General features: G+C 41.9%; 55 protein-coding genes and 1 pseudogene (2 of these 56 only partly in view). 16 read left to right on the forward strand and 40 right to left on the reverse strand.

Annotated features, from left to right (window positions below):
- The 12 genes from ftsA to mraZ all read right to left on the reverse strand — a co-directional run.
- Positions 1-201, reverse strand: the 5' portion of a protein-coding gene (gene ftsA / locus VM932_RS08080) for a cell division protein FtsA (RefSeq protein ID WP_326278295.1). Its footprint begins 1128 nt before the window's first position; the window shows 201 of its 1329 coding nt (coding positions 1-201); the start codon lies at positions 199-201; its stop codon lies off the left edge, out of view.
- A gap of 3 nt (positions 202-204) precedes the next feature.
- Positions 205-924, reverse strand: coding sequence for a cell division protein FtsQ/DivIB (locus VM932_RS08085; protein ID WP_326278296.1), 720 nt, complete (start codon positions 922-924; stop codon positions 205-207).
- Positions 914-2263: a UDP-N-acetylmuramate--L-alanine ligase gene (gene murC / locus VM932_RS08090; RefSeq protein ID WP_326278297.1), complete on the reverse strand. Its 1350-nt coding sequence runs from the start codon at positions 2261-2263 to the stop codon at positions 914-916. The genes VM932_RS08085 and murC overlap by 11 nt, the downstream gene beginning before the upstream one ends.
- Entirely contained in the window at positions 2260-3348 is a 1089-nt protein-coding gene (gene murG, locus VM932_RS08095; RefSeq protein WP_326278298.1) for an undecaprenyldiphospho-muramoylpentapeptide beta-N-acetylglucosaminyltransferase, read from the reverse strand. Before murG ends, murC begins: the two co-directional genes overlap by 4 nt.
- On the reverse strand, positions 3335-4540 hold the full coding sequence (locus VM932_RS08100; RefSeq protein ID WP_326278299.1) for an FtsW/RodA/SpoVE family cell cycle protein: 1206 nt from the start codon (positions 4538-4540) through the stop codon (positions 3335-3337). Before VM932_RS08100 ends, murG begins: the two co-directional genes overlap by 14 nt.
- A gap of 3 nt (positions 4541-4543) precedes the next feature.
- Positions 4544-5878, reverse strand: coding sequence for a UDP-N-acetylmuramoyl-L-alanine--D-glutamate ligase (gene murD / locus VM932_RS08105; RefSeq protein WP_326278300.1), 1335 nt, complete (start codon positions 5876-5878; stop codon positions 4544-4546).
- Positions 5879-7099, reverse strand: coding sequence for a phospho-N-acetylmuramoyl-pentapeptide-transferase (gene mraY, locus VM932_RS08110; protein WP_326278301.1), 1221 nt, complete (start codon positions 7097-7099; stop codon positions 5879-5881).
- Between the two features lie 8 nt (positions 7100-7107).
- Positions 7108-8571, reverse strand: a complete 1464-nt coding sequence (locus VM932_RS08115) for a UDP-N-acetylmuramoyl-L-alanyl-D-glutamate--2,6-diaminopimelate ligase (protein ID WP_326278302.1) — start codon at positions 8569-8571, stop codon at positions 7108-7110.
- On the reverse strand, positions 8568-10577 hold the full coding sequence (locus VM932_RS08120) for a penicillin-binding protein (protein WP_326278303.1): 2010 nt from the start codon (positions 10575-10577) through the stop codon (positions 8568-8570). The genes VM932_RS08115 and VM932_RS08120 overlap by 4 nt, the downstream gene beginning before the upstream one ends.
- Entirely contained in the window at positions 10577-10894 is a 318-nt protein-coding gene (locus VM932_RS08125; RefSeq protein WP_163625201.1) for an FtsL-like putative cell division protein, read from the reverse strand. Before VM932_RS08125 ends, VM932_RS08120 begins: the two co-directional genes overlap by 1 nt.
- Positions 10895-10960: 66 nt before the next feature.
- On the reverse strand, positions 10961-11863 hold the full coding sequence (gene rsmH, locus VM932_RS08130) for a 16S rRNA (cytosine(1402)-N(4))-methyltransferase RsmH (protein ID WP_326278304.1): 903 nt from the start codon (positions 11861-11863) through the stop codon (positions 10961-10963).
- The gene (mraZ, locus tag VM932_RS08135) at positions 11856-12311 is read right to left on the reverse strand and encodes a division/cell wall cluster transcriptional repressor MraZ (RefSeq protein ID WP_326278305.1); all 456 of its coding nucleotides are present in this window, start codon (positions 12309-12311) and stop codon (positions 11856-11858) included. The genes rsmH and mraZ overlap by 8 nt, the downstream gene beginning before the upstream one ends.
- Positions 12312-12575: 264 nt before the next feature.
- Here mraZ and VM932_RS08140 point away from each other — a divergent pair, with 264 nt between their 5' ends.
- From VM932_RS08140 to VM932_RS08150, 3 genes are all read left to right on the forward strand, one after another.
- Positions 12576-13340: an alpha/beta fold hydrolase gene (locus tag VM932_RS08140; protein ID WP_293167730.1), complete on the forward strand. Its 765-nt coding sequence runs from the start codon at positions 12576-12578 to the stop codon at positions 13338-13340.
- Between the two features lie 2 nt (positions 13341-13342).
- Positions 13343-13957, forward strand: coding sequence for a ribosome biogenesis GTP-binding protein YihA/YsxC (yihA, locus tag VM932_RS08145; RefSeq protein WP_326278306.1), 615 nt, complete (start codon positions 13343-13345; stop codon positions 13955-13957).
- A gap of 105 nt (positions 13958-14062) precedes the next feature.
- The gene (locus tag VM932_RS08150; RefSeq protein ID WP_326278308.1) at positions 14063-14791 is read left to right on the forward strand and encodes a pirin family protein; all 729 of its coding nucleotides are present in this window, start codon (positions 14063-14065) and stop codon (positions 14789-14791) included.
- Positions 14792-15522: 731 nt separating this feature from the next.
- Here VM932_RS08150 and gldC read toward each other — a convergent pair.
- Entirely contained in the window at positions 15523-15858 is a 336-nt protein-coding gene (gene gldC, locus VM932_RS08155) for a gliding motility protein GldC (RefSeq protein ID WP_014033322.1), read from the reverse strand.
- Positions 15859-16848, reverse strand: coding sequence for a gliding motility lipoprotein GldB (gene gldB / locus VM932_RS08160; RefSeq protein WP_326278309.1), 990 nt, complete (start codon positions 16846-16848; stop codon positions 15859-15861). It lies immediately after the preceding gene.
- 66 nt (positions 16849-16914) lie between these two features.
- On the opposite strand from gldB, the gene nadE reads away from it, so the two are divergent.
- Together nadE and VM932_RS08170 are read left to right on the forward strand one after the other, a co-directional pair.
- Complete coding sequence (gene nadE / locus VM932_RS08165; RefSeq protein WP_326278311.1) at positions 16915-17703, forward strand: NAD(+) synthase; 789 nt, start codon at positions 16915-16917, stop codon at positions 17701-17703.
- A gap of 158 nt (positions 17704-17861) precedes the next feature.
- A complete protein-coding gene (locus VM932_RS08170) occupies positions 17862-18491 on the forward strand; it encodes a response regulator transcription factor (protein ID WP_326278313.1) in 630 nt (209 codons plus the stop codon).
- Positions 18492-18558: 67 nt separating this feature from the next.
- On the opposite strand, the gene dnaG is transcribed toward VM932_RS08170, so the two are convergent.
- Positions 18559-20532 (reverse strand): DNA primase, encoded by a 1974-nt coding sequence (dnaG, locus tag VM932_RS08175; protein WP_326278314.1) that lies wholly within the window; start codon positions 20530-20532, stop codon positions 18559-18561.
- A gap of 266 nt (positions 20533-20798) precedes the next feature.
- Here dnaG and VM932_RS08180 point away from each other — a divergent pair, with 266 nt between their 5' ends.
- Entirely contained in the window at positions 20799-22574 is a 1776-nt protein-coding gene (locus VM932_RS08180; RefSeq protein ID WP_326278378.1) for a Xaa-Pro dipeptidyl-peptidase, read from the forward strand.
- 308 nt (positions 22575-22882) lie between these two features.
- Entirely contained in the window at positions 22883-23191 is a 309-nt protein-coding gene (locus VM932_RS08185; RefSeq protein WP_326278316.1) for a phosphoribosylpyrophosphate synthetase, read from the forward strand.
- Here VM932_RS08185 and VM932_RS08190 read toward each other — a convergent pair whose 3' ends face one another.
- Positions 23192-23821 (reverse strand): 2OG-Fe(II) oxygenase, encoded by a 630-nt coding sequence (locus tag VM932_RS08190; protein WP_326278317.1) that lies wholly within the window; start codon positions 23819-23821, stop codon positions 23192-23194. It abuts the gene before it with no gap.
- 107 nt (positions 23822-23928) lie between these two features.
- Between VM932_RS08190 and VM932_RS08195 the strand changes: the two genes are divergently transcribed.
- Entirely contained in the window at positions 23929-24171 is a 243-nt protein-coding gene (locus VM932_RS08195; protein WP_326278319.1) for a zinc-ribbon domain-containing protein, read from the forward strand.
- Between the two features lie 70 nt (positions 24172-24241).
- Here VM932_RS08195 and VM932_RS08200 read toward each other — a convergent pair whose 3' ends face one another.
- The 3 genes from VM932_RS08200 to VM932_RS08210 form a co-directional block, all read right to left on the reverse strand.
- Entirely contained in the window at positions 24242-25312 is a 1071-nt protein-coding gene (locus VM932_RS08200) for a coiled-coil domain-containing protein (protein WP_326278320.1), read from the reverse strand.
- 85 nt (positions 25313-25397) lie between these two features.
- Positions 25398-26123, reverse strand: coding sequence for a hypothetical protein (locus tag VM932_RS08205; RefSeq protein ID WP_326278321.1), 726 nt, complete (start codon positions 26121-26123; stop codon positions 25398-25400).
- Positions 26124-26128: 5 nt separating this feature from the next.
- Positions 26129-26704, reverse strand: coding sequence for an RNA polymerase sigma factor (locus VM932_RS08210; protein WP_326278322.1), 576 nt, complete (start codon positions 26702-26704; stop codon positions 26129-26131).
- A 287-nt stretch (positions 26705-26991) separates the two neighbouring features.
- Between VM932_RS08210 and VM932_RS08215 the strand changes: the two genes are divergently transcribed.
- Together VM932_RS08215 and VM932_RS08220 are read left to right on the forward strand one after the other, a co-directional pair.
- Complete coding sequence (locus VM932_RS08215; protein ID WP_326278324.1) at positions 26992-28752, forward strand: transcriptional regulator; 1761 nt, start codon at positions 26992-26994, stop codon at positions 28750-28752.
- Between the two features lie 189 nt (positions 28753-28941).
- Positions 28942-29502 (forward strand): hypothetical protein, encoded by a 561-nt coding sequence (locus VM932_RS08220; protein ID WP_326278325.1) that lies wholly within the window; start codon positions 28942-28944, stop codon positions 29500-29502.
- Between the two features lie 49 nt (positions 29503-29551).
- On the opposite strand, the gene VM932_RS16755 is transcribed toward VM932_RS08220, so the two are convergent.
- Entirely contained in the window at positions 29552-29734 is a 183-nt protein-coding gene (locus VM932_RS16755; RefSeq protein WP_428979726.1) for a helix-turn-helix domain-containing protein, read from the reverse strand.
- Between the two features lie 403 nt (positions 29735-30137).
- Between VM932_RS16755 and VM932_RS08225 the strand changes: the two are divergent.
- Positions 30138-30294 (forward strand): annotated as a pseudogene (locus VM932_RS08225) (IS1595 family transposase); the annotation flags it as partial.
- A gap of 61 nt (positions 30295-30355) precedes the next feature.
- Here the strand turns inward: VM932_RS08225 and VM932_RS08230 are convergent.
- The 10 genes from VM932_RS08230 to rsgA form a co-directional block, all read right to left on the reverse strand.
- Positions 30356-31330, reverse strand: a complete 975-nt coding sequence (locus tag VM932_RS08230) for a polyprenyl synthetase family protein (protein WP_326278327.1) — start codon at positions 31328-31330, stop codon at positions 30356-30358.
- A 246-nt stretch (positions 31331-31576) separates the two neighbouring features.
- Positions 31577-32617, reverse strand: coding sequence for a dual-specificity RNA methyltransferase RlmN (rlmN, locus tag VM932_RS08235; protein ID WP_326278328.1), 1041 nt, complete (start codon positions 32615-32617; stop codon positions 31577-31579).
- Positions 32618-32691: 74 nt separating this feature from the next.
- Entirely contained in the window at positions 32692-33741 is a 1050-nt protein-coding gene (gene queA / locus VM932_RS08240) for a tRNA preQ1(34) S-adenosylmethionine ribosyltransferase-isomerase QueA (RefSeq protein ID WP_326278330.1), read from the reverse strand.
- An 85-nt stretch (positions 33742-33826) separates the two neighbouring features.
- Positions 33827-35056: a 3-phosphoshikimate 1-carboxyvinyltransferase gene (locus VM932_RS08245; RefSeq protein WP_326278331.1), complete on the reverse strand. Its 1230-nt coding sequence runs from the start codon at positions 35054-35056 to the stop codon at positions 33827-33829.
- 69 nt (positions 35057-35125) lie between these two features.
- Positions 35126-35452, reverse strand: coding sequence for a nucleotide pyrophosphohydrolase (locus tag VM932_RS08250; protein WP_326278332.1), 327 nt, complete (start codon positions 35450-35452; stop codon positions 35126-35128).
- Positions 35453-35498: 46 nt separating this feature from the next.
- The gene (locus VM932_RS08255) at positions 35499-37460 is read right to left on the reverse strand and encodes a DUF3858 domain-containing protein (RefSeq protein ID WP_326278333.1); all 1962 of its coding nucleotides are present in this window, start codon (positions 37458-37460) and stop codon (positions 35499-35501) included.
- A gap of 7 nt (positions 37461-37467) precedes the next feature.
- Positions 37468-39480: a transglutaminase family protein gene (locus VM932_RS08260; RefSeq protein WP_326278334.1), complete on the reverse strand. Its 2013-nt coding sequence runs from the start codon at positions 39478-39480 to the stop codon at positions 37468-37470.
- Complete coding sequence (locus VM932_RS08265; protein WP_326278335.1) at positions 39471-41378, reverse strand: DUF3858 domain-containing protein; 1908 nt, start codon at positions 41376-41378, stop codon at positions 39471-39473. Before VM932_RS08265 ends, VM932_RS08260 begins: the two co-directional genes overlap by 10 nt.
- An 83-nt stretch (positions 41379-41461) precedes the next feature.
- Entirely contained in the window at positions 41462-41914 is a 453-nt protein-coding gene (dtd, locus tag VM932_RS08270; RefSeq protein ID WP_326278336.1) for a D-aminoacyl-tRNA deacylase, read from the reverse strand.
- Positions 41915-41919: 5 nt separating this feature from the next.
- On the reverse strand, positions 41920-42852 hold the full coding sequence (gene rsgA / locus VM932_RS08275) for a ribosome small subunit-dependent GTPase A (protein ID WP_326278337.1): 933 nt from the start codon (positions 42850-42852) through the stop codon (positions 41920-41922).
- Positions 42853-42946: 94 nt separating this feature from the next.
- Between rsgA and VM932_RS08280 the strand changes: the two genes are divergently transcribed.
- Positions 42947-43387 carry a hypothetical protein gene (locus VM932_RS08280; protein ID WP_163625226.1) on the forward strand — a complete coding sequence of 147 codons (441 nt, stop codon included), beginning with the start codon at positions 42947-42949 and terminating at the stop codon, positions 43385-43387.
- Between the two features lie 363 nt (positions 43388-43750).
- Positions 43751-44740 (forward strand): IS110 family RNA-guided transposase, encoded by a 990-nt coding sequence (locus tag VM932_RS08285; protein ID WP_326278338.1) that lies wholly within the window; start codon positions 43751-43753, stop codon positions 44738-44740.
- A gap of 97 nt (positions 44741-44837) precedes the next feature.
- On the opposite strand, the gene VM932_RS08290 is transcribed toward VM932_RS08285, so the two are convergent.
- From VM932_RS08290 to VM932_RS08310, 5 genes are all read right to left on the reverse strand, one after another.
- Positions 44838-45512 (reverse strand): head GIN domain-containing protein, encoded by a 675-nt coding sequence (locus VM932_RS08290; protein ID WP_326278339.1) that lies wholly within the window; start codon positions 45510-45512, stop codon positions 44838-44840.
- A gap of 161 nt (positions 45513-45673) precedes the next feature.
- Positions 45674-46756 (reverse strand): bifunctional 3-deoxy-7-phosphoheptulonate synthase/chorismate mutase type II, encoded by a 1083-nt coding sequence (locus tag VM932_RS08295; RefSeq protein WP_326278340.1) that lies wholly within the window; start codon positions 46754-46756, stop codon positions 45674-45676.
- An 8-nt stretch (positions 46757-46764) separates the two neighbouring features.
- On the reverse strand, positions 46765-47625 hold the full coding sequence (locus VM932_RS08300; protein ID WP_326278341.1) for a prephenate dehydrogenase: 861 nt from the start codon (positions 47623-47625) through the stop codon (positions 46765-46767).
- A 3-nt stretch (positions 47626-47628) separates the two neighbouring features.
- Positions 47629-48771 (reverse strand): pyridoxal phosphate-dependent aminotransferase, encoded by a 1143-nt coding sequence (locus VM932_RS08305; RefSeq protein WP_326278342.1) that lies wholly within the window; start codon positions 48769-48771, stop codon positions 47629-47631.
- A complete protein-coding gene (locus tag VM932_RS08310) occupies positions 48771-49601 on the reverse strand; it encodes a prephenate dehydratase (RefSeq protein ID WP_326278343.1) in 831 nt (276 codons plus the stop codon). Before VM932_RS08310 ends, VM932_RS08305 begins: the two co-directional genes overlap by 1 nt.
- A gap of 377 nt (positions 49602-49978) precedes the next feature.
- Between VM932_RS08310 and VM932_RS08315 the strand changes: the two genes are divergently transcribed.
- From VM932_RS08315 to VM932_RS08325, 3 genes are all read left to right on the forward strand, one after another.
- The gene (locus VM932_RS08315; RefSeq protein WP_326278344.1) at positions 49979-50323 is read left to right on the forward strand and encodes a hypothetical protein; all 345 of its coding nucleotides are present in this window, start codon (positions 49979-49981) and stop codon (positions 50321-50323) included.
- Positions 50324-51217: a gliding motility-associated ABC transporter ATP-binding subunit GldA gene (gldA, locus tag VM932_RS08320; RefSeq protein ID WP_326278345.1), complete on the forward strand. Its 894-nt coding sequence runs from the start codon at positions 50324-50326 to the stop codon at positions 51215-51217.
- Between the two features lie 94 nt (positions 51218-51311).
- Complete coding sequence (locus VM932_RS08325) at positions 51312-52763, forward strand: pyridoxal phosphate-dependent decarboxylase family protein (RefSeq protein WP_326278346.1); 1452 nt, start codon at positions 51312-51314, stop codon at positions 52761-52763.
- Here VM932_RS08325 and VM932_RS08330 read toward each other — a convergent pair.
- The 5 genes from VM932_RS08330 to metH form a co-directional block, all read right to left on the reverse strand.
- On the reverse strand, positions 52760-53782 hold the full coding sequence (locus tag VM932_RS08330) for a serine hydrolase domain-containing protein (protein ID WP_326278347.1): 1023 nt from the start codon (positions 53780-53782) through the stop codon (positions 52760-52762). The two genes, VM932_RS08325 and VM932_RS08330, sit on opposite strands and share 4 nt — an antisense overlap.
- A 131-nt stretch (positions 53783-53913) precedes the next feature.
- A complete protein-coding gene (locus tag VM932_RS08335; protein WP_326278348.1) occupies positions 53914-54711 on the reverse strand; it encodes a head GIN domain-containing protein in 798 nt (265 codons plus the stop codon).
- 2 nt (positions 54712-54713) lie between these two features.
- Entirely contained in the window at positions 54714-55814 is a 1101-nt protein-coding gene (locus VM932_RS08340; protein ID WP_326278349.1) for an acyloxyacyl hydrolase, read from the reverse strand.
- Positions 55815-55935: 121 nt separating this feature from the next.
- On the reverse strand, positions 55936-56889 hold the full coding sequence (metF, locus tag VM932_RS08345; protein ID WP_326278350.1) for a methylenetetrahydrofolate reductase [NAD(P)H]: 954 nt from the start codon (positions 56887-56889) through the stop codon (positions 55936-55938).
- A 3-nt stretch (positions 56890-56892) separates the two neighbouring features.
- Positions 56893-57671 carry the 3' end of a methionine synthase gene (metH, locus tag VM932_RS08350; protein ID WP_326278351.1) on the reverse strand. 1900 nt of this gene lie beyond the right edge of the window, so only the last 779 of its 2679 coding nucleotides appear in the window; its start codon lies beyond the right edge, outside the window — the gene reads right to left on this strand; the stop codon is at positions 56893-56895.

Genomic DNA, 57671 nt, shown 5'->3' on the forward strand with positions numbered 1-57671 from the left:
CAACTCGGCTTGTTCCACCGCTTGCTGAATGGACGAAATAGTCTGTGTGATATTGTTGACCACCCCACGGTGAACACCCAAACTTTTAGATCGTCCGGTGCCTAAAACCTCTATTTTTCCATACTCATTTTCCCTACCGATGATCGCTACGATCTTGGTAGTCCCAATATCCAACCCAACTGAATAATTACCTTGTTCCATACTTTATATTTTGGTGCAAACCACTTGATTGTTGAACTCCAAACTAACTGTTGCATAATCTTCCAAGGAGTTGTCCTTGGCCGCCTTTGCATAAAAGGCCATAAAATTTTTGAACTTTTTGTTCAAATTGTCCACTCCGCCCAAATTCACCACAAAGTTTTCCATACGCAATTTGAGCTGATACTTTCCTTCGCTTTCAATATGTATGCCGATGACATTCTTCCTTAAAAAATCATCGTTGTTGATATAATCCAAAATCACATAGGCATCCTCAAGGGTTTTCCCTGTAATTTTTCCTGTAATTATCGGAACCCTTGCCGAATGGTGCTTGGATAAAGGCATACGTTCACCCAAATCATCCAAATAAAATTTGGAGACACTTTCCACTCTTCCTATTGGCTTTCGCTGAACGATCTTGGACACAAGCTCCCCGTTTACAGTAAGATAGACCTGGGCGTTTTTGACCATGTCATTGGATAGCACAATCTCCTCTATAGTATTCAAAACTAACTGTTCTTTGGGCGTATTTTCTAGGGCTCCGTAATTTTGTATTAACAATTTATTAACCGCATCTTCAGTTAAATACAAATTGTTTTCACCAACAAATTTTACCGTCACATTCTGGACTGTTCGCTGTTGATTTCTTTGTTCGGCAAAACCGTAAAACGCAACTACGGCCACCGACAAAAATGCCAATTTTATGTAATCCCAATTAATGCGCATGACTCAATACTTTTTTGATTTTTGGCACTTCCAGTCCAATATCCCCTGCACCAAGAGTAACCAAAACCCCTGATTTGCAGTTTCTTACCTCTTCCAACAATGCTGATTTAGAAATCAGCTTTTTATTGGGGTTCTCTATTTTTTCCAATAACCACTGTGAGGTTACCCCCTCAACCGGTTCTTCCCTTGCCGGGTAAATATCCAGCAGGATCACCTCATCAAAATCTGAAAGACTTGAAGCAAAATCATCCACAAAATCCTTTGTCCTTGAGAAAAGGTGTGGTTGAAAGATAACGGTCACTTTCTCACCTGCATGCATTTCCCGTATGGCTTGATGCACCGCACTGATCTCTGTTGGATGGTGGGCGTAATCATCTATAAACACAAAGTCCTTTTCCTTAATCTGATAGGAGAACCTACGCTGCACCCCTTTGAAGGTCCCCAAGGCTTTGGCTAGGCGTTGTGGCGAACAGCCAGTTTGTTCCGCCATCCCAAAAGCAGCCAATCCATTGAGCAAATTGTGCCTTCCGGGCTTATTGAACTTTACATTCTTGATTACCTCCGATGGTGTTATTAGATCAAATATGTAGGCGCCGTGTTCAATTTCAATATTTTCTATGCAGTAATCAGCTCCATCTTCAATGCCAAAGGTGGTGCCTTCCAAAGGAAGACCTTTGCGCACGAACAATTTTCCATTGGGCTTGATCCTACCTACAAACTCCCTAAAAGAGTGTTCCAATTCTTCTTTGGTGCCGTAAATATCCAAGTGATCGGCATCCATGGATGTTACACAAGCCACAGTTGGGGTCAAACGAAGGAACGAACGATCAAATTCATCAGCCTCCACCACCGAATATTCAGTGCCGTCCAACACAAAATTACTGTTGAAGTCCTCCGAAATCCCACCAAGGAAAGCGGTCAACGGCAATCCACATTCTTTGAGCAGATGTGCCAAAATGCAGGTGGTGGTGGTTTTACCGTGTGTACCCGCAACGGCCAAGCAAAAAGAATCCTTGGTAATAATCCCCAATACCTCGGAACGTTTTTTTAGATTGAATCCTTGGCTTTTGTAAAATTGAAATTCTGAATGTGAAGACGGTACGGCCGGCGTATACACCACCAAAGTGTTTGGATGTTTGAAAGTGTCCGAAATCAAATCGACATTGTCTTCAAAATGGACCGAAATGCCCTTTTCCATCAACCCATCGGTAATGGGTGTCGGGGTTCGGTCGTATCCGGCAACCTCCTTGCCCACAAATTTGAAATAGCGTGCCAGGGCGGACATACCTATGCCTCCTATGCCAATAAAATAAACGCTATGTACATCCTTCAAATTCACTTCAACAATTTTTCAATTTCATCCACAATATGCTCCGTTGCCTTGGGCATGGCCATTTTTTTAATGTTTTTTCCCAGTTTGTCCTGAGCCTCTTTCGAAGCCACTAAGTTTGAAAAACTGGTTTCAAATTCGGCATCCAACTCAACTTCCCGTAGCATAATGGCAGCATCCTTGACCACCAAAGCTTTTGCATTTTGGGTTTGATGATCTTCTGCCACGTTGGGCGATGGGATAAAAATCACCGGCTTGCCCACCAAACAGAGTTCCGAAACCGAACCTGCTCCCGCTCTGGATATAATCACATCTGCTGCCGCGTAGGCCAAATCCATTCGGTTTACAAAGGCCGATACCCTTACGGACCCGGAATCGTATTTTTTATACTCCTTATGATATAGTTTACCACACTGCCAAAGGACCTGAAATCCTTGCCCTGCAAAAAATTCGAGCTCTTTTTCAATCAACTGATTGATTCTTCGAGCCCCAAGGCTACCTCCCAAAACAAGAACTGTTTCTTTGTTTCCATCCAGTCCAAAAAAGTTGCTCGCTTCTTGCTTGTTTTCTTTTACATCCACCAAATCGGTTCGGATGGGATTTCCGGTCTTTACAATCTTTTCCTTTGGAAAAAAACGTTCCATACCATCGTATGCCACACAAATTTTTTCCGCTTTTCCCGCCAATAGCTTGTTGGTGATGCCCGCAAAGGAATTCTGTTCTTGCAGTACACAGGGAACACCCAAGCTTTCGGCCATTCGCAACAATGGCCCGCTCGCAAAACCTCCCGTGCCAATGGCGACATGGGGCTTAAATTGTTTCACTATTTTGCGCGCTTCTAACAAACTACTTATCAGTTTAAATGGAAACATGAGATTTTTCAATGTCAGTTTCCGTTGTATTCCACTTATCCACAAGCCTTTAATCTTATAACCGGCCTGCGGCACTTTTTCCATTTCCATTTTGTCCTTGGCTCCAACGAACAAAAATTCCGCATCAGGGTATCTTTTCTTCAGCTCGTTCGCAATGGCCACCGCAGGATAAATATGTCCTCCCGTTCCTCCTCCAGAAAGTATAAACCTATAGTTGTCCACTTAATACTTCTAAAGGGTTCGTTTCATCCATTCCGTGGGATTCCTCCTCCAAATTTTCTTTTCTATTGCTAGCACTTAGTACGATCCCAATTGCCATACAGGTCATCCAAATCGAGGTTCCTCCCATACTGATCAAAGGCAGCGGTTGCCCCGTAACCGGAAATAGCTGTACCACTACCGCCATATTGATGAAAGCTTGGAACACAATCGGCAATCCCACGCCTATCACCAGTAATTTTGAAAAAACCGTTTTGGACGAGTGTGCCACGACCACAATCCGAAATAACAGTAACAGATAGAAAAACAGCAATGCCCCTCCTCCCAACAAGCCATATTCCTCTATGATAATGGCAAAAATGAAATCCGACGTACTTTGGGACAACATATTCTTCATTACGCTCTTTCCTGCCCCCTTGCCCACTACGCCACCTTCGGCAACGGCAATCTGCGCCAAGGTCAGCTGGTGCAGATCATCTTTATCCGCTTGCTCTGGGTGGATAAAGGTTTCTATCCGTGATTTCCATGTCCCCGCCCTGGCCGGTAACACCTCGGGGGCCTTGAAAAGTACAAACAGGAACATGCCCGCAAATACAATCCCTGTTGCTACCATGGCGAACAAATATTTTAAAGGATACCCCCCCAAAAAACACAACACCAACACCATTAAACTGATAATGGCGGCGGTTGAAAAGTTTTCGGGCAAAATCAACAGAACCACAAGGGCGACAGGCAACCAAAGCGGTAAAATACTTTCCTTGAACGTGATTCTTGTATCCTTGATCTTGGTCAGGTACCTGGCAATCCAAATCATCAAGACCACTGCTGCCAAAGTTGATGTTTGAAAGTTTACACCCACCAATGGAATTTTAATCCAGCGGTTTGCGGTCACTCCACCAATGCGTGTTTCCACGGTCAGTGTGTAAATCAACAGTAATATTACAATGGGCATGGCAATTATGGACAGCCCTTTAAAGTAATGTGTAGGTATCTTGTGCACGGCATAAATAATGCCGAAGCCCAAGAACAAGAGCACAGCATGTTTTACCAAATGCCCCAAAGTGGTCCCATCGCCATTGACGTAGACCAAATTGGTACTGGCACTGTACACTGGCAAAAATGAGAAAAGGGCCAAGAGGGCCACTACGCCCCAAATGGCTTTATCACCTTTCAGATTTTTGAATATTGCCAACACGTTCTACAAATTTTTTATCGCGTTTTTAAATTGATCTCCCCGATCTTCATAATTTTTGAAAAGGTCGAAACTGGCACAGGCGGGCGACAACAAAACGGCGTCTCCCCGCTCGGCGATCTTATAGGCCACTTTTACAGCCTCCTCCATGGAATAGGTCTCGACCATAAGGTCGATAACGTTTCCGAAAGCATCCTTTAACTTGGAACTATCCGCTCCCAAGCAAACAATGGCCTTTACCTTTTCCCTTACCAATGGCATCAACTCGGAATAATCGTTTCCTTTATCCACGCCCCCTGCAATCCAAACAATGGGCTTTTTAATGCCATCCAAAGCATAAAAAGTGGCATTCACGTTGGTCGCCTTGGAGTCGTTGATGTATTCCACATGGTTGATCTTCAATACATTTTCCAATCTATGGGGTACCCCCTGAAAAGATTGGATACTCTGGCGAATTGTCTCTTTTCTGACCTTGACCAGCATGGCCGCCATACTAGCTGCCATTGTGTTCTTTACGTTGTGCTGCCCTTTTAAGGCCAAAATATCTTCACTCATTTCCAAGGTTTTATGTTCTAATTTTATTTTTATCGTTTTGTTTTCCAGCCAAGCTCCTTCTTCCAGTTTTCCTTTAACAGAAAAAGGAATCAATTTGGATTGAACAGGATGTTTCTTCAACCAATCCCCAATTACTTCATCATCGGCATCATAAATCAGGTAATCGTTCTTGTCCTGATTCATGGCTATTCTGAATTTGGATGCGATATAATTTTCAAACTTGTAATCATATCTATCCAAATGATCTGGTGTTATGTTGGTGATCACAGCGATATGTGGTTTAAAATCCACAATACCGTCCAACTGAAAGCTGCTTATTTCCAACACATAATGCTCAAAATCTTGCTCAGCCACCATTTTGGCATAGCTATCACCAATGTTTCCCGCCATGCCCGTATGCAATTCACCATCCTTTAAAAGATGGTAGGTAAGCATGGTGGTCGTTGTTTTTCCGTTGCTTCCGGTAATTCCGATCAGGGTGGCATCTGTATATCTTGATGCAAACTCTATTTCAGAAATCACCGGAACACCTCTTTCCACAAGTTTTTTCACCAATGGAACCGTATCCGGAATCCCGGGACTCTTCATCACCAGATCAGCATTCAGGATTTTAGCTTCGGTATGCTCACCGGACTCCCATTCAATCTCAAAATGTTCAAGAACTTTTTTGTATTTCTCTTTTATGTCGCCCTTGTCCGAAACAAAGACTTCAAATCCTTTTTGTTGCCCCAAAATGGCGGTTCCAACACCACTTTCTCCTCCTCCGAGTATCACCAATCGCCCCATCTATCGAATCTTTAGAGTGACAATACTGATGATTGCCAGCATAATTCCAATAATCCAAAAACGGGTCACTATTTTGCTCTCGTGATACAATTTTTTCTGATAGTGATGATGTAGGGGCGCCATTAAAAATATCCGTTTTCCTTCGCCATATTTCTTCTTTGTGTGCTTGAAATAGCCCACCTGCAACATCACGGACAGCGATTCCGCAAAGAAGATCCCGCATAAAATGGGAATCAACAATTCTTTCCTAACGATAATGGCAATAACTGCAATAACACCGCCAATGGTCAAGCTACCGGTATCTCCCATAAACACTTGGGCCGGATAGGTGTTGTACCATAAAAAACCGACCAGGGCACCCGCAAAGGCAGCTATAAAAACAACCAGCTCGCCTACACGCGGCAAATAGAAAATGTCCAAATAGTCCGAGAATTGTATATTGCCCGACACCCAGGCAAAGATCCCCAGAGTCAATACAATTATGGCCGATGACCCCGCCGCAAGGCCATCAATGCCATCCGTAAGGTTGGCCCCGTTGGAAACTGCGGTCACGATCAAAATTACCACAGGGATAAAGATGAGCCATGCATAATCTTCGGCCCCCTCACCAATCCAAGAGATAAAATCCGCGTAATCCAGTTCGTTATTCTTAAAAAAGGGAACATTGGTACGTACCGCTTTGGTTTCATCACCAAAAACCCTTTCTACTTTAAAATTTTCGGTTATGGTGGTCGAATCTTTTTCCTTAATGGTAACCGCTGGGTGAAAATACAGTGTCAATCCAACGATCAAACCCAATCCAACTTGCCCCATTACTTTAAATCCTCCCTTTAACCCTTGCTTATCTTTTTTAAAGGTTTTGATGTAGTCGTCTACAAATCCGATAATGCCCATCCAAATTGTCGTTACGATCAACAGGATGACATATATATTTTTGACATCAGCGAACAAAATCACGGGTAATAAGGTGGATATTATAATGATAAACCCTCCCATGGTAGGTGTTCCCGCTTTTTGCTTCTGTCCTTCCAAGCCAAGGTCGCGGATGCTTTCCCCAATCTGCTTTTTCTGAAGGAACAAGATGATTCGTTTTCCGTAGACCATGGCAATCAATAGCGAGAGCAATACGGACAAGGCAGCCCTGAACGTAAGGAACTGAAAAAGTCCCGCGCCCGGCAGTTGGTATTGTTTCTCTAAAAATTCGAACAAGTAGTATAACATGGACTACACTATTTTTTTAGGCTCTCCAGAGCTTCTTTTACTTCTTTGAAATCATCAAAATCGACCCGGACCCCGTTGGTTTCCTGATAGGTCTCGTGGCCTTTTCCCGCCACTAGGATTATATCGTTGGCCAACGCCAGTTTACATGCCGTTTTTATGGCCTGCTTCCTATTTTCAATGGATAGCACCTTTCTTGTGTTCTGGGGTTCCACTCCAGCTTCCATTTCTTCAATTATGGCAGTAGGTGATTCCGTCCTTGGATTGTCGGACGTGAAAATGACCTGATTGCTCATTTCTGAAGCGATATGACCCATAACCGGACGCTTAGACTTGTCACGGTCACCACCACACCCCACTACGGTGATGACGTTTTCATTTCCAGTCCTCAATGCATTGATTGTAATCAGTACATTTTTTAGTGCGTCCGGAGTATGGGCATAATCAACAATAGCCGTTATCTTATCTTTTGATATATAATATTGGAACCTGCCATCCACGTTGTCCAGTTCGCTCATCAGCCTGAGGGTCTCCATCTTTTCGAGTCCCAAAATGTCGGCCGTGGCATATATGGCGAGTAAGTTGTACGCATTAAAGTCCCCAATGAGTTTGGACCACAATTCGTTATCGTCCACCTTTAAAAGTTGACCGTTGAACTGCTTTTCCAAAATCTTACCCCTGTAATTGGCAAAGGATTTTAAGGCATAAGTGTATTTTTTGGCTTTGGTGTTCTGTAGCATCACCAAACCGTTTTTATCATCGATATTGACCAAGGCAAACGCGGTTTTTGGCAAACCATCGAACAATTTTTTCTTGGTGTCCCTGTAGTCCGCAAACGTTTTGTGGTAATCCAAATGGTCGTGGGACAGATTGGTAAAGATGGCTCCTTCAAAACAAAGCCCTTCTGCCCTTTTTTGATGAATTCCATGGGAACTCACCTCCATAAAACAGAACTCCACACCTGCTGCATTCATCTTGGACAAATAATCGTTGATGGTGATCACATCAGGGGTCGTATGGGTGGTCTTGTACTCGTTATCGTCCACCATTACCTTTATGGTGGAAATCAATCCCACCTTAAAACCTGCCTTTTTGAACAGATGGTACAAAAGCGTGGTAACGGTGGTCTTTCCATTGGTGCCCGTAACCCCGACCAGTTTTAAATTCTTGGATGGATTATCATAAAAATTGGAAGCAATAACAGCCAGAGCACTCTTGCAATTGGCCACCTGCAAATAGGTGACCCCATTGACCATTAACTCGGGAAGTTCTTCGCACACTATGGCTCTTGCCCCTGAATCTACGGCCTTTTGAATGTATTTGTGCCCATCGGTAAGGGTACCACGAACGGCAACAAACACATCGTCCATCTCCACTTTTCTGGAATCGAAATGAACATTGTTCACCATTACATTGGTATCTCCGCTCACCGCGGAAAGACTTACACCATATAATATGTCCTTCAATAACTTCATGAAAGTTGCAATACAATTTTCTTGACCTGCTTTATGTTGGTCCCTTGGTTTACCGACTGATTCTTTACTTTTCCATTGCCGTGCACCTCCACTTCAATTCCCAGGTTTTCCAACAGGGAAACGGCATCCATACCGCTCATGCCCTTTACGTTGGGCACGGTATTGTATTTTTTTTGGACTTGGGCATAGTATTGTTGGTACTGTTGCTCCAAGTCTTTATCTTCAATAACATTGATGTCCACCTCATCTACCATAGGTGAAATGGCATGTATTTTCTGCGCCATGGATTTGAATACCGGACCGGAAACATCGGCTCCATAATATCCTTCTTCCTTATCGGGTTCGTGAATTACCACAATGCACGAATATTTTGGATTGTCCGCTGGAAAGTATCCTGCAAATGATGAGATATAGGCCAATTTATCCGGGTTCTTTTCCACATAGTTTTTTTGTGTGGTACCCGTTTTTCCCGCCATTGAAAAGTTTTTGGAGTACAGTTTATGCCCTGTGCCATAATCCTTTTCCACTACATCCTTTAATAATTGTTGGGCCTTTTCTACCGTTTCTTTGGAACAGATGGAAGAGTTCAACACCTCCTTGTCAAATCGCTTCAAAACCTTGTTGCCTTCACGTACTTCTTGAATCAACCGAGGTTTTACATACTCGCCGTCGTTGGCAATGGCATTGTAGAAGGCCAAGGTCTGAATCGGGGTCAACGACACTTCGTACCCGTGCGACATCCATCCCAACGAAATTCCAGACCAACCTTTATCGCCGGGGTAACGGATTACCGGATCGCCCTCACCAATGATCGGCAAGTCCAATTTTTTATGGAGTCCCATGTTCATCAAGCGGTTGACGAATTTCTCGGGCTGTTGCTTATAATTCTCATTGATGATCTTCGCAAAAGCTGTATTGGAGGAAACCGCAAAAGCCTTAGCTACGCTTATCTTTCCGTATCCGCCCCATTTTGAATCCTTTACGACTCCATCATAAATCCGATACCTACCTTTTTCCGTATCAATGACGGTACTGGTGTCGATTACCTTATCTTCCAAGGCGGCCACTAAGGACATCAATTTAAAAGTGGAACCCGGTTCATGGGATTCACCCACGGCATAGTTCAACTTTTCGTAATACTTTCCTTCAGATGTTCTTCCCAGATTGGAAATGGCCTTGATCTCACCGGTTTTGGTCTCCATCACCACCACACAGCCATGATCGGCCTTATATTTTTCCAATTGCCCCAACAATTCGTGATGGGCTATATCTTGAATATTGATATCGATGGTCGAAACCACGTCCAACCCATCTTGAGGCTCAACAATATTGTCCAACCCAACAGGCTTCCATTGTCCCTTCGCTATTTTTTGCTTTAATCGCTTTCCTTCCTTACCGCGCAAATAGGATTCGCCAAATGCCCCGTCCAAACCTACACGGGTATAGTATCCGTTTTCATCCACGCGCTCGTACCCAATGCTCCTTGCCGCCATTTTACCCAAAGGGTACTCTCGAACCACACGATGGGTCTCAATAAATCCGCCCTTGTATGGCCCAAGGTTGAACAGGGGAAACTGTTTGATGCGCACATAGTCCAGATACCCCACATTACGGGCCACCAACTTGTAGCGATTTCCGTTCGCCCTCGCCTTTCGGAACAATTGCCGGTAATAGGAAGAAGGCCTATCGAACATTTTACCCAAAGAATCAGACAAGGCGGCCACATTGTTCTGAAAGTTTTCTTGCGAAACGGTTTGGGCATCAAACCGGATTTCATATTTAGGTACGGATGCGGCCAACAAACTACCATCTTCGGAATAAAGATTGCCACGATTGGGCTCTATGGTGAACATCTTCTCGGTTTGGCTCAAGGCCAACTCCTTGTATTTTTCGCCTTCCACCATCTGAATATCCACCAACTTCACCACCACGGCAATGGCCAACACAAGAAGGCCTCCCGCTACGAGGTATAATCTGTTCATGATATTTTTTTCGGTAATGGCCACTATTCCGCTGATTTAACTTTAATTTTTTGGGGAGGGTTTTCCGACGGCACCAGTCCTTTTTCGGCCACCACCTCCCGCAAGGTCGATTCCAATTTTAGTTGCTGCACACTGGAACGGGCTTCAAAAAACTCACTTTTAAGTTTTCGCACTTCCTCGTTCAACTCCGCAATCTCCAATACTTTTCTATCGGCATTATGGCTGCTGGAGATCATCAAAGCCGCCAAGAAAGAGGCAAACAACAAAAACATCCAATTTTTGGGAGCGTCACCGCTTACCAAAAACCTTCCTTTTAATATGTCCAGCAATCCCTTTCTCATTTTGTGTTCCTTTTGCCGTCCCATGAATACGGGAATCTATCCACATCCCATCTTTCGACCGGCCCTTTATATTTTTTCCGCAATGCGGAGCTTTGCACTTCTCGCCCTATTGTTATTGGCTATTTCTTCTGTTGATGGCGTAATCAACTTCCCAACTTTTTTTAATGGAACATTTATGTTTCCATAAAAATCCTTCTCCGGTTCGCCGTCGAACCTACCTGCACGGATAAAGCGCTTTGCCAATCTATCCTCCAAGGAATGGTAGCTGATCAAACTCAACCTCCCCCCTTTGTTCAACATCTCCGGCACTTGTTCCAAAAATTCTTTGAGCACGGCCATTTCCTGGTTTACCTCTATCCTGATTGCCTGATATATCTGAGCCAAAATTTTGTTCTCTTTCATTTTTGGCAAAAACCTGCTCAGAACCTTTTTCAGATCATCCGTTGTTTTGATGGGCTCATCAGACCGTGCCGAAACAATGGTCTTGGCCATGGCATTTGCATTTCGCAACTCGCCATACTGAAAAAGTACCGACGCTAAATCTTCTTGGGAATAGGTGTTCACCACCTGAAAGGCCGTCAATTGATTGTTTCTGTCCATTCGCATATCCAAATCCGCATTGAACCGAATGGAGAAACCGCGGTCAGCCTCATCGAACTGATGTGAAGAAACCCCGAAATCCGCCAAGATTCCATCAACTTTCCGAATGCCATAGAACTTTAAATACTGTTTGAGGTAGCGAAAGTTTTGGTTGATCAATTGGAACCTGTCATCATCCAATACATTTTGCAGGGCATCCTCATCTTGATCAAACGCGAACAACTTTCCACTATCACCCAATCTTTTCAAAATTTCCTTGGAGTGTCCTCCGCCACCAAAGGTGACATCCACATACACCCCATTTTCCTTTATGTCCAATCCGTCCACCGACTCCTTCAGCAACACTGGATTGTGGTACACACTACTCATCGTCGTCAAAAATCTCCTCGGCCAGATCGGCATAATCCTTCTCGCCTTCCGCCAAGACCTTCTCGTACTTATCCTTGTTCCAAATCTCGATTTTATCAAAAACCGCGTTCAGAACCACCTCTTTCTCAATTCCAGCGAACTCCACCAAATTTTTTGGAATCTGCAATCTTCCGGAATCCCCATCAATGCCCACTTCTTTCATACCGGCCACAAAGTTTCTCACGAAAGCATCGTACTTTCGGTTGATTTTGCTTTTCTTCATGACTTTCTGCATGAGGACATCGAACTCCTGCTTGGGGTACAATTCCAAACATTGCTGAAAAACCGACCGCTTGATAACAAACCCTTCCTTTAAAACAGGCAACAGCTGATTTTTCAAAGAAATGGGCAACAACACCCTTCCTTTGGAATCAGCTTTGCAATCATGTTGTCCTATGATATGGGTCACTAGAAATCAATTGGTTACTTAATACAACTCAAATATATAGATTTTATTTCCACATTTCTCCACATAACACCACTTTTGTTAATAAATTATCCACTTTTCGATGAAAAACTCCTGATTCGTCCCTAAATCAAACTTGAGATCTACAAACTCATTCAAGAATAGAATTGATCGGATTAAAAAACTTATCGCAGTTCTGATTAAAACCTAAAATCTTTGTGATATGAAATTCCTATATTTGCGCCTCTTACTACCAACTAACTATAGATGGAAGAGCATTTAATCGAGGATGGCAAGTACCGATATATAGAAAAGGGAGAAGGGACTCCCATGATCATATTGCACGGTCTGATGGGGGGGTTGAGCAACTTCCAGGGTGTATCCGAATATTTCCCCTCTAAAGGATATCAGGTGCTTATTCCCGAGCTGCCCATTTACGACATGCCGCTCCTAAAAACCACGGTAAAGAACTTTGCGACATTTTTGGAAGGGTTTATCGAACATAAAGGATTGAAGGATGTTATTCTGCTGGGAAATTCCCTTGGTGGACACATTGGGCTATTGCACACCAAGATGTTCCCGGAAATGGTCAAAGCATTGGTTATTACAGGTAGTTCCGGACTTTATGAGAGTGCCATGGGTGATGGATACCCCAAACGCGGTGACTATGAGTTCATAAAAAAGAAGGCTGAGGACGTATTTTACGACCCCAAAGTGGCCACTAAAGAAATTGTGGACGAGGTTTTTGCCACGGTAAACGATAGGATGAAACTGGTAAAGACACTGGCCATTGCCAAAAGTGCCATCCGGCACAATATGTCCAAAGATCTTCCCCACATGAAGACGCCAACTTGTATTATTTGGGGAGAAAATGATACAGTGACGCCACCAAACGTAGCCAAGGAATTCCATGAATTATTACCGGATTCAGACCTTTATTGGATAGAAAAATGCGGTCATGCCCCTATGATGGAGCACCCCAACGATTTTAACCATATCCTGGAAGCTTGGCTGAAAAAGCGTAACTTCTAGGCATGAAAATCACCTCTGCAGAATTTGTAATGAGCAACTCCAATGTTGCCAAATGCCCCAACGAACCTTTACCGGAATACGCCTTTATCGGCAGGTCAAATGTAGGGAAGTCTTCGTTGATCAATATGTTGGTGGAACGCAAAGCGTTGGCCAAAACATCGGGTCGGCCAGGTAAAACACAGCTCATCAACCATTTTAAGATCAACAACAATTGGTTTTTGGTAGATTTGCCCGGTTACGGCTACGCCAAGGTTTCCAAAAAAGACAAAAGAACATTTCAGAAGTACATCACGGAGTACTTTCAAAAAAGAAAGCAACTTGTCTGTGGTTTTGTTTTGGTTGATATCCGGCACGAACCTCAACCTGTAGACCTGGAATTTATGGAATGGCTGGGCACCAACCAGATTCCATTTGCCATTATTTTCACCAAAGCGGACAAACTAAAACCTGCCGTTATTGAAAAACAGGCCAATGCCTACCTTCAAAAATTATTGGAAGGTGCTTGGGAAGAAGTTCCTCCACATTTCACCACTTCCTCCACAAACCGGATGGGCAGGGAAGAACTTTTGGATTTTATTGACGGCATCAACCAAGAGTTTTTCCAGAGCAACAAATAGTTTATATGTTTTATTCCCGGGATCTATAGAGCGGTAAGATAATGCTGTGTTTTACGACTGACCCTATATCTGAAAACAGCTATTTTTAAATAAAAGATTGATACTATGAAATCTGTATTGCACAAAGCAACAACTCGCGGCCATGCTGATCACGGCTGGCTGAACTCCCATCATACTTTTAGTTTTGCAGGCTACAACGACCCTGAGCGTATGCATTTTGGCGTTTTACGTGTCCTTAATGATGATCAGGTAGCACCAGGCAGGGGTTTTGGAACGCATCCGCACGATAATATGGAAATTATCTCCATTCCTTTGGAAGGAGACCTTGAACACAAGGACAGCATGGGCAATACCACCACCATAAAAGAAGGGGATGTTCAGGTGATGAGTGCTGGAACGGGGATTCACCATAGCGAATACAATAAGAACAATGACAAGGAAGTAAAATTCCTGCAGATATGGGTTTTTCCGAACAAAAGAAACGTGGAACCCCGGTATGACCAGATTTCGATAAGGGATATTGAAAAGAAAAATGCCTTTTACCAAGTGCTTTCCCCCAACCCTGATGATGAAGGTGTATGGGTTCATCAGGATGCTTGGTTCCACTTGGGAAAATTTGAATCAGGCGCTACGGACACCTACCAAATAAACAAGGAAGGAAACGGGGTATATGCCTTTGTATTGGAAGGCGAAGTTGAGATCAATGGGCAAAAATTACAGAAAAGGGATGGATTTGGTCTTTGGGAAACAGATTCCTTTGACTTTAAATCAAATACCAACAGTAGGGTATTGCTCATGGAAGTTCCGATGAGCCTAGACAAAGTTGGTCGTTAAAACTTTGACCCAAGATAAATTGCCGAGGCTGTCCAAAAAACAATAAATTTTCAGCTTTGTCAGATCAAGTGCAGTCGAGACCTCATTTTTACACATTGAGCCCAATAACTTCTCGACTGCGCTCGAAGTGACAGTGCATCATAATTGATTTCGGACAATCAGTAAAAAATATCCATCAAAATAAATTTTTATGGGAATATTGGTGTTTTAGGATTGCTAAACACCTACTTACCATGAAGACCACAATGAATAACCATACCCCTGGGGGCTTGTTAAAAACCATGTCCATTTTACATCTGGGAATTGCAGCCGCCCCTGTGGTACTTGGCGCCTTTTTTTTGTTGAAACTGAGGACGCAAAGTTAAGTTTTTCCAACTCCAACGACATATTTTTTACCAAAGTACCCGTTGTTGCATTAGCCAGTATTTTTTTGGGAGACCTTATCTTTAAGAAAATCCTAAAGCCTTGCCCGAAAACGCAACATTAAAGGATAAGTTGGCGAAATTCCAATCCGCTTCCATTATAAAATATGGACCAATGGATGGCGGTGCCTTTTTTTGTATCGTTGTTTTTGCCAACAACCAAAACCCCACCTATTTAATTATAGGCGTATTTCCACTATGTTGTTTGTTCCTTCAACGGCCCACAAAACAAAAGATTGAAAGTGCGTCGAACCTTAAAGGGGCGGATAAGGCAAAGTTTGACCGTACAAACGACCCTTTGGATCCGGTCTATTTTTTCAATTCCAGCTTTTCCGCAAAATAATCACAGAAATCCTTCATGGTGGCCGTCATTTTTTCATCTTGGGTGGCCTTGAAAAAGGTATCGGCCATGGTCACCAAGGTTTGATGGAAAAACACCTTCATTTCGTCCACTGGCATATCTTTGGTCCAAAGGTCGATTTTTAAGGATTCCTGATTTTTGCTATCCCACACGGACAGCATCATGGCCTTGGCCTCTTCCTCATTAATCCCACCATCTTGTGCCGACCATTTCAATTCCTCGGGCACTCGGTTCTCATCCAATCCAACTGTCAAGGTTATCTCCGAAGTATGTTCTACTGCCATTTATCTTTTTGGTTTGTAATTCGATTCTTTTAAAATTTCATCCGCTGGCAAATTCAACATTTGCTTTACGTCCGTGTCCGTCTTTTCCATAAAGGCCCTTACGATTTGCCACCCCATATATCGTCCCAAGCGTGGGGGCGATTCATTGTCCAGCTCCAACCCAAACTTGGTGAAGGGGGCCGGGTCCAAGAATTTTCTATCCAATTCCGTATCGGTACTATACAGCAGTTCGCGCTCCACAAAATATTTCCACATTTGTTCTTCATTGGCTTTTGCCCATTCCATTTCCTTTTCGGAATATCCAATTTTTTGGGCATCGGTGGCCAAGGGTATCAATTTATCTTTTAGGTAAAGCTCTTTACCATAATATACCATACGGGAAAGCAGGGTCCGGTTTCTTGGGTAAGCCAGTACTTTTTTGGAGAAAGCACTGGCCACATCGGAGGTTAAGAACTTTTTGTCCAAAGACGCTGCAATATACCTTTGGATCCCCTCATAAAAATGATGATCCTCCCCCAAATAGTTATCAAGACCGATCAACAAAAGGGAATCTGCCAAAATAACCCGGCTGTCATAGCTAACATCGGAAGTAAGTGTTACCACATGGGGTGTTTCGGTTTCCGGAAAATAATATTCAATATGCTTAAAAAGCGATTCCAAATCCTTGGATTCCTGTTCAAAATTGCCAAAAGTTTTGGCTACCTCATTTGAAAGTTCCACTTGAAGGGTATCCGTTAGTTTGGCCGCCCAAACGCTATCTGGGAACTGCTCTGGGAACAAATAAGGGTACTCGGCCTTTAATTTGGGAATATCGTTCGCAGTTGCCTTGGCAAATTCTTGATCAAACCTTGAAATCCGTAAATCAATGGCGACCTTGTCAATTTCTTCCTCTGTCTTGTCCGTTTCCCCACATGATGAAAAAAGTAAAACCATCACCAAAACAAAACTTCCAAATACTGGAATCGCAAAGTATTTTAACAACCTCTTCATTTTTAAGGGCACAGGGTTTAAATTTACAGGGCACAAAGGTAATTTATTGAATCTAAATAGTAAGATATGCAAACAGAAAAGGTTATAACCCATATTGTTGATTGGCTAAAGGAGTATGCCCAAAACGCAAAATGCAAAGGTTTTGTAATTGGAGTCTCTGGCGGAATTGATTCCGCAGTAACCTCAACACTCTGCGCCAAAACAGGATTGGACCTTTTATGTTTGGAAATGCCAATTCACCAAGGCAAAAACCAAGTAACCCGTGCAGACAGGCACATTGATTGGTTGATCAAAAAATTCCCGAATGTCTCCAGACAGCCCGTTAACCTAACGCCTGTATTCGATAGCTTAGTGGATGCATTCCCAAAAGTGGAGAAAGAAGAAGATCGTTTTATGTCCCTTGCCAATACAAGGGCCAGGTTGCGTATGACCACTCTCTACTATTTTGCGGCCCTCGAAGGGTATTTGGTTGCTGGCACTGGAAACAAAGTGGAGGATTTCGGTGTTGGCTTCTACACCAAATATGGTGATGGCGGTGTTGACCTTAGCCCAATTGCCGACTTGGTCAAAACAGAGGTTTACGAACTTGGAAGGGCGCTCGGAGTAAACCAGGATATTATGGAAGCCGCACCAACCGATGGGCTTTGGGGCGATAGCCGAACCGATGAGGACCAAATCGGGGCTTCTTACCCAGAATTGGAATGGGCCATGCAAATGGATGAGCAAGGTAAAACTGCCAATGATTTCTCAGGTAGGGAAAAAGAGGTGTTTACTATCTATAAAAAGTACAATACCGCCAACAAACACAAGATGGCCCCCATACCTATTTGTGAGATTCCCAGTGTGTTAAAATGACTGTTCACCCGTAAAAACCCAGTTGAAAACGAAAAAACCCCGAAAAAACTATGGTTTTAAGAAAAAAAGTAGAATTTTACGTTATTAAATTCTTATCTTGCTCGCTATGCATTGTAAGTATTTAGCCACTAACCATTTATTAAATTAAACCTAAAAAAATGATAAAAGTATTGATAGCTGACAACCATCCTATTGTTAGGCTTGGTATTAGACAGGTACTTGAATCAAGTTCAGATATTGAAGTTATTGCTGATGTTTCAACTACCAAAGAGCTTTTTAATACATTGAAAACCATAACCCCCGATGTAGTTATTTTAGAGATGGACATTCCAGAGATCAATGGAATTGCCACCCTTAGAAAAATGAAAGTGGACTATCCGGACATTAAAACTTTAATGTACAGCGGACAGTCAGAGGATGTTTACGCGCTCAGCACCATTCGTGCAGGTGCATTTGGTTACTTATCCAAAACCGCTGATTTGGAATACATTATTTCCGCGGTTAAAAAGGTCAGCGAAGGAAACATGTTTATTACAAACGAGCTTGCACAACGCCTTGCTTTTGACGAAGGCACCCAAAAACCCAGAAGATTCTTTAGAAAACTCTCTTCCAGAGAGGTCGAGGTACTCAAACTATTGGCCAGTGGAAAAAGGAACAAAGAAGTTGCCGAAGGATTAAACTTGAACGAAAAAACAGTAAGTACATACAAAGCCCGCTTGATGAAGAAGTTGAACGTGGATAATTTGGTGGACTTGCTACAACAGGCAAAAGCCTTGGAACTATATTAGGAATACCCAACCAAACCAACTATTGTGGAAACCCCCTTTCAATTTAAATTGAAGGGGGTTTTATATTTTAGGAAAGCACGCGGTTTAATTTGGCGTTGAGCAATTTGTTGAGTTGAAGATAATTCATTATCTCTTCCAAAACCTCCGTATTGTCGCCCTGGTTGTCCTGGGTTCTCTCCTTGAGTTTTTCGATTCGGTTTTTTATCAAATTGCAGCGTAGGGTAAGAATGGTCTCACCCACCAATTGGGCCACACCTATTTTTTTCTCTTTTGGGTATATATCCCTCCGCTCCCAATCATGCAACACATACTGTTCTTCTTCCATTAAAATGGACGACACCTGCGAAACGGTTTCTTGGTCCAGATCGGATAAAAATGTACTTATCGAAAAATCAGCATCTTCGTTAAGTTTTTCGATCAACTTATAATAAATGGTCTTGAATTGCTCATTGGTCAGTTCGATTTCATCATCCTGAAGATCCAAATATACCTTTTCATACACCTTCGCCTCCACAACCTCAGGTTCGAGCACCAATTCGCCTTCATCATTTTCTTTGAGCACTAGATCCTCAAATTCTTGTTTTTGGTCCCCGTATAACAAAAGAACTTCGATGATCTTGCGCTCCAACTCATATTGAACATCCACCCTTTCCACCACGGCATCGTTCTTGACAACTTCGAAGGCCTTTTGTTCTTTCCTTACTTTTTTAGAAGCTTCCGTATGATGTTTTTTATCAATCTGAGCCAAGGTATTGTAGAGTACATCTTCAGAAATCTGCATGATCTTTGCACATTCCTGAACATATATTTCTTGACGGATACGATCGGGAATCTTACTGATGCTATTTACGATATCCCTGACCGTATCAGCTCTTTTTATGGGGTCATTGGCTGCCTCTTTAGCCAATAAAGAAGTCTTGAACTGGATAAAGTCTTTGGAATTCCCTTGAAGATAAAGCACTATATCCTCGTAGGTATTGTTTTTGGCAAAACTATCCGGATCTTCACCTTCGGGAAAGGTACAGATCTTAACATTCATGCCCTGTTCCAAAATGAGGTCGATACCACGGAGCGATGCACGCAATCCTGCCGCATCCCCATCGAACAAAACCGTAATATTTTTGGTGAGCCTATTAATGAGTCGAATCTGCTCTGGGGTCAATGCCGTTCCACTGGATGACACGATATTTTCCACTCCCCGCTGGTACATCTGAATAACATCGGTATAACCTTCCACCAAAAAACAATTATCCTCCTTGGCAATGGCCTGCTTTGCAGAATAGATACCATAAAGCACCTTGCTCTTATGGTAAATCTCGCTTTCGGGCGAGTTTAAATATTTGGCCGCCTTTTTGTCGTTGGTCAATATTCGTCCACCAAATCCAAGCACCCGGCCACTCATGGAATGTATGGGAAACATAACCCTTCCCTTAAATCTATCGAACGTTCGATTTTCGCCACCAGCTTTTTCCTTAACAATGGTAAGACCGGTTTTCTCCAAAAACTCCAATTTATAACCTTTGCCCAATGCCTCTTTTGTAAAGGCTTCCCACTCGTCCAAACAATACCCCAGTCCAAATCGTTTTATGGTCTCATCGGTAAATCCACGTTCCTTAAAATAGGTGAGACCAATGGCTTTGCCAGGTTCACTGTTCCATAGTTTTTCCGTAAAATACTTTTGGGCGTACTCAGAGACCAAATACATGCTTTCCCGCTCATTGGCCTGCTCTTTTTGCTCATCTGTCTGCTCGGTTTCCTCTACTTCAATATTGTACTTTTTCGCCAAATATTTAATGGCCTCGGGGTAAGTAAAGTGCTCGTGCTCCATTAAAAAAGCCACCACATTGCCCCCTTTTCCGCTACTAAAATCCTTCCAGATTTGCTTTACGGGCGAAACCATGAAGCTAGGAGTGCGTTCATCGGTAAATGGGCTAAGCCCCTTAAAATTGGAACCGGATTTCTTCAATTGCACAAAATCACCGATCACCTCCTCCAAACGGGCGGTTTCATATACTTGGTCTATGGTGGTTTTTGAAATCAAGGTGTTCTATTAAAATAGCTGTTAAAGATAATAAACCACTACTGATTTAAAATCCATAGTTTTTGATAAAGTACAATTTCTTGCCACGCACTCCTTACCTATAATTGGACAATAAAGACAAAGTTTGGGTGAATCGGAAATTAAAATCCCTATTTAAGATTTATTATCTTAGAAGCACATTCCACAATTACAGGGAATATTTTTAAAACAAGGATTGTATGATGAAAAGAGTATCGCGTAAAATTTGGATACCGAGTGTATTTTTAATGGCCTCTATGCTGGTCGCCCAAGGTCAAATAGCAAAAAAGGCATCCCCTATTTTTGAAAACGGAGAGGCCCAAGTAGTAGAAGCTTTTTCAGATCCAAGTAGATGGATACGTCATGATCTTTGGGTAGAAACGACTTTTGATTCGGATGGTGACGGTAAACTAGATCGTATGCATGTGGATGTGACACGCCCGGAACAAACGGACTCCGAAAACCTGAAACTTCCTGTTATTTATGAATCCAGTCCGTACTATGCAGGTACCGCTGGCATGGACAAAGACATTTTTTGGGATGTGAAGCACGAACTCGGTAAATCTGGGGAGCCCCGTAAACACCCGAACGTAACGCGTATAGCAGAGCGCCCCATAATTTCGAACTCTCAAGTAAGGACGTGGGTACCAAGAGGCTATATTGTAGTCCACTCCTCTTCTCCGGGCACCGGGCTTTCCGATGGAGCGCCGACCGTGGGCGGCGACAACGAATCCCTGGCCCCCAAAGCAGTGATAGATTGGCTCAATGGAAGAGCAAAAGGCTATACCGAGCGGGATGGCGGTAAAGAAGTAAAGGCCTATTGGTCCACGGGAAAAGTGGGCATGACGGGAACCTCTTACAACGGAACCATCCCCCTAGCTGCGGCCACAACCGGGGTTGAAGGTCTGGAAGCCATTATCCCCATTGCGCCCAATACTTCGTATTATCATTATTACCGCTCCAATGGATTGGTACGTTCTCCCGGTGGTTATCTAGGTGAGGACATTGATGTGCTATACGATTTTATCCATAGTGGTGATGAGTCCAAAAGAGCAAGAAACAACAAAGTGATACGTGATACCGAAATGAAAAATGGACAGGACCGCATTACGGGAGACTACAACGAATTTTGGGCCAAACGGGACTATCTGAACGATATGGAACCGATGAAAGCGGCGCTTTTGATGTCACATGGATTCAACGATTGGAACGTAATGCCAGAGCATAGCTACCGAATCTATAAGAAAGCTAAAGAAATGGGGTTGCCCGTTCAGATTTATTACCACCAAAACGGGCACGGCGGACCACCTCCAATTTCCATGATGAACCGGTGGTTCACACGTTACCTGTATGGCATTGAAAATGGTGTGGAAAAGGAGCCCAAGGCATGGATCGTTCGCGAAAATGATAAAAAAGACGAGCCAACCCCATATAGGGATTATCCCAACCCAGAGGCTAAGGACATACAATTGTTCTTAACCAAGGGAGCCCCTGAAAAAGGACAGCTAACCACCAGTAAACCCAAAAAGCAAGGAACTGAAACCTTGGTTGACAATTACTCCTTTTCCGGTTCCAGTTTGGCACAAGCGGAAACCACGAAACATAGATTGCTGTATGTTACGGCACCTTTAACAGAGGATGTACATATTTCCGGAGTGCCTAAAATCAAGATTAAATTGGCCAGCAACAAACCCGCCGCCAATTTATCGGTTTGGTTGGTATCCTTGCCTTGGAACGATGGCTTCAACACCAAAATCACGGATAACATTATTACACGGGGATGGGCCGACCCACAAAACCATAGTTCATTAACGAAGAGTAAGCCTTTGGTTCCCGATACATTTTACGAAATGGAATTTGAATTGATGCCGGATGACCAAATCATTCCCAAAGGCCAACAAATTGGGTTGATGATTTTTTCAAGTGATAAAGAGTTCACGCTTTGGCCCGAACCGGGAACGGAGCTCACTGTGGATTTGGATGGTACTGAACTTACATTGCCTGTGGTGGGAGGTAAATTCTGATTCAAAATCGGGTATAATTGACCAAAATTATGTAGTTTATCATATATACTATGATTAGGATAGCATGACATTCATCCTGAAGACATAAAAATTTTGATAATTTATGTCACAATAGAACACCAGACCGAAAATATCGAGGTTTATGGAAAATGTTCTTCAAACAGAAAACCATTAAATGGTTATAGGAAATAGTGTTGAAGACTTTCCATCCACGAAGAATTTTGAGATTGTATTTATTGATAGCACATCCCTATCGGCAAATACAATATGACAAAAACAATTAAACGTTTAAAACATAATCCACACACATGAACAAACATAGTTTCGACACGCTTTCCGAGGCGGTAAATACATTGACCCAAGAAGGGTACAAAGAAGATTTTGAAGCAATGGAAAATTGTATTAAAGCATTATACTCCAAAAAGGAATACCAACCTGACGATTTGAAAATCATCGATTCTTACCGTTTTGAAGGCATTACGAACCCGGGCGATCAATCCACTGTATTTACCATTGAGGCCAACGACGGCACAAAAGGGACCATGGTAATGTCCTATAGTGCTTCGTCGGGGCAAAATGATGAACTTATCAAACAGATTCCGTACAAAACAGATTGATTATACTGATAGTTTTCCTACTGATGAAGGTTGATATAACAACCAGCCAGTTAGGCTAAACCTATTTTTATGGGCTTTTAATACAGCGTGGGGCACCACAGCACTTTTGAATAGCACGCAACGAGCAGCCAAGGGCTCTACCAAGAAACTTGTTCCGTCTTTTTCGAAAATTTCCAATTCGCCACCATCCCCAGGTTTCCAATCATCATTTAAATAAATGATCATGGAAATCATACGGTTGTTCCTATTCTCGAACTGATCTAAATGTTTATCATAATGGCCGCCCGATGGGTAATGGGCCAAATGGAATTCATATCCCGACAAACTGAGATAGCAATACCGGTTAAAGATATGCATGGTCTCATCCAATAGATTCCAATACGCTTGCAATTGGGCATCTCCTTCCCTGTCCAACCAGTACGTAAAATCTCCACGTATTCTGGTATCGATTTGATTATCGGAATGGGCGCCTATACCCGCTTCCTTGAAATTGGGGAGCTTACCAAGAAAAAAAGATTTAATCTCGGCATACAATTCGTCCTGCAAAAAATGGTCGATAATCACATAATCCTTACTGGAGATGTCATCCATCCAGGATAACCAATCCTCCAAGCTATGATAGGCGTTCAATGTTTCATAAATGTGGGCGAATGTAGAAAATATTTAAAAACGAAAATCATTTTTATTCATTCCTATTGGAAAGTTCTAACTTTGAATACGATTAACACAAGTTTTAAATGATACTCTTTTTCGGAACAAGGCCAGGCAAAAAGGAAACCAAAGCGCTTCCAAACGTTAACTGTCCCTATTGTCACCAAACCGGAACTTTAACAGTGGTGGCGCAGCCCAACTATGCACATTTGTTCTGGATTCCGCTCTTTACCATCAACAATGTGGCGTACGCGGAATGTTCGCATTGCAAAAAAGTGTACTACAAAGAGGAGTTTACCCCAGAAATGGAACGGGCCTTGTCTTCATAAAAAAGAGACTGTGACAAAATGTCGATTCCCGTTATTTCGGACAGCCTCTAGTTTTCAAGATTCAAAATGGTTAAATATCGAACCGAAGGCCTAATGATATATTGTTCTGCTTTATATCCGCATCTTTAAAGATCGGATTCAGGTCATATTTCAAATAAAGTAGTACCCCATCAAATCCCATATATCCACTCACACCATAAATCAGGTCACTGCTGTTGTAATCCCTTTTAAGTTTGTCCTTTACATTTTCACCATCCCTATTATATTTTAATTTCTGACGGGTTCCCAAGCTAAAGCCACCATAACCACCAAAACCTAACCTAAACTGATCACGTATGGAGTAACGCATGGTTCGTTCTGTTTTCTTTAGGCGAGATGGGCCGATTTCAAAATGTACTGGAAATACAAGATTGTCCATTCTAAATTTAGATTTATCCAAATCGTATTCAAACTCTTCCAAAACGGTTTGGTCACCTTCTTGAACAAAAATCCGGTTCCCATCTGGCTTTAAACCATTAAACTGAAATGAAAATCCGTAATTAAAACGTAGCCAATTAGAGTTTTTAAAAACCCTGGTCCGCCATTGCCAACCCATTTCAAAAAAACGGCTTCCCCCAAATTTATAGGGCGAGTCATTCAACGATTGCCCCTCGATCAATGCATTGTTCAGACCAATGGCCATTACAAAATCAGAGTAGGTGCGTCTGTCATATTTTATTTCTCTTTTCCATCTTTTGGAATTAAAGGTAACGGCAGGTTTACCATCAATAAGCAGTCCTATACGCACTCTGTCTCCCTCTAAGGTATCCAACTCGGTCAACATGAGCACCTCACCCTCATTGCGTTCCAACCAAGCGATTTTGTTCTCGACAATGGCAACTCGGTTCTCAATATTCAAAGCGCGCCGTTTGGCAACTTCCTCTTTTAAGGTTTTGGCTTCGCTTTCCGAAATATCACCATCTTCCAATCGCTGATTAATATCCCTGACCTCGAACTTAAGGGCGTCTTTCTCCTGTTCTATGATGCGTTGCTTTTCAATTTTCAACGCCTCAATTTTCTTTTGATAGTCCTCCTGCCCGAATGCTATATGGGAAACTAAGAAAAAGAATAACACTGCTGAATAAAATGTAATTGTTTTCATGATTGTTTTGGATTATAAACCTCCCTCCTTCCCGCCCGTTTTGGACAGGAAGTTTTAGAAGGTTTGTTTTGATTGATGAATAATTTTATTGATTTCGGTCTGCCACCGCGGTACGTAGTTTTAGGTAACCTGATTTTAAAGCATCAAAGATTTGGTCCCGGAACGATTCGTCCAACTCATCCTCGACCTCGGCCAACAGGGACATTGCATCCACAGAACCACTTTCAGAAAATAACTTATCGGTCAAAATCTGTCGCTGTGCCGCACGTAAAAGTGAATCCACTTCCGCATCGGAAACATCTCGCTGTGCAGTTTCCATAAGTTTCACTTGTGCCACTACTTGCTCTACTTTTTGCGCAATTAATTTGTTTGAGTTTATTATGACCTCGTCCCGCAATGGCTGTTTTACTTCCTGTTCAGCAACTACTGCATTGGAAATCGACTCTTTTGGACTAAATTTTTCCTTTTTTTTGGGCGTAACCGATTCAAGCCCTGTCTCCACAACCTCAGTTTGTTCCTCCTGTACAAGTTCTTTGACAACTTTATCCTTTGGCTCGATTTCAATCTCCGTTTTGGTATCGGTCTCCACAATCTGTATGTGTTCCACTTTAGGATTATCCTTGGCAAAAAAGAAGATGGACACCAATACAATACCCACAACACTTGCCGCTATGGCGTACGGGAACCAAGTATTCTTTTTTCTTGGTGATGGCTCCTTAACTTGCGAAGCGATTTTCTCCCAAGCATTCGCTGATGGGGCAATGGTTCGCTCCTCCAACTTCTCCTTGATATGTTTTTCCAATTTATCCATACCCGCTATTTTTTATTCGCCGATTTTGATTTGGGCGACATTCCGTTTAAACTTAAATTCTCTTGAAGCATCTTTCTGGCTTTGAACAATTGCGATTTTGAGGTTCCTTCGGATATTTCCAATAGCCCCGCAATCTCCTTGTGTCCGTAACCTTCTATGGCGTAAAGCAAAAACACTGCCTTGTAGCCTTCTGGTAATTCATCAATAAGGTATTGCACATATTCCAAATCCAAGAGATCATCATTTCCAGATGAAACCTCTCCGTTCGCTTCCACGGCATCATCATCATAAACCACAAATTGTCTTTTGCGCAGATAAGAAATGCTTTCCCTTACCATTATGGTTCTAATCCAACCCTCAAAGCTTCCTTTGTTTTCAAAGGAACTTAGGTGATTAAAAACCTTTACAAATCCATTGACCATCACATCCTCAGCAAAATGAAGGTCTTTGATGTATTGCCTGCAAACACCCAACATTTTGGGCGAAAACTTATCGTACAGCAACTTTTGAGCCTGTTGGTCTCCTTTGATTGATTTTTTGATCAATTGTTTTTCGTTGCAATGTAACGCGATGATCTTCAAAGTTTGGTTTATAAAAGTGCTTCTATTTTAATAGACGGGATAAATTCATGAAGGGTTGCCTGAATATAAATTTTTTTTGAATATCCGTAATAACACCCAATAGCAGTACCTTATACCATGAAACAAGCAAAGGATAATTTGAACAAATTCACTTTTACCGCACATTTCGGGGATAAACAGACCTGTAGGCAACATTTTAAGGAACAGCGGTATCGCGTAGAGGGAGGCTTACTTTTATAAACGCCACAAAATTGATACCTTTAGTACTTGTATACTATTTTTATCGAATGATAAAACCTTCTTATTTGAGTATATGTTTAATGTTTTTTTTGACTGCGTTTCAACTGTGGCCGCAAAACGCATTACTTAATAGTGAGAAGGCATTTACAGAATTTCAAAAGATAAGCGACTCCATAGCCGTTGATTTTCCAGAGGATGACATTAAAACGTATAGGCGCTCATCTTTTTCTGAATCCCAACTGCAGAACTACTTGTCGCTTCATTACAAACGTTTAGATTTACTAAAGTATATTGATGGGCATCATAGCTTTGTTTTAGACAGTTATTTGCACTCGGGTAATTGGTTTATGGAAGTTGGATTTCCGAAGGAGTCCATAAAATCATACCTTAATTTTTTTAAACATTACCGAGCACAAGAAGGCAACCTAACTGAAAAGGAACGCGATGTTTATATAGAAATGTTAACTTATGCTCGCAGTATACTTGCTCAAAATTATGCTGAACTAAACGAATTAGACAGTGCTGCAATTCAGCATAAAAAAAATTTAGAATATACCAAGTCACTAGATTTCATTTATTACCCTTCGGCCTTAAATAACTATGGCCTCTTTTTTTATTGGCACAAGAAAGATTTGGATTCTGCCATGCACTATTTTCAGAAAGCCTATACTATTACAAAAGCATCATATCCCAATCATACTTTAATAGGAAGCATTCGAGATAATATTGCAGATATTCATACAGAACTTGGGGATTACCTAAAGGCACAACCTTTGTATGCTACAAATTTTGAGTTTTTTAAAACTGCCATTAATGAGAAAACCCACACTAAAGACATACCAAGGTTAATAAGTGCTGGTGCTCAACTCACCATTACGAACGCATATTTAAATCGTTTGGCAGCAGCGCAACGCACTTTTAAGGAACTGGAAGCAATTGTTGTTTCACATGAGGAAAAGAATAGTTTGGATTCTAATTCCAAATTAGAGTATTTAGAAGCTAAGGAGTTTTTACTGAAACAACAGAATAAGATTCCTGAAGCTTATGCTACATCACAACAAATTAATGCATATGCAGATAGCCTTCAGTTGATTGCAAAAATTGCGGATGAAAAATGGCAGACCGAGCTCAATGATGCTATTGTTGATAGAATAGCAATTAATTTTAAAATAGACCGTATTCAAAAAGAAAACAAGATAAAAAGTCAACGCACCAGACTTTGGTTTTCAGGGGTACTATCTTCCGTTTTTATCATTTTGTTAATCGTGCTTTACTTAAACCGGCGTCAACATTTGGTCAACGCCAAGAACAAGCAATTATTAACTGAACAAAAGTTTGAAAATACAGCCTTAAAGGTAGAACAGCTCAATACCGAAATTAAATCCAGGGAACGGGACCTTTCGGATTTTGCCATTAGATTGACGCAAGATCAGGATTGGGCCAAGGCATTGGCCAATCAATTAAGTTCTATTAAGCAAGCAGACGGCAAGGAACGGGAAGCTTTGATAGAAGAACTAGACCATACGATAGCGAATAAAATTAGCGTTGATACGGACACCCGGGAATTTTTTGATCGCTTGGACAAACTGAGTAATACATTTTACAGTAAGCTCACGCAAAACTATCCTGATTTGAGTAAAAATGAGATACGTCTTTGCTCTTTAATTCGTTTAAAAATTGAGAGTCGAAGCATTGCTTCGCTTCAAAACATCACTCTGGCTTCCTTAAACACAAGTCGTTATCGCTTAAGAAAAAAGTTGAATCTCTCCGAAAACACTGATTTAGACCTTTTTATTCAGGGTTTATAAAATACTGATTTTCTTGCCGTTACAGTTGAAACAGCTGATTTGTCTATTGATTGTCTATACCCTGTTGATTGGTAGTCTATGCCAAATTGATGGCTGAGCAAGTTTTATCCAATACCTTAGAGCTATCCTACTTTGTTGCGCTTTACCAGTCGAAAAGATTCAATCCATTTAATTTAAAAACCTCTCAAAATGAAAAATCTGATATTTGTTCTTTTTATTGTAGGCTTAGCCAACCTTACAATTGCACAGGAAAACTTGGCTATGAATACGACAAACAAAGTGAATGTCCATACATCTAGATCCTCTAAAATTCAGAATGAGCAGTATCTAAATTCAAGGAATGGCGTCGCACCAACTTTGGCCTTAGGCATAAAGCGTTTACAAAATGTTGCGGCAGACTATGATATTACCGAAAATCGCATTTATAGCATAAATAAACATATTACCTATACCGTAGTTTTTGAATCGGGCGCCAATTATATTAAGGCCATTTACGCCCATGACGGTACTATTCTTGAGTCTGAAGAGTATTATGAAGGTGTACGGGTCCCATACAGTCTTGGAAGCGAAATCGCTAAAACTTATCCAGGCTGGTCATTTAATAACAGTGATTGTATAATCGAGTATACTAAGAATAAAGCCACTCGTTTTACCTACAGTTTTGTCTTGAAAAAAGGAAATAAATCGAAGATGATAAAACGTACGCTGTACAATCCGGTAAAAATGGACACGCGTTCCACTGGAATGTAAATCCATCATGGGTTCTGTTAATGTTTTACCTTTTTAAATTTTAAGATTCCTATACATATTCATGAAGGTGGCTTGCATCGGCATATCCCCAGTTTACAGCCACGGTCTCTAGAGTTAGGTTGGAGGTTTTCAGCTGAAAAGAGGCGCCTTTTACCCGATATTGCAAAGCAAATTCTGAAAAAGTTGAACCCATTAAATCTTTGAACAATGCTGTGAACTTCGTAACGGACATACGTCAGGCCAAGGCAGCCTCTTTGGTCGATATCAGCCTTTTTCTTCAAAAATCAATCGCGAGGCTCCTTGGATGTAGGCTCTAGATCCATAGTTTAAATCTTGAGGAGAAACCTTCCATTCTTCCATAAGGGAAAGCAACAGTTGAAATAAATATAGTTTAACCCAATCCGCATCATATTTTTTAGAAACCTTTGTTGGACTTTTCTAGCCAGACCATTTATTTCCCCCATCAAATTCGCTGCTTTTCTTGGTCCATCTATTTCTATTGGAGGAGACATAAATGCAGAGGCCATATCCCTATCAAAAAAAACGTGTAGTAGCCAAATACCTTGGGACGATAACAAATACAGCCACTTCGCAAGGTACCTCCAGTTCTTCAAAACCATGTGGCTCCCACATACAACGCCAAAAGGAATTTTTTTGGGCAACCATCACATGAGGATAAAAGGGAAATGCCTTCAACAATACCTCAACGGGTTCGTGTACAAACTCAATAGAAGATATTTTGGTGAACGCCTGTTTGATAAAATGGTTATTGCCGCAATAACCGGCGTTTAGGTATGAAAACGGATATTCAAAAAATTTTCAGTATATATTTGATGTTCAAGTTTTTGAGTTTTTATTTTTTTCGGTCCACCACGTAATTGACCATAAGTGTGAGGGCACTTTTGTATTCTGAATCGGGATAATTGTCCAAAATGGCCAAGGCTTGATCTTTGAACTCCAACATTTTGGTCACAGCGTATTCAAGTCCATCTTTTTCCTTTACATAGGCAATCACTTCTTTTACCCGCTTTTTGTTCTTGTTGTGCTTTTTGATGGAGTTGATCAACCACTTTTTCTTTTCCTTATCGCTATTGTTCAGAGCATAAATCAGGGGAAGGGTCATTTTTTGTTCTTTGATATCGATTCCCGTAGGTTTACCGATTTTCTCTGCACCATAGTCAAAAAGGTCATCTTTGATTTGAAAGGCCATTCCGCAAAGCTCACCGAACTTCCTGAAAGTTTCCACTTCTTCTGAATCGGGTCGAACGGAACAAGCGCCCATACTGCAACAAGCCGCAATCAAGGTTGCAGTTTTTTGACGGATGATGTCGTAGTAAACATCCTCAGTAATATCTAAAAGCCGTGCTTTCTCTATCTGTAATAATTCCCCTTCGCTCATATCCCTAACCGCGTTGGAAATAATATGGAGCAAGTCGTAATTCTTATTTTCCAAGGAAACCAACAGTCCTTTGGAGAAAAGAAAATCACCTACCAAAACGGCAATTTTGTTCTTCCACAAGGCATTGATGGAGAAAAAACCCCTTCGCTTGTTACTATCGTCCACCACATCGTCGTGCACCAGGCTCGCGGTATGTATCAACTCAATAATGGAGGCTCCGGTGTAGGTGCGCTCATTGACCTCGCCGTTCAACAATTTGGCGGTTAAAAATACGAACATGGGCCGCATCTGCTTGCCCTTTCTATTTACTATGTAGTAGGTAATCCTATTGAACAATGCGACTTTGGAAGACATGGATTTGAGGAATTTTTCCTCAAAAAGCTGCATCTCATTTTCTATAGGTTCCCTTATCTGCGAAACGACTTTCAACGTAACAGGTGTGGTGTTTGGTTTTGAATGTCTAAAAGTAGGGAAAATGCAAGAGTTGTCGGAATGAAATCCAAGTTTTAAGATACAGCCCTAAAAGTATCGTTGATTTGCAGGGTTCGTGGTTTAGGGGGTAACGAATTATTTTGGTTATTGGTTGCCCTGATTATTGGGTTATTGGGTTATTGGGTTACTGCGTACTACGAATTGCTCACTACTTTCTGTCTCTTGTCTCTTGCCGCTTAAAAACTAACCCTTATTCGCCAATTGTCCACAGGCAGCATCAATATCTTTACCGCGGGATCTACGCACGGTGACCGTGATGCCATTTCGCTCCAATGTGTTTTGGTACATTTCTACCGCTTTGCTGGATGCTTGCTGAAATTCACCATCATCAATAGGATTGTATTCTATAATATTGACTTTGGAAGGTGCAAATTTGCAAAACTTCACCAAGGCATCCACGGCCTCTTGGGTATCGTTTATTCCTTTCCAAACCACATATTCGTACGTTATCTTGTTTTTGGTCTTGCTGTACCAATATTCCAATGCCTCCCTTAAATCTTTCAACGGGAATGTGGCATTGAAGGGCATTATAGACGTACGCACTTCATCAATAGCGGAATGAAGTGAAACCGCCAAGCCGAACTTCACCTCTTCGTCTGCCATTTTCTTAATGATCTTGGGCACCCCTGAGGTAGAAACCACAATCCGCTTGGGTGACATGCCCAATCCCTCGGGCGAGGTTATCTTATCAATGGCTTTCAATACATTGTTATAGTTCATCAAAGGCTCTCCCATGCCCATAAAAACAATATTGCTCAAGGGTCTGTCAAAATACAAACGGCTTTCATTGTCAATGGCGACCACTTGATCATAAATCTCGTCGGGATTTAGGTTTCGCATACGCTTCAATCGGGCGGTGGCGCAAAACCTACAGTCCAAACTACAGCCAACCTGACTGGAAACACAGGCAGTGGTACGGGTTTCCGTTGGAATCAAAACGGATTCGACAATCAACCCATCATGCAAGCGAACGGCATTTTTAATGGTTCCGTCCGAACTGCGCTGCATTTGATCTACCCGAATATGGTTGATGACAAAATTATCCTCCAGCATGCTTCGGGTTTCCTTGGAAATATTGGTCATGGCATCAAAATCGTGGGCCGATTTCTGCCATAACCATTCATATACCTGGTTACCACGAAATGCCTTGTCGCCCTGATCGACAAAAAACTGTCGGAGCTGTTCCTTTGTCAATGCGCGTATGTCCTTTTTTTTGATTTCCACCACTTAAAGATAAACAAGAAAAAATCCCGCTGGCCATAAAGCGAACGGGATTTCTCTTTTATGAAATTTTGCTTTTATAAAATCAACATGGCATCACCGTAGGAATAAAAGCGGTAGCCCTCCAAAATGGCCTGCTTGTAAGCTTTTTTGATCAGGTCATGACCTGCGAATGCAGAAACCATCATCAACAATGTTGATTTAGGCAGGTGAAAGTTCGTGATCATACAGTTTGCTATGCTGAATTCGTATGGAGGAAAGATGAACTTGTTGGTCCAACCCTCGAAGGTATTCAATGTATGCTCGGATGATACTGCGCTTTCCAATCCACGCATTACCGTAGTACCCACAGCGCACACTTTTCTTTTGTTTGCCTTTGCGTTGTTTACGACCTCGGTTGCTTTTTCATCGATCACCAATTCTTCGCTATCCATTTTGTGTTTGGACAAATCTTCAACCTCAACTGGGTTGAAGGTCCCCAAACCAACATGCAACGTCACTTCAGCGAAATCTATCCCCTTGATTTCCAGGCGCTTCAACAAGTGCTTGGAAAAGTGCAATCCTGCTGTTGGGGCGGCCACGGCGCCTTCATGCTTTGCGTAAATAGTTTGGTAACGCTCCTCATCATCAGGTGTAACCTCTCTTTTGATATATTTGGGCAGTGGAGTTTCTCCCAATTCCCTAAGTTTTCTTCTAAAATCGGTGTACGAACCATCGTAAAGGAAACGCAATGTTCTCCCTCTTGAGGTGGTGTTGTCGATAACCTCGGCCACCAAGCTCTCATCTTCGCCAAAATAAAGTTTGTTACCGATACGTATTTTTCTTGCTGGATCTACCAATACGTCCCAAAGGCGTTGCTCTTGGTTTAGCTCCCGCAACAAGAAAACTTCGATTCTGGCCCCGGTTTTTTCCTTGTTTCCAAAAAGTCTTGCAGGAAATACCTTTGTATTGTTCAATACCATTACATCGTCTTCATCAAAATAATCAACTAGATCTTTGAACATTTTATGTTCAATTTTTCCTGTATCCCTATGAACCACCATCAGTTTGGATTCGTCCCTGTGTTCCGCGGGATATTCTGCCAATAGTTCCTTAGGCAATTCAAAATTGAAGTTTGATAATTTCATGTGGACTTTTTTTCGATTTTTTAAAGACGGCAAATATACAACCTCACAATAGCGGATGTCAAGTAATTTGATGATTAAATGTGGTTTACATCTTTGAGATGCTAAATCCCAATGTTTTTAGGTCGTTCCAAAAATGGGGGTAGGACTTGGATACCACCCCTGCATCATTGACCACAAAATCTGCTTTAAGCGCCAAAGGGCCAAAGGCCATTGCCATTCGGTGGTCGTTGTAGGTGTCGACTGCCACTTCGCCTTTTAGGTTGGATTGCGGTTGCAAGGTCAAACTTTCGGAATCTATATCCACCGTGGCTCCAAACTTGCCAAGTTCGGTCTGTAATGCTGCCAAACGGTCTGTTTCCTTGATCGGTAAAGTGTGCAGGCCCGTAAGATGGCAGCCAATGCCCAAACCAAGACAAGTTACAGCAATGGTCTGTGCAATATCAGGGGCATTTGAAAGGTTATACTCCAAATGATTTGACTTGACATCCGATGTTTTTTTAAGAAGGATGGCGTTGTTCGAAAACGTAGTTTCAACTCCAAAATCTTTATAAATTTCCGCCAAAACACTATCGCCCTGCAAAGAGCTTTGTTTATAAGAGGACAATTGAATCTCTGTGCCCACTTCGCACATGGCCGTAATGCTATAAAAGTAACTGGCCGAGCTCCAATCGGATTCCACGACCAGGGTGGTATCCGCTATATTTTCTTTTGGACACACCTTAATCATGTTCCCTTCGAAAGCGGTCTGTACCCCGATTTGCCCTAAAAGCGCCAAAGTCATTTTTATATAGGGTACCGAAGTTATTTTGCCGATCAGTTCGAGCTCCAAACCATTTTCCAGACTGGGCGCTATCAACAACAAAGCCGAAATATATTGGCTACTGATGTTGGCCGGAAGGGAAACTTGGCTCCTTTTCAATTTTCTGCCAGTAATTTTAAGGGGTGGGTATCCCGCTGATTTTTCATATTGAATATCCGCTCCGAGTGATTGAAGCGCTTCCACCAATACTTTTATGGGACGTTCCTGCATACGCTGAGAGCCCGTAAGCACCACTTGTTTACCTTCTTGTGAAGCAAAATAGGCGGTTAAAAACCGCATGGCAGTACCAGCGTGGTGAATATCCACTTCGCCTGTTGATTTGGCCAATCCCTTTTGCATGACCGCTCCATCGTCGGAATTGGAAAGGTTCTCTATTTTGATATTTGGAAAAAGGGCCTGCAACAACAAAGACCGATTGGTTTCACTCTTGGAACCGGTTATTGCAATGGCCTTTTGAATTTTTCTATCGTCGGGTGCAGAAAGTTGGAGTCTCAATTCGTTAGGGTTTGAATGAATTGTCAAAACTAGAAAAAACAGCCCTAATGTCCCTTTAAGCAGGCAACTTTATTTGAGCTTTTTGTTATTTTGATGACGGTCATGGTCCCGTTTGGACTTAAGGTCCAGTTTTTTGTCAAAGGCTTCCTGCAAGTCTATTCCCGTTTGATTAGCTAAACAGAGTACCACAAAAACCACATCGGCCAGTTCCTCGCCCAAATCCTTGGCCTTATCGGATTCTTTTTCACTCTGTTCCCCATAACGCCGTGCAATAATTCGCGCCACCTCGCCTACCTCCTCGGTAAGTTGGGCCATATTGGTGAGTTCGTCAAAATAACGTACCCCATGGTTCTTGATCCATTTGTCAACAGCTTGTTGTGCATTTTCTATGTTCACCTGAAACCAATTTTGAAGTTGGCACTAAGGTAACAACAATACCTGATTACTCCTTTTCAAACACCAAATAACTTTGGTTGACACTGGTTACAGCCTGTTCAAACAACTCCTTTACAAAGGCATAGCCCTCACTTTTGTATTGTGTTGATCTTAATTGAAGATTAAAAAACACGATAATATTATCCTGGGATGTGGAGCAATTGAACCGGAGCACCCCACTGCCCCCCGGGAGTGCAATGTTGTTGTTTTCCGGAAGATCCTTTATTCGATACCCTTCGGGAATTTTAATGTTGGCCATGTACTTGTAATTTCGCCAGTACCCAAAATCGACGGGATAATTTCGCTCCGAGCTTTTAAAAGGGTTCGTTTGGAAAAAGCGAATCAAAAAAGGGTTGAAGTAGAGGTTTTTAGAGGTATTCAGGTTTTCGAGTTCGAAGGTAAAATGCTCCATCAACATATTCTCATTGGATTTATCCTCGTCAATGTTGTACTCATTGATATAAAAATCGCCATTGGTGCTGTTCTCCACCTCCTCCAAATATTCCTGATTGGAAATACTTGCCAAATGGTTATTTTTAAAATAGGCCTCATAACCTCTTGAAATCTCATCAAAGTTTCCTTTGGCAGTACCGTCCTCAAAGTTCAGGTTTAACCGTAACATTACTTCTTTGCTATTGCCCTTGGGGGCTTCAATGTCGAACCAATAGCTCTCCCCATCCAGGTCCATTACCCTACCGTAATAGTTTAGGCATCGAAACGGCAGCATTCCAAAGGGCAACTGTTTTTCCGTTGCATCCAACAGGTAGGTGGTGCCATCAATATCCAATTTGGCAACCACATAATTAAAGTCGGACATTACCGGATGGCTTTTTTTGGGCAGACCATGGGCCCGAGTGGACAACAGCATCAAATCTGCATCCATTCCTGCCGCATTGAGCAGATTTATAAGGGTAATATTGATTTCAGCAACATTTCCCACACCTTCATCAAATGCTTTTTTAACCTTGTTGTCCCTAAAAATACCGAACTTTCCGTTCCATGAATAATGGGATTTAACAAAGTTGTAGAGGTTTTTGGCCTTGGTGAGGTCTTCTTCCTTTCCTGCTAGGATATCGAGGGGCAGGTTTCGTTCAAAGTAATTTTTCTTCCTAAGCTGACCACCGATGTCCCCATCTGTTCTAAATTCCTTGTCCACATCTTTCCATGATTTGGTATATCGCTCCTTAACGCCCCTGAAGCTCTGGTATTCGGAAAGTTCAAATTCCAATCTGGATTTATAGTTGGAAGGAGCCAACATATATTCCTCGTCACTTTTAAAAGCCGGAACATCCTCCATCACATACCTGAGCACCTCACAATCTGCCTGTTGACTTGTCCCTGGAATACTGAAACAACTTTTTTTAATGGTCGCCTCGTTCACATCCAAGGGAATGTTGCCCAACAACGACCTGTTGTAGATATAATTTCCCGGAATTTTCGCATGGTACTCTGTGTAAATCTTGGGGATATTATCCTGAAAGTCCCATCCATTCAAGTTATAAAAAAATGGGGATTGGATTTCGTAGGTATATTCCAAAATGGAACCGTTTTGCACATTCGAAAAAGTAAATCTTTTCTCCGACCAATGCTCGCTCACCTCAACATCGAATACATTATGGGCCATTACATTGTGCTTTGCCCCATTGGTATGGGTTATGGCCCTAATGTCGTTCACTCTTTCGGTGCCATTGTCCGAGTGGTAATAGGGGATACTTATTTCCGCTTCCGAGAAACCCTGTTTATCTAAAATTTTAATTTTGGCGTGGTATTTTTTTATCAACCAGACGTAATCTCTCCTTACCTCAAAATAGTTTTCGCCTTTCTCGTATAGATAAACTGCATGGGCGGTTGTATCTTTTTCGTAGCTTCTTAATCCGGACTCGAAATCGGTCAGCTCGCCGAATTCCACTTGTTGTCCCAGCAAGGCAATGCTTTTCAGGAGCAGCAAGAGTAAACCGAATCTTTTCATGGGAATGTTATAGTTTTGTAAGGATTACCTTTTCAGCTTCCTTTTTGATAATGTGAGCGTAAAACTCCTTTAAATCCAAATAATAGTCCGCCGGAATCACAGGGGTATTGAGTTCGGTTTCGACACGTGCATTGATCATGTTGTTTTCAGCAGATATGTTATACTTGAATTGTCCCAAGTTTTCAGGAAGGGCCACTGCGATGGGCTCCGGTACTGACTCAACGGCATATCCTTCGGGAATATTGATTGTGATAATGTATTTATCCGCCCAAGGATATCCGTAATAGACAGGAAATTCCCTTTTTTCGGTTTTAAATGGATTTTCACTTGTAGTGAGGTGAAAAAGAGGCGAGAGGTACAATTTGCCGGCTATTTTCTCATAAGCTGACTCCTTCGTATAGGTGAAAGTTTGAACAATGGGCTTGGACAGTTCGTATTGATTCTGAAGCTTAAAGTCTGAGATTTCCAGATCGCCATATCTTTTTTCCAGTTCATCCAAATACGTGTCCTCAGAACCTTCTCCAAAATTTTCCCTGAAAATAAAGGCATTGTTTGCCGTGTACTGTTGCCTGCACCTTCCCTGAATGGAACCATCTTCGTTTAGGTCAACGCTTAACATTATGGCATCGAGTGATTTTGTTTTGGGCATAAGGTTTACTTCCCTGGAAGTGCCATCCTCTCGAATAAGCCTACCAAACCAGTTTAATGCCCGCATGGGGAGTACGTCTGGGAATGCATTTTTTTCAGTGGCGTCTAAAAGAATCAACCCATTGTCGAGTTGTAGGCCCGATACTACATAATTGAACCCATCACTGGTTGGAAACAAAGGAATACCATTGGATCTTGTGCTGACCAAAACAGGATTGGCATTTAAGCCGGCATACCTGAGCATTGCCGTAAGCATTAAATTGATTTCGGCCACATTACCTTTACCTTCCTTGTAGGCCTTTCGAATTCCTTGACTGCTGCATCCAACACCCACAAAATTATCCCAATTCATTTTGGTCTTTACAAACTGAAAGAGGGCCATTGCCTTTTCCGAATCCGATGAAAGTCCTTGGATAATTTGATCTACATCCTTATCAAAATAGTTTTTCCGGTTCAGTTCCCCCCCAAAGCTATCGTAGTCATAAATGGACTTGGCCACATCTTCCCAGGTTAAGCTATAGTTTTTAAATGGTTCGTTAGGAAAACGGGTGGAAGCCAGTTCAAATTTGATCGAAGACCTAAAATTGTCAATGTTACTGGTATATTTTTCATCCAGCAGTGCAGGAATATTGGAAACCTCCATCGTATAGACATTCTCCACAAAGTTTAGGGTCCCGCTCTTATGGGTGGTACGCCCTAACCTGCCCATTTGATCAGAACTTCTGTAAGAGACGTTCATTGATCTATTCTCTTGGGATTGATCAAATTTTATGGGGTGAAATCCCCGACTGTACTGCTTGAATAGAAAATACTCCGGAATCTCCAAACGCACTTGGGCGTAATCCACCGGAATATTGTACTGGAACTTGAACTCGTCGACACTCCAATACATAGGGGAAACGATTTTGTACTCGATATCCAACACACTACCTTCTTTCACTTCGGGCATGGTAATGGATGCCTTACTGCGATATTCGTTCACTTCTTCTATAAAGACACCATCATTCTTCAATTTGGTATCCACCACTTTACCATCCACTATATTAAAGGTAAACCCTTTAACACCCGAAATATCCTCTCTGTTATTGCCCCCAGCATAGAGTGGAACTTGAAGTGTGGCCCAATCGAATCCTTCCCTGTTATAAATTTTTATGCGGTAATGCACCTCCCTAACAAGGCTCCAACCTGTTTCGTACTGGTAGTTATAACGTACCCATTCGTTTTTGTGGAGTATGGCTGCATTGGCCCCAGGATACATAGCATGCTGTGTTGCAGACACTTCCTCTTTGGACACTTTTCCAAACTTTACTTCTTTAGCACCTACTACTGTTTGCTGAACCAGCAAAAGCAGAAATAATAATCTTAATCCCATGATTCCTTTTTGGTTAAAATGATTTTTCCGTTGTCATATCCAGCAACCTTCTTTCTAAAATCTCGATACATCTTGTAATCTTCTTTTGGATACTCTCCCGATTTTATGAGCAGTCGCCTTTTGTAAACAAGCACACCGGGTTCTTTGGGTTCCATCGATACAGAATAGGAACCAAACTTGGTTTCTTCATTTACGGGGAGCAGCAAGGTTTCTGGAACATAGCCTTCCGGTAAATGGATGGTAAACTCATCCTCATCCAGATAGCCCCGGGAAATGACCAGCGGCATCTTTCTATTTCTCACCCTATCTGGAACACCTAAGTTTCTGTTCGATATGTTTGGTGCGAACAAGAGTTTGTCCCCAGCACTAGAAAGGTAATTGTCGGCCTTGAACTCCACGGTTTCCACAAACTCGATTTCATCTTCATTATTTTGATAGGCAACCTCTCCCAACTTTAGGTTTTGAACATAATTCCAGTAGGTTTTATAGAATTCCTCTTGCTCCGACCGAGTATTTGTGGTTCTCCAATATTTTTGATCGTACTGGGATCCCCTCGAAAATATTTTTACTTGACCGATTACGTCCTTTTTATCCTTCAATTGAAAATTGGCTTGGGTAAACTGGTAATTTTCTTCATCAAGATTCTCTTTGGTCCTGACCAATTCACCGCCTTGGGGAGTGACTTTAAGCACATTCCGATTGTCGGTAAATGTCCCCAAATGATTAATGGGTGTTGTTTGACTCGTGCACTCCAACCAAACTTCCTCATTCCCTAGGGGTACATTCAAAAAAACGTGATTTCCCTGCATGGAAGGAAAATTCTTATCCAAATGCCTTATCTGGGGGCCGGCGTGCACAACGGTATAGTACGACTCCACCCCAACGGCCTTCAGCAATGCTTTGGTATAATTGGTAAGCCCTTTACAATCTCCATATTTTACACGGTCTACATCCGATGCGCTAATGGGCATCCATCCGCCTATTCCCAATTGAACACTGATATATCTGGTGTTCTCCTGCACATAATCGTATACTATCTTTGTTTTCTCCAAAGGGTCGGATATTCCAACCACCAGGTTTTTAATATATGAAATCGTGGATTCGGACAATGCATCCCTGCCCTCCAAAAGCTCATCGTGCATCCATTTGCCCAATTCTTGCCATGTTGTGGCCCTGCCATTAATGCCCTCCAAATGAAATTCGTTCATTGCAATTTTTATATGGGGTGCAAAATCGCGAAATGCAGGGGACAAGGGTTCGCGCTCCAAGGGTCTTAAGTTTTTGGCCTTGTAGGCTATACCAGTTACAGTCTCGATGCGTTCAACCTGATAGGGTTCTAAATTCTCTTCCTTATGCCTAAACGGTATGTCGCATTCTACGGTAAAGGAAAACTCGCTCCTTTCGGTTCCGACCCGATAATCGTCCAAAAAGGACCAATTTGGGGCAAATGCCGTATTAGGAGTTGAATACTCTTTGGTAAACTCAACGGTATAGGGATATTGCGAGGGTGTATATTTCATGACCAAAACCCGTGATTCAGAATAAAGCGTTCCTCCACCAATGGCACTTTGGTCTAAAAAGTCCCTTTTTTTGATTTTTTTGATTTCTTCGCCGCGTGCATCATAAATAATAGCTTCCAGCTTGGAGACCTTATCGTTTTTTTCGTAAAAGGCATAGGCATGGATATGCGCGTTCCCTTTTTCGTTCAATACCGTGACCACCCTTTTACCGGTAACAGTCATTTTGTCCAAGGCTTCGACCACAACGTCCATTTTATCCAAGCGTACAACTGCATCGGCGCTTTGGCGCAATTCTTTTGGTATGGAGCCTACATTATAGGCTTGAGAAAACGAAAAATGAAAAAGTAAGCTAAATAAGGAGAAGAAAAAGAATCGCATTCGTTTATTAGGAAATGGTTAGTTAGGTAACGGTAAAGTGATCAATTTCCTACAAGAAAGATATTTTTTTCGACAAAAAGTAATTATTCCCTGTTTTTTGTATCAATAGAAATAGTCACAGGGCCATCATTAAGAAGCTCAACCTTCATGTCGGCGCCAAAAATTCCCGTACCCACTTTTTTACCCTGTTTCTGTTCCAAAACTTGAACAAATTTTTCGTACATGGGTATAGCTACATCTGGTTTTGCAGCTTTTATGTAAGATGGACGGTTCCCTTTTTTTGTTTGGGCATGGAGTGTAAACTGGCTAACTACGATAATTTCCCCGTCAATATCAACAACCGAACGATTCATTACATCCTTATCATCATTGAAAATACGGAGGTTCACAATTTTATTGGTCAGCCAATCAATATCCTTTTGGCCATCGGCATCCTCGATGCCCAACAACACTAAAAGTCCCTTTTGAATAGATGAAACTACCTTTCCATCGACTGTAACACTCGCTTTAGAAACTCGTTGCAATACTGCTCTCATTATCTTTACCTATACGGATTGTCCTCATCCCCCATTAGCATTTGAACATAACTGCGGTAACGGCTTGCGGAAATCCCATCATTTTCCAAAGCTTCTTTTACTGCACATTTAGGTTCGTCCAAATGAAGGCAATTGTTAAACTTACATTCTGATTTTAAGGCAAAAAATTCTGGAAAATAATTGCCGATTTCATGTTTTTCCATATCCACGATGCCAAATCCCTTTATTCCTGGGGTATCAATAATACGGGCATCAAAAGATAAATCGTACATCTCTGCAAAAGTTGTGGTGTGCTGTCCCTGCATATGCTGCTCGGAAATTTCGGCTGTCTTTAGTTGCATCCCGGGTTCCAGTGCATTGACCAAAGTGGACTTTCCCACACCGGAATGACCAGCAAACATACTTGTCTTGCCCACCATCAGTTCCTTTACCTTATCCACGTTCTTAGCTGTTTTTGCTTCAATTTGTATGCAAGGGTAGCCAATTTTGGTGTAAAGGTCGATTAGATAGGCAACCTCACCCTTCTCCTCTGGACCGTATACATCCATCTTATTGAAAAGAAGCACTACGGGAATGTAGTATGCCTCTGCAGTGACCAAAAACCGATCTATAAAACTGGTGAAAGTGGGCGGGTTGTTGAGGGTGATCAACAAAAAAACCTGATCAAGGTTGGAAGCAATAATATGGGTCTGTTTGGAAAGTTTCACCGACTTGCGAACGATATAATTTTTGCGTTCACCTATCTTATGGATAACACCAAGGGTCTCATCCCCAATATTTTCCAACTCAAACTCCACATGATCTCCAACAGCAACCGGATTGGTGCTTTTAATTCCCTGTGTTCGGAACTTTCCCTTAATACGGCATTCGTAAAACTCCCCTTCCGAGGATTTTACGGTATACCAGCTTCCCGTTGATTTATAAACAGTTCCATCCACTATTTGTTCACATTTTGATTACAAAGAAACAATATTCCTGCTTTTTCGTCGTATATCTTTATTAAGAGTTTTAACAATCATTAACATTTTAATCATGAAAAAAATCATTTTGGCCGCAGTGGTACTATTTGCAGCAACTTTTACCATGAGCGCTCAACAGTACCATGTAGTTACCAGCGTTGAATCCATAGTACCCAACGGTTTGGGACGGTCTAGGATCATAAACGCCTTGGAAGATAAGGATTACAAAGAGTTTACAAGTGTCCAAACCGAGGATGACAATACCCGTAACAAATCCAAAAGAAACGAAATCCGTGTAAAGAATTTTGAGGAAACCAAGCTATTGAACTTCTACAATATAGGCGGTATCCGTTTTCAGAACATTGCGGCCAACGATGCCCTTATCACTTCCATGATCAACGATATGGTTTCCAATGGATGGGAGCTGGCCTTTGTGGTAAGCGGTGTGGAAAGTGAAGGTGGTAAAGGAGACGGACAAGGTATTTTTATAACCCGTTACATCTTTAAAAAGTAAATGCTTCCTTAGTCATCAAACAAAAAGAGGGTGAATTCTAAAAATCTCGTTATCTGTTAGTTCGAGCACAGTCGAGAACCTAAAGTAATTTGATAATCAATGGGTTTCGACTGCGCTCAACCTGACAAATTCAAACTTTTGTTGCTTTTTATACCTTTAGTTTGCAAGTGTATTATATTTAAAAGAGAAAAGAATAGGTGAACTAATTTTTAGACTAAGTAATCTTATAGGAGGACTTAAAGGCTGAAGTAGACCTATTCCTTTTCCCTTTTAGTTGATAGAGCCCATTAGAATTATAGGTTTCCAGACCTAGTAAAGGTATCAGCTTAATCAACATATTGTTTCACTTGTAAACCAAAAATAATGAATTATTCTTGTTATGTGGGAATCGATGTTTCCAAATCTGTTTTCGACGCTTACTTTATTTCTTCTTCAAAATCCTCACATAAGGCATTCCCCAATACAGAAGAGGGTTTTGCCCATTTATTGGAATGGCTTGGAATAAATGGTGAGGATGTGCACAACACTTTGTTCTGTGCTGAAAATATGGGTGATTACGTCCTGGATCTATCTGTTTGGTTGTATTCCAGGGAACTTCCTGTTGCCATGGCCTGTCCGTTGGACATAAAAAAATCCTTGGGGATACAACGCGGAAAAACGGATAGGGTCGATGCACTGAAGATTGCTCGATACGCGAAAAAAAACCATTCCGAATTGCCTTTGTTCACACCAAAAGAGGAAGCGGTCGAACAACTCAAAAGTTGGATGATCATCAGGAATCAATTGGTAAAGCAGCAAACAGCCTTGTTAAAAATATTGAGGGGTCAAAAGCTACAGGGCAAGCATTACGACAAAACCTCCCAAGTGTCTTTCTTGACGGAAAGACTTGACAGGTTGAAACTGGAGATAAAACAGGTGGAAAAACAAATGGGGGAGTTAATGGCAGAGCATTCGTCCATCCAAAAAAACTCCCGACTGCTGGAATCAATCCCGGGAATTGGCTTTATAAATGCCTGTATGCTAATATGCGCAACGCATAACTTCAATAAGTTTAACGACCATAGAAAATTCGCTTGTTACTCTGGCATAGCCCCTTTTGAATATTCTTCAGGTTCTTCCGTTCGGGGCAAAACCAAGGTGTCACCCATAGCAAATAAAAAAATAAAGGTTTATCTGACCAGTGCGGCCATTACCGCTGTGCGTTGGGATGAACAGCTCAAAAAATACTACCTGCGCAAAATAGGGGAGGGAAAACACAAGGCCTCTGTATTGAATGCCGTAAAGGCCAAATTGGTCGCTAGGTGCTTTGCCGTTATAAAAAGACAGCAGCCTTTTGTTAAGTTGGATTATTAAAAAGACCTTTCAAAAAATTGAAAGGCCTTGATTTTTGCTGAAATTTCTTGCTTGTTAACTTAGAATTCACCCTCTTTTTTATTGATTTAAATTTTCATTAATCCTTAATGTAGACCCTTCCTCCAACAAAGGTTTTTTTATGGACTGTTTGCGGATTCCCGTAAACATACACATCGCCGCCCGCCTTTACGTTGATGTCCACAAGTTCAGATGCAAATACATCTGCCTCACCGCCGGCCGATATCTTAACGTCGGTTGTGGTTGTCCTTAGCGCCCTTCCTTCAAAAATACCACCTGTGTTGAGCACAACCGTTTGGTTTTTTGCCAAACCTGAGGCTTGAACAATACCTCCCGTCACCGCCCTTATGTCGGCATAATCCACATCCATTCCAATACGAATGGTTGCCCCTTCTTGGGCCCGCAGTTCAATTTTGCTTTTCTGTACCATTTCGTTGCACGTAATCTGGGCTCCTTCGTTACCATCGATTACGTCCAAATTGGTATAGTAGACCTCGATCAGGGTGTCCTCGCCCTGAAACTTTTTGTCCAATTGCATTCTGAGTTTCAAGGTTCCATTTTTGTTGGTCCATTTAATGTCATCGACGTTCCAGCCTTTGATCATGATCTTGTTTTCATCGGATTGAATCAAATTGACCTCGATCAAATCAAAAACCTTGATCTTGTTGAACTCACCAACTTCCATATCAATGATTCGTTGCGAAAACATGACCAAGGGAAGCAAAAGAAGACTTAGTGTGTACATTTTTTTCATGATAGCGTGTTTTTACTCCTGAAAGATGATGCTTTTGTGGAATTGTTACAGTTTGAAACAAAAAAACTATTTGCAACCCTGGAATTTAACCAAAGCCACAAATAGTTCTTCGACAATCCTGATTAAAAAAGTGATTGCCCGCAATCAATTAAAAAATCAAGCTAGGCGTTGATGATTTTTTCTTGGTGGTTAATGGATTCCTGATGGATCGCTTTGAACATCTTCAAAATAAATTCCTCGCTCAATCCGCGTTGTTCACCTTCCAAGATCATGTTGCCCAAAATGGCGTTCCAACGATTGCTTTGGAGCACGGCTACGTTCTTTTGCTTTTTCAGTTCGCCAATGCCATCGGAAACTTTCATTCTTTTCCCCAAAAGGTCGATCAATTGATTGTCCAATACATCAATCTGGGCTCTTAGGTTACTCAAACTGTTCTTGTATTCCGCTTCCTCGTCGGTTTCTTTCCTGATACGCAAATCTTTCATGATCTGAACCAATTTTTGGGGGGTTACCTGTTGTGCGGCATCGCTCCATGCATTGTCCGGGTCATAGTGTGTTTCAATCATTAAACCATCAAAGTTCAAGTCCAAAGCCGTTTGTGATACATCAAAGATCATATCACGCTTTCCTGTAATATGGCTTGGGTCGTTTATAATGGGTAGATCAGGGAATTTGGTCTGTAGCTCAATGGCCAACTGCCATTCCGGAATATTACGGTACTTGGTTTTTTCGTAGGTCGAGAATCCTCTGTGGATTACCCCCAATTTTTCAATATTGGCGGAGTGCAAACGCTCCACAGCACCCAACCAAAGGGATAAATCTGGATTTACAGGATTTTTCACCAAAACAATTTTATCGGTTCCTTCCAGGGCATCGGCAATTTCTTGAACGATGAACGGACTTACGGTAGAACGCGCTCCGATCCACAACAAATCCACATCGTGCTCCAAGGCAAGGTCAACGTGTGCCCTATTGGCAACTTCCGTAGCGGTTTTCAAACCGGTTTCCTCCTTTACTTTTTGCAACCACTTTAATCCAATGGCCCCGACTCCTTCAAAATTTCCCGGACGAGTTCTTGGTTTCCAGATTCCAGCACGGTAGTAGCTCACATCGGTATCTTTAAGATCGTGTGCAATTTTTAGCACTTGGTCTTCGGTTTCCGCACTGCACGGACCTGCAACTACCAAGGGATGACCCAAATTCATGTCATCCAACCATTTCCTCATTTCCTTTTTGTTTTCCATAATACGCTCTATTTTTTTGTAAGTGGTATTCCTTTTAGTATTTGTTTTATTTTATTGGTATTACTCATTTCTAGGTGGACATTTTCAAAATCGTTGTCCAATATCAGTTGTTTGAACGTGGTCAGGTTCTGAATGTACTCTTCCAGCGTTTCCACAACATTGTCTTTATTCTGTTCAAAAATCGGTGCCCACATATCGGGCGAACTTTTTGCCAAGCGAACGGTGCTCTCAAAACCACTCCCCGCCATGTCAAAAATATCACGCTCATTTTTTTCTTTCTCAATAACTGTCTTTCCCAACATAAAAGAGCTAATGTGTGATAAATGGGATACGTAGGCGATATGTTTGTCATGTGCTTCGGGGTTCATGTATCGAATCCGCATGCCGATGTCCTGAAAAATGGCCAACGCTTTTTCCTGAAGCTTGAAGGCTGTTTTTTCCACTTCGCAAATAATCATGGTCTTGCCTGTGTACAATCCTTCAAATGCCGCTGCCGGACCCGAAAATTCGGTACCCGCAATAGGGTGGCAGGCCATAAAATTCCTTCGTTTGGGATGGTTTTCAACCTGCTCGCATATCAAACGTTTGGTGGACCCTGCATCCATCACCACGGTTTCTTCTCCGGATGCATCCAGTATTTTGGGCAATTCGGTGACCAAAACGTTCACCGGAATACCCACGTAGACCATATCGGCCGTTTCCAGATCAGAGTAATCCCCTTTTCTGTCTATAATTTGAAGTTCCAGGGCTTCGTCCAGATGAACATCGCTTTTGTCCACACCAATAATCTCCACTTCGGGATGTAATTTTTTCACATCTTTGGCAAAGGAACCCCCAATCAATCCAACTCCTATGATGACTGTTTTCATAATCTAAAATCTTTCAATGGCTTCTTTTATTTTTTCTTCATTTACACAAAGGGAAAAACGAATGTAGCCTTCTCCATTGCTTCCAAAAATGGTTCCCGGGGCAATAAAAATATCTTTATCGTACAATACCTCATCTATAAATTCTTCGGATGGCCCAGCTCCTTCGGGCAATTTGCACCAAACAAACATCCCAACTGCATTTTTATCGTAAGTACATCCCAATTTGTCAGCCAACTTAAACATCGATTCACGTCTTTTGGTGTACACCTCGCCCAATGCTTCAAACCATTCTGGACCACTTTGCAAAGCTGCAATCGCCCCTTTTTGGATTCCGTAGAACATCCCGGAGTCCATATTGCTCTTCACTTTCAACACAGCATTGATGTGTTCCGAACTTCCAAGAACCATCCCCACACGCCAACCTGCCATATTAAAAGTCTTGCTCAAACTGTTCAGCTCCAAGGTGCAAATTTTTGCCCCAGCTATGGATAAGATACTGGTTGGATTGCTGGACAATACAAAACTGTAGGGGTTGTCATTCACCAAAAGAATCCCGTTGGCTTTTGCAAAATTGACCAATGACTCCAGTTGTTCCTTAGTCGCAGTCGCACCCGTGGGCATGTGCGGATAACTGATCCACATGAGTTTCACCTTGGACAAATCCTTTTTGGAGAGCTCCTCCAAATCGGGGAACCAACCGTTTTCTGCTTTTAAGTCGTAATTGACCGCTTTTCCACCCACCAAATTGGTGACCGATGCATAGGTGGGATAGCCCGGGTTCGGCAACAGCACTTCATCTCCTTCATTTAAAAAGGCCATACTAATGTGCATAATTCCTTCCTTGGAACCCATCAAGGGCAAAATTTCGGTGCTGGGGTCCACCGATACAGCAAACTTTTGCTGATAGAAATCCGCAATGGCCTCCCTTAATTGTGGCAATCCTTGGTAGCTTTGGTATTGATGCGCTCCCGCCTCGATAATGGAATCCCGAAGGGTTTCCAATACCTGTGGTGACGGTGCCAAATCCGGACTACCAATCCCCATATTTATGATGGGTTTGCCCTGGGCAATCAACCCCCTTACCTCTCTTAATTTTTTGGAAAAGTAGTATTCCTGTACGCTATTTAGCCTATCTGCTGTTACCATTACAACAATGCATTTTTATATTCCCCCAAAACCTTGAAATCTTCGGCCATGATCTGCATCAAAGACTTGGTCTTGGCAAAGTGCTCATATTTATCAAAAGTTACATCCACAAAAAACGCATACTTCCATGGGGTCTCGATTACGGGCAAGGACTGGATTTTGGTAAGGTTCATATTGCAATCGCTCATCACGTTCAACACAGTTGCCAAACTGCCCCTTTTGTGATCGGTTATAAATCGCAACGATGCCTTGTTGATTTCCTCCTCTGGAAGTACTTTGTTTTGCTTTTTAAGAATGATGAACCGCGTGGAATTATTCACGATGGTCTGTATGTTGTCCGCAATTATGTCCAGATCGTACAGATCGGCAGCCATTTTTGGGGCTATCGCCCCGATGTGTTCCAAGTTTTCATCTTTGATTCTTTTGGCCGTCTCCGCTGTATCCACACTTTCCACCAATTTAATTTGGGGATGCGCCTTAAAAAACTCCTTGCACTGCAACAGCGCCATAGGGTGCGAATGCACTTCTTGGACATCATCAAAAGATTTTCCCTTCATCACCATTAGGTTATGGTGGATGTTTAGATAATGCTCCCCGATTACATGAATGTTGTTGTGATACACCAAGTTGTAATTGGGTATAATCGAACCGGCGATGGAGTTTTCAATGGCCATTATACCTTTATCGGCGGTACCGATCAACAAATTGTCCACGACTGCATCAAAAGAGTTGCACTCTAGCAACTCAATATCATCTCCAAAAAAATCCGTGGCAACCTGATGGTGGTTGGATCCCTTTATTCCTTGTATGGCGACTTTTATTAATTCCATTGCAAAAAAAAAGCCCCGATTGTATCGGGACTTTATAAATTGGTTATACTTTAAACGTATCTACAATAGTCCCGTTCCTCTTTGAAAAAAGAAGTAAAAATAAAAACGGTTCCAGAAATACGTGTTTGTCATCTCGTTGTTAATTGTCGGCTAATTTAGGTATTCAATTTGAAACACACAGACATTCCCAAATTTTTTTTGATTTTTTTCAAAAAAGAGATTTTCACTGCACATTATTTGACAGAAACCATGCTTTTTTAAGAATTCCTATTTCCGCGATTACCCCTGAGCATTTCCAAACCACATTTCCTAGATTTTGAAACCCAAGGATTAAACCATCTAAAAGTGTATTTTTGATTCGACTCTAAGGCTTCACAATGAAAAATGGAAGGTATACTTTAAGAGAAAAGCCAAAATTTGAAATTGATTTGTCCGATAATTCCATTAAAATAATTGATAAAAGCAAGGTTCAGTCAAACTCATCATTTATACTTGATAAGATTGAAACCTTTGAAACAAAAGAAAGAGGAACCAATTGGTTGATTACCATCCTTAGTTTTGTTGTGGAAATCTTTTCGGGTATTTCCGTTCCCGGAAAATATTCAGAAGGTTCACAATTGCTTATGGAATATCAAGGAAGTACATTTAAGTATTATCTGAATGATTGTGACCTGAATCTTTTGAGTGAAATTCAAAACAAACTACAAAACATAACCCAATAAATGTCCATCACCGTACAGAACATAACAAAAACCTTTGGTTCGCAAAAAGCATTGAACAATGTTTCGTTTACCATAAACAAGGGAGAAGTCGTAGGTTTTTTAGGGCCAAACGGTGCCGGAAAATCCACCATGATGCGAATTTTGACCACTTTTTATAAAGCGGACAATGGTAAAGCAGCTGTAAATGGTTTTGATGTGTTGGAGGCTGAAAAAGACGTTCAAAAAAGTATTGGGTACCTGCCAGAGCACAATCCGCTGTACTTGGAAATGTATGTAAAAGAGTTTTTGGCCTTTAATGCGGATGTCCACAAGGTGGACAAATCCAAAATAAATGAGGTGATAGCGCAAACAGGACTCTCTCCTGAAGCCCACAAAAAAATCGGACAGCTATCCAAAGGATACCGCCAGCGTGTTGGGCTTGCCGCTGCGTTACTGCACAATCCCGAAGTTTTGATCTTGGATGAACCCACCACGGGACTCGACCCCAACCAATTGATCGAGATCCGAAAACTGATCCGGGAGATCGGCAAAGAGAAAACCATTTTACTTTCCACACATATTATGAAAGAGGTCGAAGCTGTTTGCGACCGGGTGATCATCATCAACAAAGGGGAACTGGTGGCCGACAAAAAACTGGAGGAACTTCGCGAAGCCGAGGAACAGATCATTGAAGTGGAGTTTGATTATCGTGTGGAAGAACAATTGCTACAGCAAATGCCGAATGTTTCCAAAGTGAAAAATACCGGTGGTTTCGTTTATGAAATTACCTTCAACACTTCAAAAGACATGCGACCCGTAGTGTTCGATTTTGCCCACGACAATACATTAAAAACACTACAACTCAGCAGAAAGAACAAAAATTTGGAGAGCTTGTTTACCGAACTTACTTCTTAACCTTTTCCGGTTCTGCTTGATTTGACCAAGGTTTGAAATTGTCGAAAAACCGTTGAAAATATGGTACTTTTGCGGTTCAGAAGAAAAAGGACCTATGAAGAAGAACAACGCCAAATTGGAACTTTCCAAAGAAGAAATGAAAAACTATGGCTATCAGATTGTGGATGCCATTGTGGAACATCACGCTACACAAGATCAAAAATTGCCCGTAGCCCTTGGCTCACGTGAAGAAATGGATTCTTTGTTCCTCGAAGAGGCTCCCGAAAAAGGTTCCGAACCATCTCAGGTGCTTAATTTTGTCCTGGAAAAAGTAATGACCAATAGTGCCAATATGGCGCACCCAAGGTCTTTTTCATTTGTTCCCGGCCCAAGTAATTATGTAAGCGTTATGGCCGATGCACTTGCAACGGGCTACAACATCTTCTCTGGAGGATGGGCCGCCAGTCCTGCAGCAGCTGAGCTGGAAATTGTCACCATTCAATGGTTATTGAAGATTTTTGGTTTTCCAAAGAAAAAGGGAGGCGGTATTTTTACCAGCGGCGGTTCTATGGCCAACCTTACCGCGGTGGTCACAGCTCGAAGAATAAAGTGTGGTGATGATTTCTCCAAAGCCGTGATTTATCTTTCCGACCAGGCACACTCATCCAATATTAAGGCCATTCGGGTGTTGGGCTTCAAAAAAGAACAGATCAGGGTAATTCCTACGGATAATGAATTGAAATTTTCCGTAAACAAATTGAAGAACTGTATTGCCAAAGACAGACTGGAAGGCCTTTATCCCTTCTGTTTGATAGCCACCGCGGGAACTACCAACACGGGAACGGTTGACCCATTGGTGGAATTGGGGAAAATATGCAAAAAAGAGGATATTTGGTTCCATATTGATGGTGCCTATGGCGGTGCGGCTATCTTGTCCAAAAAGGGCAAACAGGCTATGAAAGGTATCGAGAAAGCCGACTCCTTGACCGTGGACCCCCACAAATGGTTCTTCCAGCCTTATGAAATGGGCTGCCTTTTGGTTCGGAACCACAAAAACCTGAGCCATACCTTCACCGAAAAACCAGAATATTTAAGGGATATTGAAGGGAATACTTCTGAAATCAATTTTTATGACCACGGCATTCAATTGACCCGTAGGTTCAGGGCCCTAAAATTTTATATGTCCCTAAAAACCTTTGGTTTAAAGGAATTCCGAGATGCCATCACCTATAATATTGATTTGGCTGAAGAAGTGGAAACGATGTTACGGGGCAGCAAAAGTTGGGAAGTGGTTTTCCCGGCAACCTTGGCCGTCATCAACTTTAGGTACAACCCCATAAGCAAGAATTATTCAGAGAAGGAATTGGACAAAATCAACCAGTACATTTCTGAAAAAGTAGTGGAGTCACGCAAAGCATTGCTGGTCACCACTATTTTGAATGGACAAATTGTACTTCGGATGTGTCTCATCAACCCAAGAACCACCATGAAGGATGTGACCGATACGTTTGACCTCTGCAAAAAGTATGCTTTGGACATTGAGGCGAAATTGGCAAGTAAGGTTTAGACCGTACCATCAAAAATAGCATCAATGGCCAGGTCCAATTCTTTTTGCACCTTTGGATCGGTACAATTAATCAAAATGGAAACCACTTTTTGATCATTGGGATACACAAAAAGATTGGTATAAGTGCCAACACTGTTTCCCACATGACCATAAAAAGGCCTCCCCTTTGCATCTTGACTCACTTGAAATCCAAGACCGTAGTAGGTGGGTTTGCCATCTATAATTTGAGATGCCAATAATTCATCATAGATTGCTGCCTTTAGCAATTTTCGCTCTAAAATGGCTTGTCCTAGTTGTGCCACATCGTCACAGGTGGACAAATATCCGCCACCAGCCAGTTTGTATGTGTTATTTACCTCAACGGCCTCTTTAAACCCCAATGCTTTTTTGGTATAGAATTGTGCTATGTTCTCGACTGTACTCGAACTGACATCTTTTTGGGGAGGGAATGTAGTTTCCAATCCCAAAGGCATCAAAATAGTATCCTTTATATATTGTTGAAATGATATTCCGCTCGCTTCTTGCATAGCCAAGGACAGCAATACAAAATCGAAACTGTTGTATAGATAACTGGTTCCAGGCTCAAAAAACAAGGGGTCGTTTTTAAAGATTTCCATACCGTCTTTGATGGAGTAATTTTGGTTCAAAGCGTATTCCTTGCCCCGATACCCACGAATCCCTGCAGTATGACTCGCCAATTGCCGCAACGTAAAATCGTATTTCTTTTTGGGGTAATAGGGTACGTAGGTGTAAAAAGATTCATCCAAATCCACAATCCCATCCTCTACCATTTTGCCCAAGGCCAATCCAGTGATACATTTAGAAATACTAGCGATGCGAAAAACCGTACGTTTAGGATCTACCTTATCCCTGTTTTCCAAATCGGCAAATCCATATCCTTTTTGAAGTACCTTCCCACCATTATCCATAATGGTAATAGCCAAACCCGGCACTTTTTTGTCAGTGATCAAATTGTGGAGAATTATATCCACTTGCTCTAAACCTTTACCTCCGTTCATAAAACCGATCTTTAAAAATGACGAAAAGATATATTAACATCTGCAGGGTTTCCCAAGGATTTGGTTTAAATATCGAAAATAAAGAGAAATATAAAAGTTTCTGAAAACCAACTTCATTGTTAGAAGCTACATCAATCTTGGAAAATCAACTTCCCATTGTAGAGTTCCTCCACTTCTACTTCTGGTGGACGGTTAACGCTTATCACATCTCCTGTCCCTCGAATAACACCGCCTAACCGTTGTTGAGGGTTAACATAGACATCATTGGAGCCCCTGTGGCTGATACCAATTTTATCGGCGATCAAACCCTCCGCTTCAATCCTTGAATCCCCTGCGGCCACGGTAACATTAAAATTTTCGGTATTTCCTCTAAGCTTAAAGTAAGCTATGCCATTCACCACAATTCTTACCGTGGTCGAATTAAGGCTCAAATCAAAAGAGCCATCCGTTGTTCCGGTTTCAGGATTGCTAAAACTCTCGGAAATCAAGGACAAGTTGGGATAATCCAAAATACCATCACTGGAAATTAACAGGCCTGTACTACTTCGGACTTCCGTGATGTTTGGCGATGTAACATAAACGGTGGTCAGTCCATAATCGCGTATATAGTTGCAACTGTTCTCGTTTCGAAGGACAAGGCGACCATCCTCAACAACTGCTGAAACATCATTCATGAGATATTCCCCGGTCTGGATCTCTACCTGTTGTTCCTCGCCCTGTTTCAATACCACATTTAAGTTTTCAAAAACAGTAATGGCACTAAATTCAGGAACATCTACCGTGTGGCGTGCCAAATCGCCTGCATTTTGGAAACAGTCCGGCACATTATCGCCGTTGCAGGAGGCAAACAAAAAAGAAACCAGCATCAAAAACACCCCAAAAGTCCCCTCAAGGGGACGCTTTTCATTTTGAATGTTGTACTTCCTCATTTTCATAACCTGATTCCTATTCCAAATTCGATCGCCTCTGCTTTGGCCCCATGTGATTTTAATGTGATGGCACCAAAGACTTTGTCTCCAAAATACCGTTTCATCCCAATCCGGTTGTACATCCTTCCCTCAAAATCAAAAGGGTAATATACATAATATCCCAACTGGGCCACAACGCTCATTTTGTTTACGAAGAGTTCATGGCCAAGAAAAAGTCCCACTCTTTTATAGTCGGTATCCGCATCAACGTCCAACTCTGGGAATGCAATGGACTGATACCTGATCAACTCCTTTATAAAGTTGGAAAAGAAAATATCCGTTCCCAATTGAACAGCGTTTCGCTTGCCCAAACGTTTATCGGCGTAAGCAGATATAGTGGCAAAGCCATAACGCCCCATATTGATTACATCACTTTCGTTGGCTCCGCCGCGTAGCACCAGGTTATAACGGACAGGCTCAGTTATTGTCCCTTTTGGTTCGGTTGCCATGTATTCATAATTGGTTTCCTCATCAAGATTATAGGTCAATCCAAAATTTATGGCAAATGTATTGGTCGATGTATTGGGCGCTTTAAAGTTTGCATTGGAATAATGAATGAACGAAAGTCCGGCATTGACCCCCAATCCTGCAAAAAGATTTTCCCTATGATAGTTCAGCATTAATAAAGTACTGCTCAAAATATGGCTTCCGTAGGCATTGTTCCTAAAATTATCGTCTTTGTCATAAGGGTTGTTGGTGTATGCCAACCCTTGTGCCACCCGTAACTGAACGTTTCTTTTAAAGAAATAGAAATTATAGTGCCCGTACACCCCAAAATGTTCCCCAAGAGTTGGATTATTGGTGTTTTGATAGACAAATGTGTACCCTGTATCCGGATACCCAAAATCGGCCTCCCACTCTTTGTGCCCATAAGTTTTTCTGCTGATACCCAAAATCACCCCTCCAGGATGATTGGTGATCAAATGTGAAATATCTGGATTGTGCAGAAGAATGGAACCATAGAATTGGTTCACATCCAATACAAAATCCTTTGGGGCATCATCGGTTTGGCAAAACCCAAAAAATGAAGTCAAAAATACGAATAGGCTAAGTAGGCACCTCATGGGACGCTAATGTAGGAAAATTAAAAAACACCTGTATTCATAAGAAAAGAAAAGAAAGAAAAAACAAGCCTTACTTTACAGATCGGATTGTTCCGCTCCCCCGGACCCTTAACATCAACTTTTAAAAAAGTTCCTTGGCTATGGCCTCGATATTATCCGATTTTCCCATGGAGTAGTAATGCAGTACAGGAACCCCAGCTTCCCTCAATTCTTTGGATTGCTGAATGGCCCATTCCACTCCAACTTTACGCACTTCTTTATTGTTGTTGCAAGCTTCAACGGCATCAATCAGGTCTTGTGGCAGGTCTATACTGAATACTTGTGGCAATAACTGAAGGTGTCTTTTAACGGCAATGGGTTTTATTCCCGGTATAATCGGAACATCGATGCCCATTTCACGAGCGGCCTTTACAAAAGCGAAAAACTTTTGGTTATCAAAAAACATTTGTGTCACCACATAATCGGCTCCCAAATCCACCTTTTGTTTCAACCGCTTCAAATCGGACTGTAAGGATGGGGCTTCCATGTGCTTTTCGGGGTAGCCCGCCACACCAATGCAAAAGCTGTTCAGGTCAGTTGATTCAATCGAATCATGCAAATAATTGCCCTCATTAATATTTTGGATCTGTTCAACCAAATCCGTGGCATATTGGTGTCCACCTTTGGTGGGTGTAAAATATTTTTCCTCTTTTCGGGCATCGCCCCGCAACGCCATTACATTTTCTATCTCCAAATACTGGCAGTCCACTAAAAGGTACTCCGTTTCTTCTTTCGTGAAACCACCACAAAGTACATGGGGAACGGTATCCACATTGTACTTATGCTTTAATGAGGCACAAATGCCCAAAGTTCCCGGGCGTGTACGGGTCAATTTTTTGTCCAGCAACCCATCTTTCTCCTTATAAATGTACTCTTCCCTAGAGGTGGTCACATCAATAAAAGGAGGCTTAAACTCCATTAAGGGGTCGATATTCCTGTAGAGCTCTTGAATGCTTTTTCCTTTTACGGGTGGCACAATCTCAAAACTGAAAAGTGTCTCGCCGTTCGCCTTTTGTATATGGTCGGTGATTTTCATTGGTTATTGATCAACAATATTGGGAGCCAGCCATTTTTGGGCCTCCTCCAGTTTTATATCTTTTCGCTCAGCAAAATCCTTAACTTGGTCTTGCTTTATTTTTCCCAATCCAAAATATTTGGCCTGGGGATGTCCAAAATAATACCCACTGACACTTGCAGCGGGCCACATGGCCAGACTATCGGTAAGTTTCACACCTATTTTTTCTTCCACGTCCATCATCTCCCAAATGGTAAGTTTCTCCAAGTGGTCGGGACAGGCAGGGTAACCGGGTGCGGGTCGGATACCTCGATATTTTTCTTTGATCAGCTCCGTATTGTCGAGGTTTTCATCCACTGCATAGCCCCAATATTTGGTTCGGACTTCTTTGTGAAGATATTCTGCAAAAGCCTCTGCGAACCTGTCCGCCAAAGCTTTGATCATAATGGAATTGTAATCATCGTGATTTTTTTCAAACTCAGCGGCCAATTCTTGGGTACCAAAACCTGCACTCACGCAAAAACAACCTATGTAATCTTGAATTCCTGAATCCTTGGGGGCGATAAAATCAGCCAATGCGATATTGGGAACCCCTTCGCGTTTCTTCAATTGTTGACGAAGGGTTCTAAAAATGAAGGTTTCATCATCATTTTCAACTTCTATATCATCTTCATTGATTTGACTGGCAGGAAACAACCCGAAAATGGCCTTGGCCTTCAATAGTTTTTCATCCAACACTTGGTTCAAAAGCTCTTTGGCATCTTTAAAGAGTTCTTTAGCCTGTTCTCCAACAACCTCATCGG

This window comes from Flagellimonas halotolerans, from assembly GCF_035818535.1.
GTDB lineage: Bacteria > Bacteroidota > Bacteroidia > Flavobacteriales > Flavobacteriaceae > Flagellimonas > Flagellimonas halotolerans.

What these genes read in the sequence shown, in the direction of transcription:
- VM932_RS08085 (WP_326278296.1), bottom strand. Translation starts at nt 924, where the DNA reads ATGCGCATTAATTGGGATTACATAAAATTGGCATTTTTGTCGGTGGCC.
- murD (WP_326278300.1), bottom strand. Translation starts at nt 5,878, where the DNA reads ATGGGGCGATTGGTGATACTCGGAGGAGGAGAAAGTGGTGTTGGAACC.
- mraY (WP_326278301.1), bottom strand. Translation starts at nt 7,099, where the DNA reads ATGTTATACTACTTGTTCGAATTTTTAGAGAAACAATACCAACTGCCG.
- VM932_RS08115 (WP_326278302.1), bottom strand. Translation starts at nt 8,571, where the DNA reads ATGAAGTTATTGAAGGACATATTATATGGTGTAAGTCTTTCCGCGGTG.
- VM932_RS08125 (WP_163625201.1), bottom strand. Translation starts at nt 10,894, where the DNA reads ATGAGAAAGGGATTGCTGGACATATTAAAAGGAAGGTTTTTGGTAAGC.
- rsmH (WP_326278304.1), bottom strand. Translation starts at nt 11,863, where the DNA reads ATGAGTAGTGTGTACCACAATCCAGTGTTGCTGAAGGAGTCGGTGGAC.
- VM932_RS08140 (WP_293167730.1), top strand. Translation starts at nt 12,576, where the DNA reads ATGGAAGAGCATTTAATCGAGGATGGCAAGTACCGATATATAGAAAAG.
- yihA (WP_326278306.1), top strand. Translation starts at nt 13,343, where the DNA reads ATGAAAATCACCTCTGCAGAATTTGTAATGAGCAACTCCAATGTTGCC.
- VM932_RS08150 (WP_326278308.1), top strand. Translation starts at nt 14,063, where the DNA reads ATGAAATCTGTATTGCACAAAGCAACAACTCGCGGCCATGCTGATCAC.
- gldC (WP_014033322.1), bottom strand. Translation starts at nt 15,858, where the DNA reads ATGGCAGTAGAACATACTTCGGAGATAACCTTGACAGTTGGATTGGAT.
- gldB (WP_326278309.1), bottom strand. Translation starts at nt 16,848, where the DNA reads ATGAAGAGGTTGTTAAAATACTTTGCGATTCCAGTATTTGGAAGTTTT.
- nadE (WP_326278311.1), top strand. Translation starts at nt 16,915, where the DNA reads ATGCAAACAGAAAAGGTTATAACCCATATTGTTGATTGGCTAAAGGAG.
- VM932_RS08170 (WP_326278313.1), top strand. Translation starts at nt 17,862, where the DNA reads ATGATAAAAGTATTGATAGCTGACAACCATCCTATTGTTAGGCTTGGT.
- VM932_RS08180 (WP_326278378.1), top strand. Translation starts at nt 20,799, where the DNA reads ATGGCCTCTATGCTGGTCGCCCAAGGTCAAATAGCAAAAAAGGCATCC.
- VM932_RS08185 (WP_326278316.1), top strand. Translation starts at nt 22,883, where the DNA reads ATGAACAAACATAGTTTCGACACGCTTTCCGAGGCGGTAAATACATTG.
- VM932_RS08195 (WP_326278319.1), top strand. Translation starts at nt 23,929, where the DNA reads ATGATACTCTTTTTCGGAACAAGGCCAGGCAAAAAGGAAACCAAAGCG.
- VM932_RS08200 (WP_326278320.1), bottom strand. Translation starts at nt 25,312, where the DNA reads ATGAAAACAATTACATTTTATTCAGCAGTGTTATTCTTTTTCTTAGTT.
- VM932_RS08205 (WP_326278321.1), bottom strand. Translation starts at nt 26,123, where the DNA reads ATGGATAAATTGGAAAAACATATCAAGGAGAAGTTGGAGGAGCGAACC.
- VM932_RS08215 (WP_326278324.1), top strand. Translation starts at nt 26,992, where the DNA reads ATGATAAAACCTTCTTATTTGAGTATATGTTTAATGTTTTTTTTGACT.
- VM932_RS08220 (WP_326278325.1), top strand. Translation starts at nt 28,942, where the DNA reads ATGAAAAATCTGATATTTGTTCTTTTTATTGTAGGCTTAGCCAACCTT.
- VM932_RS16755 (WP_428979726.1), bottom strand. Translation starts at nt 29,734, where the DNA reads ATGTCCGTTACGAAGTTCACAGCATTGTTCAAAGATTTAATGGGTTCA.
- queA (WP_326278330.1), bottom strand. Translation starts at nt 33,741, where the DNA reads ATGAAATTATCAAACTTCAATTTTGAATTGCCTAAGGAACTATTGGCA.
- VM932_RS08255 (WP_326278333.1), bottom strand. Translation starts at nt 37,460, where the DNA reads ATGAAAAGATTCGGTTTACTCTTGCTGCTCCTGAAAAGCATTGCCTTG.
- VM932_RS08260 (WP_326278334.1), bottom strand. Translation starts at nt 39,480, where the DNA reads ATGGGATTAAGATTATTATTTCTGCTTTTGCTGGTTCAGCAAACAGTA.
- VM932_RS08265 (WP_326278335.1), bottom strand. Translation starts at nt 41,378, where the DNA reads ATGCGATTCTTTTTCTTCTCCTTATTTAGCTTACTTTTTCATTTTTCG.
- dtd (WP_326278336.1), bottom strand. Translation starts at nt 41,914, where the DNA reads ATGAGAGCAGTATTGCAACGAGTTTCTAAAGCGAGTGTTACAGTCGAT.
- VM932_RS08280 (WP_163625226.1), top strand. Translation starts at nt 42,947, where the DNA reads ATGAAAAAAATCATTTTGGCCGCAGTGGTACTATTTGCAGCAACTTTT.
- VM932_RS08285 (WP_326278338.1), top strand. Translation starts at nt 43,751, where the DNA reads ATGAATTATTCTTGTTATGTGGGAATCGATGTTTCCAAATCTGTTTTC.
- VM932_RS08290 (WP_326278339.1), bottom strand. Translation starts at nt 45,512, where the DNA reads ATGAAAAAAATGTACACACTAAGTCTTCTTTTGCTTCCCTTGGTCATG.
- VM932_RS08295 (WP_326278340.1), bottom strand. Translation starts at nt 46,756, where the DNA reads ATGGAAAACAAAAAGGAAATGAGGAAATGGTTGGATGACATGAATTTG.
- VM932_RS08300 (WP_326278341.1), bottom strand. Translation starts at nt 47,625, where the DNA reads ATGAAAACAGTCATCATAGGAGTTGGATTGATTGGGGGTTCCTTTGCC.
- VM932_RS08305 (WP_326278342.1), bottom strand. Translation starts at nt 48,771, where the DNA reads ATGGTAACAGCAGATAGGCTAAATAGCGTACAGGAATACTACTTTTCC.
- VM932_RS08310 (WP_326278343.1), bottom strand. Translation starts at nt 49,601, where the DNA reads ATGGAATTAATAAAAGTCGCCATACAAGGAATAAAGGGATCCAACCAC.
- VM932_RS08315 (WP_326278344.1), top strand. Translation starts at nt 49,979, where the DNA reads ATGAAAAATGGAAGGTATACTTTAAGAGAAAAGCCAAAATTTGAAATT.
- gldA (WP_326278345.1), top strand. Translation starts at nt 50,324, where the DNA reads ATGTCCATCACCGTACAGAACATAACAAAAACCTTTGGTTCGCAAAAA.
- VM932_RS08325 (WP_326278346.1), top strand. Translation starts at nt 51,312, where the DNA reads ATGAAGAAGAACAACGCCAAATTGGAACTTTCCAAAGAAGAAATGAAA.
- VM932_RS08330 (WP_326278347.1), bottom strand. Translation starts at nt 53,782, where the DNA reads ATGAACGGAGGTAAAGGTTTAGAGCAAGTGGATATAATTCTCCACAAT.
- VM932_RS08335 (WP_326278348.1), bottom strand. Translation starts at nt 54,711, where the DNA reads ATGAGGAAGTACAACATTCAAAATGAAAAGCGTCCCCTTGAGGGGACT.
- VM932_RS08340 (WP_326278349.1), bottom strand. Translation starts at nt 55,814, where the DNA reads ATGAGGTGCCTACTTAGCCTATTCGTATTTTTGACTTCATTTTTTGGG.
- metF (WP_326278350.1), bottom strand. Translation starts at nt 56,889, where the DNA reads ATGAAAATCACCGACCATATACAAAAGGCGAACGGCGAGACACTTTTC.